General features: G+C 61.1%; 52 protein-coding genes and 3 tRNA genes (2 of these 55 only partly in view). 33 read left to right on the forward strand and 22 right to left on the reverse strand.

Annotated features, from left to right (window positions below; translation table 11 throughout):
- The 6 genes from AO356_RS01525 to AO356_RS01550 form a co-directional block, all read left to right on the forward strand.
- Positions 1–118: the end of an arginine N-succinyltransferase gene (locus tag AO356_RS01525; RefSeq protein ID WP_060738287.1), read on the forward strand. 899 nt of this gene lie to the left of the window's left edge; only the last 118 of its 1,017 coding nucleotides appear in the window; the start codon falls outside the window, past its left edge; it ends in the stop codon at positions 116–118.
- Between the two features lie 52 nt (positions 119–170).
- Entirely contained in the window at positions 171–1,205 is a 1,035-nt protein-coding gene (gene astA / locus AO356_RS01530) for an arginine N-succinyltransferase (RefSeq protein WP_060738288.1), read from the forward strand.
- 204 nt (positions 1,206–1,409) lie between these two features.
- A complete protein-coding gene (locus AO356_RS01535) occupies positions 1,410–2,183 on the forward strand; it encodes a hypothetical protein (RefSeq protein WP_060738289.1) in 774 nt (257 codons plus the stop codon).
- Entirely contained in the window at positions 2,180–2,821 is a 642-nt protein-coding gene (locus AO356_RS01540; RefSeq protein ID WP_060738290.1) for a hypothetical protein, read from the forward strand. The genes AO356_RS01535 and AO356_RS01540 overlap by 4 nt, the downstream gene beginning before the upstream one ends.
- A 38-nt stretch (positions 2,822–2,859) precedes the next feature.
- Positions 2,860–3,042, forward strand: a complete 183-nt coding sequence (locus AO356_RS01545; protein ID WP_060738291.1) for a hypothetical protein — start codon at positions 2,860–2,862, stop codon at positions 3,040–3,042.
- Positions 3,043–3,224: 182 nt separating this feature from the next.
- The gene (locus AO356_RS01550) at positions 3,225–4,094 is read left to right on the forward strand and encodes an isocitrate lyase/PEP mutase family protein (RefSeq protein WP_060738292.1); all 870 of its coding nucleotides are present in this window, start codon (positions 3,225–3,227) and stop codon (positions 4,092–4,094) included.
- A gap of 233 nt (positions 4,095–4,327) precedes the next feature.
- On the opposite strand, the gene AO356_RS01555 is transcribed toward AO356_RS01550, so the two are convergent.
- On the reverse strand, positions 4,328–5,557 hold the full coding sequence (locus tag AO356_RS01555; protein WP_053120907.1) for an acyl-CoA dehydrogenase: 1,230 nt from the start codon (positions 5,555–5,557) through the stop codon (positions 4,328–4,330).
- A gap of 189 nt (positions 5,558–5,746) precedes the next feature.
- Between AO356_RS01555 and AO356_RS01560 the strand changes: the two genes are divergently transcribed.
- The 3 genes from AO356_RS01560 (at position 5,747) to AO356_RS01570 (ending at position 8,315) form a co-directional block, all read left to right on the forward strand.
- Positions 5,747–6,676, forward strand: coding sequence for a LysR family transcriptional regulator (locus AO356_RS01560; protein ID WP_060738293.1), 930 nt, complete (start codon positions 5,747–5,749; stop codon positions 6,674–6,676).
- Between the two features lie 186 nt (positions 6,677–6,862).
- The gene (locus AO356_RS01565) at positions 6,863–7,264 is read left to right on the forward strand and encodes a MerR family transcriptional regulator (protein ID WP_057447765.1); all 402 of its coding nucleotides are present in this window, start codon (positions 6,863–6,865) and stop codon (positions 7,262–7,264) included.
- 151 nt (positions 7,265–7,415) lie between these two features.
- On the forward strand, positions 7,416–8,315 hold the full coding sequence (locus AO356_RS01570) for a hydroxymethylglutaryl-CoA lyase (protein ID WP_060738294.1): 900 nt from the start codon (positions 7,416–7,418) through the stop codon (positions 8,313–8,315).
- Positions 8,316–8,969: 654 nt separating this feature from the next.
- Here AO356_RS01570 and AO356_RS01575 read toward each other — a convergent pair.
- A complete protein-coding gene (locus tag AO356_RS01575) occupies positions 8,970–10,667 on the reverse strand; it encodes an AMP-binding protein (protein ID WP_060738295.1) in 1,698 nt (565 codons plus the stop codon).
- A gap of 196 nt (positions 10,668–10,863) precedes the next feature.
- Here AO356_RS01575 and AO356_RS01580 point away from each other — a divergent pair, with 196 nt between their 5' ends.
- The 4 genes from AO356_RS01580 to AO356_RS01595 are packed head-to-tail and all read left to right on the forward strand — an operon-like array spanning position 10,864 to position 16,427.
- A complete protein-coding gene (locus tag AO356_RS01580) occupies positions 10,864–12,027 on the forward strand; it encodes an isovaleryl-CoA dehydrogenase (protein ID WP_060738296.1) in 1,164 nt (387 codons plus the stop codon).
- Between the two features lie 11 nt (positions 12,028–12,038).
- Positions 12,039–13,646, forward strand: a complete 1,608-nt coding sequence (locus AO356_RS01585; protein ID WP_060738297.1) for a carboxyl transferase domain-containing protein — start codon at positions 12,039–12,041, stop codon at positions 13,644–13,646.
- Positions 13,647–13,659: 13 nt separating this feature from the next.
- A complete protein-coding gene (locus tag AO356_RS01590; protein WP_060738298.1) occupies positions 13,660–14,481 on the forward strand; it encodes a gamma-carboxygeranoyl-CoA hydratase in 822 nt (273 codons plus the stop codon).
- Positions 14,478–16,427: an acetyl/propionyl/methylcrotonyl-CoA carboxylase subunit alpha gene (locus AO356_RS01595; protein ID WP_060738299.1), complete on the forward strand. Its 1,950-nt coding sequence runs from the start codon at positions 14,478–14,480 to the stop codon at positions 16,425–16,427. Before AO356_RS01590 ends, AO356_RS01595 begins: the two co-directional genes overlap by 4 nt.
- A gap of 29 nt (positions 16,428–16,456) precedes the next feature.
- On the opposite strand, the gene AO356_RS01600 is transcribed toward AO356_RS01595, so the two are convergent.
- Positions 16,457–17,104 carry a LexA family protein gene (locus tag AO356_RS01600; RefSeq protein WP_060738300.1) on the reverse strand — a complete coding sequence of 216 codons (648 nt, stop codon included), beginning with the start codon at positions 17,102–17,104 and terminating at the stop codon, positions 16,457–16,459.
- A gap of 130 nt (positions 17,105–17,234) precedes the next feature.
- On the opposite strand from AO356_RS01600, the gene AO356_RS01605 reads away from it, so the two are divergent.
- Both AO356_RS01605 and AO356_RS01610 read left to right on the forward strand, forming a co-directional pair.
- Positions 17,235–17,576 (forward strand): DUF6124 family protein, encoded by a 342-nt coding sequence (locus AO356_RS01605; protein ID WP_060738301.1) that lies wholly within the window; start codon positions 17,235–17,237, stop codon positions 17,574–17,576.
- A gap of 495 nt (positions 17,577–18,071) precedes the next feature.
- Positions 18,072–19,223 (forward strand): M14 family metallopeptidase, encoded by a 1,152-nt coding sequence (locus AO356_RS01610; RefSeq protein ID WP_060738302.1) that lies wholly within the window; start codon positions 18,072–18,074, stop codon positions 19,221–19,223.
- A 197-nt stretch (positions 19,224–19,420) separates the two neighbouring features.
- Here the strand turns inward: AO356_RS01610 and AO356_RS01615 are convergent, their stop codons facing one another.
- Both AO356_RS01615 and AO356_RS01620 read right to left on the reverse strand, forming a co-directional pair.
- Entirely contained in the window at positions 19,421–19,957 is a 537-nt protein-coding gene (locus AO356_RS01615) for a cytochrome b (RefSeq protein WP_060738303.1), read from the reverse strand.
- Positions 19,954–21,036, reverse strand: a complete 1,083-nt coding sequence (locus AO356_RS01620) for a catalase family peroxidase (protein ID WP_060738304.1) — start codon at positions 21,034–21,036, stop codon at positions 19,954–19,956. The genes AO356_RS01615 and AO356_RS01620 overlap by 4 nt, the downstream gene beginning before the upstream one ends.
- 168 nt (positions 21,037–21,204) lie before the next feature.
- Here AO356_RS01620 and AO356_RS01625 point away from each other — a divergent pair, with 168 nt between their 5' ends.
- Both AO356_RS01625 and AO356_RS01630 read left to right on the forward strand, forming a co-directional pair.
- On the forward strand, positions 21,205–21,711 hold the full coding sequence (locus AO356_RS01625) for a sigma-70 family RNA polymerase sigma factor (protein WP_060738305.1): 507 nt from the start codon (positions 21,205–21,207) through the stop codon (positions 21,709–21,711).
- The gene (locus AO356_RS01630; protein ID WP_060738306.1) at positions 21,708–22,460 is read left to right on the forward strand and encodes an anti-sigma factor family protein; all 753 of its coding nucleotides are present in this window, start codon (positions 21,708–21,710) and stop codon (positions 22,458–22,460) included. The genes AO356_RS01625 and AO356_RS01630 overlap by 4 nt, the downstream gene beginning before the upstream one ends.
- Before the next feature lie 134 nt (positions 22,461–22,594).
- Here the strand turns inward: AO356_RS01630 and AO356_RS01635 are convergent, their stop codons facing one another.
- The gene (locus tag AO356_RS01635; RefSeq protein WP_060738307.1) at positions 22,595–23,431 is read right to left on the reverse strand and encodes an IclR family transcriptional regulator; all 837 of its coding nucleotides are present in this window, start codon (positions 23,429–23,431) and stop codon (positions 22,595–22,597) included.
- 247 nt (positions 23,432–23,678) lie between these two features.
- On the opposite strand from AO356_RS01635, the gene AO356_RS01640 reads away from it, so the two are divergent.
- The 8 genes from AO356_RS01640 (at position 23,679) to AO356_RS01675 (ending at position 31,942) form a co-directional block, all read left to right on the forward strand.
- Complete coding sequence (locus tag AO356_RS01640; protein WP_060738308.1) at positions 23,679–24,704, forward strand: ABC transporter ATP-binding protein; 1,026 nt, start codon at positions 23,679–23,681, stop codon at positions 24,702–24,704.
- Entirely contained in the window at positions 24,701–25,570 is an 870-nt protein-coding gene (locus AO356_RS01645; protein WP_060738309.1) for an ABC transporter permease, read from the forward strand. Before AO356_RS01640 ends, AO356_RS01645 begins: the two co-directional genes overlap by 4 nt.
- Before the next feature lie 6 nt (positions 25,571–25,576).
- Complete coding sequence (locus AO356_RS01650) at positions 25,577–26,371, forward strand: ABC transporter permease (RefSeq protein WP_060738310.1); 795 nt, start codon at positions 25,577–25,579, stop codon at positions 26,369–26,371.
- Positions 26,372–26,378: 7 nt separating this feature from the next.
- Complete coding sequence (locus tag AO356_RS01655; RefSeq protein WP_003199964.1) at positions 26,379–26,669, forward strand: (2Fe-2S)-binding protein; 291 nt, start codon at positions 26,379–26,381, stop codon at positions 26,667–26,669.
- A gap of 166 nt (positions 26,670–26,835) precedes the next feature.
- On the forward strand, positions 26,836–28,191 hold the full coding sequence (locus AO356_RS01660) for an NAD(P)/FAD-dependent oxidoreductase (protein ID WP_060738311.1): 1,356 nt from the start codon (positions 26,836–26,838) through the stop codon (positions 28,189–28,191).
- Complete coding sequence (locus tag AO356_RS01665; protein WP_060738312.1) at positions 28,188–29,303, forward strand: NAD(P)/FAD-dependent oxidoreductase; 1,116 nt, start codon at positions 28,188–28,190, stop codon at positions 29,301–29,303. The genes AO356_RS01660 and AO356_RS01665 overlap by 4 nt, the downstream gene beginning before the upstream one ends.
- 18 nt (positions 29,304–29,321) lie before the next feature.
- Positions 29,322–30,383 carry an ABC transporter substrate-binding protein gene (locus AO356_RS01670; protein WP_060738313.1) on the forward strand — a complete coding sequence of 354 codons (1,062 nt, stop codon included), beginning with the start codon at positions 29,322–29,324 and terminating at the stop codon, positions 30,381–30,383.
- Positions 30,384–30,616: 233 nt separating this feature from the next.
- Positions 30,617–31,942, forward strand: a complete 1,326-nt coding sequence (locus AO356_RS01675; RefSeq protein ID WP_060738314.1) for a leucine-rich repeat-containing protein kinase family protein — start codon at positions 30,617–30,619, stop codon at positions 31,940–31,942.
- Between the two features lie 188 nt (positions 31,943–32,130).
- Here AO356_RS01675 and AO356_RS01680 read toward each other — a convergent pair whose 3' ends face one another.
- Positions 32,131–32,835, reverse strand: a complete 705-nt coding sequence (locus AO356_RS01680) for a YebC/PmpR family DNA-binding transcriptional regulator (RefSeq protein WP_003183149.1) — start codon at positions 32,833–32,835, stop codon at positions 32,131–32,133.
- A gap of 219 nt (positions 32,836–33,054) precedes the next feature.
- On the opposite strand from AO356_RS01680, the gene AO356_RS01685 reads away from it, so the two are divergent.
- Complete coding sequence (locus tag AO356_RS01685) at positions 33,055–34,461, forward strand: type VI secretion system Vgr family protein (protein WP_060738315.1); 1,407 nt, start codon at positions 33,055–33,057, stop codon at positions 34,459–34,461.
- A 123-nt stretch (positions 34,462–34,584) separates the two neighbouring features.
- Complete coding sequence (locus AO356_RS01690; protein WP_060738316.1) at positions 34,585–35,133, forward strand: cytochrome b; 549 nt, start codon at positions 34,585–34,587, stop codon at positions 35,131–35,133.
- A 7-nt stretch (positions 35,134–35,140) separates the two neighbouring features.
- On the opposite strand, the gene AO356_RS01695 is transcribed toward AO356_RS01690, so the two are convergent.
- Together AO356_RS01695 and AO356_RS01700 are read right to left on the reverse strand one after the other, a co-directional pair.
- Entirely contained in the window at positions 35,141–36,049 is a 909-nt protein-coding gene (locus AO356_RS01695; protein ID WP_060738317.1) for a 1-aminocyclopropane-1-carboxylate deaminase/D-cysteine desulfhydrase, read from the reverse strand.
- A gap of 186 nt (positions 36,050–36,235) precedes the next feature.
- Positions 36,236–38,275, reverse strand: coding sequence for an FAD-dependent oxidoreductase (locus AO356_RS01700; protein ID WP_060738318.1), 2,040 nt, complete (start codon positions 38,273–38,275; stop codon positions 36,236–36,238).
- A 239-nt stretch (positions 38,276–38,514) separates the two neighbouring features.
- On the opposite strand from AO356_RS01700, the gene AO356_RS01705 reads away from it, so the two are divergent.
- The 3 genes from AO356_RS01705 to AO356_RS01715 all read left to right on the forward strand — a co-directional run bounded on the left by AO356_RS01705 (position 38,515) and on the right by AO356_RS01715 (position 42,076).
- Positions 38,515–39,732, forward strand: coding sequence for a DUF3422 domain-containing protein (locus AO356_RS01705; protein WP_060738319.1), 1,218 nt, complete (start codon positions 38,515–38,517; stop codon positions 39,730–39,732).
- 173 nt (positions 39,733–39,905) lie between these two features.
- The gene (locus AO356_RS01710) at positions 39,906–41,036 is read left to right on the forward strand and encodes a carbon-nitrogen hydrolase family protein (protein ID WP_060738320.1); all 1,131 of its coding nucleotides are present in this window, start codon (positions 39,906–39,908) and stop codon (positions 41,034–41,036) included.
- 2 nt (positions 41,037–41,038) lie between these two features.
- Entirely contained in the window at positions 41,039–42,076 is a 1,038-nt protein-coding gene (locus tag AO356_RS01715) for an AraC family transcriptional regulator (protein WP_060738321.1), read from the forward strand.
- Between the two features lie 279 nt (positions 42,077–42,355).
- Here the strand turns inward: AO356_RS01715 and AO356_RS01720 are convergent, their stop codons facing one another.
- The 10 genes from AO356_RS01720 to AO356_RS01770 all read right to left on the reverse strand — a co-directional run bounded on the left by AO356_RS01720 (position 42,356) and on the right by AO356_RS01770 (position 52,865).
- Entirely contained in the window at positions 42,356–43,249 is an 894-nt protein-coding gene (locus AO356_RS01720) for a DUF2242 domain-containing protein (protein ID WP_060738322.1), read from the reverse strand.
- A gap of 344 nt (positions 43,250–43,593) precedes the next feature.
- Positions 43,594–45,465 (reverse strand): SurA N-terminal domain-containing protein, encoded by a 1,872-nt coding sequence (locus AO356_RS01725; protein ID WP_060738323.1) that lies wholly within the window; start codon positions 45,463–45,465, stop codon positions 43,594–43,596.
- Between the two features lie 224 nt (positions 45,466–45,689).
- Positions 45,690–45,962 (reverse strand): HU family DNA-binding protein, encoded by a 273-nt coding sequence (locus AO356_RS01735; protein WP_002552737.1) that lies wholly within the window; start codon positions 45,960–45,962, stop codon positions 45,690–45,692.
- Positions 45,963–46,111: 149 nt separating this feature from the next.
- Positions 46,112–48,508 carry an endopeptidase La gene (lon, locus tag AO356_RS01740; protein WP_014339302.1) on the reverse strand — a complete coding sequence of 799 codons (2,397 nt, stop codon included), beginning with the start codon at positions 48,506–48,508 and terminating at the stop codon, positions 46,112–46,114.
- A gap of 161 nt (positions 48,509–48,669) precedes the next feature.
- On the reverse strand, positions 48,670–49,953 hold the full coding sequence (clpX, locus tag AO356_RS01745; protein WP_024778305.1) for an ATP-dependent Clp protease ATP-binding subunit ClpX: 1,284 nt from the start codon (positions 49,951–49,953) through the stop codon (positions 48,670–48,672).
- A gap of 107 nt (positions 49,954–50,060) precedes the next feature.
- Positions 50,061–50,702 (reverse strand): ATP-dependent Clp endopeptidase proteolytic subunit ClpP, encoded by a 642-nt coding sequence (gene clpP / locus AO356_RS01750; RefSeq protein ID WP_003183177.1) that lies wholly within the window; start codon positions 50,700–50,702, stop codon positions 50,061–50,063.
- Between the two features lie 93 nt (positions 50,703–50,795).
- Positions 50,796–52,106, reverse strand: a complete 1,311-nt coding sequence (gene tig / locus AO356_RS01755; RefSeq protein WP_060738324.1) for a trigger factor — start codon at positions 52,104–52,106, stop codon at positions 50,796–50,798.
- Between the two features lie 422 nt (positions 52,107–52,528).
- Positions 52,529–52,613, reverse strand: a tRNA-Leu gene (locus AO356_RS01760).
- A 58-nt stretch (positions 52,614–52,671) separates the two neighbouring features.
- Positions 52,672–52,747, reverse strand: a tRNA-His gene (locus AO356_RS01765).
- A gap of 41 nt (positions 52,748–52,788) precedes the next feature.
- Positions 52,789–52,865 (reverse strand) — tRNA-Arg (locus tag AO356_RS01770).
- 281 nt (positions 52,866–53,146) lie between these two features.
- Here AO356_RS01770 and folD point away from each other — a divergent pair.
- Together folD and pbpG are read left to right on the forward strand one after the other, a co-directional pair.
- Positions 53,147–54,001, forward strand: a complete 855-nt coding sequence (gene folD / locus AO356_RS01775) for a bifunctional methylenetetrahydrofolate dehydrogenase/methenyltetrahydrofolate cyclohydrolase FolD (RefSeq protein WP_053120836.1) — start codon at positions 53,147–53,149, stop codon at positions 53,999–54,001.
- 331 nt (positions 54,002–54,332) lie between these two features.
- The gene (gene pbpG, locus AO356_RS01780; RefSeq protein ID WP_060738325.1) at positions 54,333–55,271 is read left to right on the forward strand and encodes a D-alanyl-D-alanine endopeptidase; all 939 of its coding nucleotides are present in this window, start codon (positions 54,333–54,335) and stop codon (positions 55,269–55,271) included.
- A 114-nt stretch (positions 55,272–55,385) separates the two neighbouring features.
- Here pbpG and AO356_RS01785 read toward each other — a convergent pair whose 3' ends face one another.
- Entirely contained in the window at positions 55,386–55,580 is a 195-nt protein-coding gene (locus AO356_RS01785; protein WP_060738326.1) for a DUF6021 family protein, read from the reverse strand.
- A gap of 101 nt (positions 55,581–55,681) precedes the next feature.
- Positions 55,682–56,359 carry a hypothetical protein gene (locus tag AO356_RS01790; protein WP_060738327.1) on the reverse strand — a complete coding sequence of 226 codons (678 nt, stop codon included), beginning with the start codon at positions 56,357–56,359 and terminating at the stop codon, positions 55,682–55,684.
- Between the two features lie 224 nt (positions 56,360–56,583).
- Between AO356_RS01790 and AO356_RS32780 the strand changes: the two genes are divergently transcribed.
- Positions 56,584–56,748, forward strand: coding sequence for a hypothetical protein (locus AO356_RS32780; RefSeq protein ID WP_170842391.1), 165 nt, complete (start codon positions 56,584–56,586; stop codon positions 56,746–56,748).
- An 80-nt stretch (positions 56,749–56,828) separates the two neighbouring features.
- Here the strand turns inward: AO356_RS32780 and AO356_RS01795 are convergent, their stop codons facing one another.
- A protein-coding gene (locus AO356_RS01795; RefSeq protein ID WP_060738328.1) for a TerC family protein crosses the window boundary here: on the reverse strand, positions 56,829–56,877 show its 3' portion. The gene runs 701 nt beyond the window's last position; 49 of the gene's 750 nt are visible here — the last part of the coding sequence; its start codon lies off the right edge, out of view — the gene reads right to left on this strand; its stop codon occupies positions 56,829–56,831.

Raw genomic sequence — 56,877 nt, forward strand, 5'->3', positions numbered from 1 at the left:
CCGGGCCATCGTCGCCGAGCTGGACGTCGGCGCCGACGGCCCTGTGGCCCTGTCGCCCGCCATGCTGACGGCCCTGGACATCCAGGATGGCGCGCGGATCCGGGTGATTGCCCTATGAACCTCACGCGATCCCATGGCCTGCACCGACGTTTGGATGAAGGAGCTGCATCATGATTGTCCGTCCGGTGGCCCTCACCGATCTGCCTGCCTTGCTGGACCTGGCCCGTTGCGCGGGCCCGGGGTTTACCAGCCTGCCGGCCAACGAAGAGCGTCTGGCCCACCGCGTTCGCTGGGCCCAGCGGACCTTCGCCGGCCAAGTCGAACGTGCCGACGCCGACTACCTGTTCGTGCTCGAAGACGATGACCGGCAGGTGGTGGGCATCAGCGCCCTGACCGGGGCGGTGGGGCTGCGTGAGCCCTGGTACAACTATCGGGTCGGGGTCACGGTCAGTTCGGCGCCGGAGTTGGGAATCCAGCGGCAGATCCCGACGCTGTTTCTCAACAACGAGATGTCCGGGCAATCGGAAATCTGCTCGTTATTCCTGCACCCCGAGCAACGCCACGGGCACAACGGACGCCTGCTGTCCCTGGCGCGTCTGCTGTTCGTGGCCGAGTTTTCCCAGCTGTTCGGCGAAAAACTCATTGCCGAGCTGCGGGGCCATGCCGACGAACAAGGCTGTTCGCCGTTCTGGGACAGCCTGGGACGGCATTTTTTCCAGAAGGATTTCAGCTACGCCGACCAGTTGTCCGGGATGGGCAACAAGTCGTTCATCGCCGAGCTGATGCCACGCCAGCCGCTGTACACCTGCCTGCTCACCGAACAGGCCCAGGCGGTGATCGGCAAGGCTCACCCGAACACCGAACCGGCCCTGAAAATCCTCAGCGCCGAAGGTTTCAGCCATAGGGGCTACATCGACATTTTCGACGGCGGCCCGGTGATCGAAGCGCCGGTGTCGAAAATCCGCAGCGTACGCGACAGCCAGACACTGACCCTGGCCATTGGTACTCCGGACGAACAAGCACCGGTCTGGCTGATTCACAACCGGCGCCTGGAAAACTGCCGCGTCACCAGCGCCCGCGCACGCCTGCATGGCAACAGCCTGCTCGTCGATCGCCTCACCGCCAAACGCCTGCAAGTGCAACCGGGTGATACGGTGCGCGCCGTGGCATTGTCCAGACAGGGGCAACAGGCGGTGGCGGCGTAGCCCTTTCTCGCGTCTCGTACACCGATATCCGATCACCGCCGCCCCGGCGGCCGGTCTCATCGCCCTACCAAAAGCGCAGCGTTACCGAGTCTTTAACAACTCAAGTATTGTTCATCGGCAATACTTCCCGACAATTCCATAATTGCCTCCACCCCCTCCCAAAACCATACTTGTGCCCATCGCCCTACTGTAACGAACCCGCTCATGATCAAGACTCTGATTTCCACGCACCGGCTGCCTGAAGAGATCGCAGAACAAATAAAAACATTGGACATGACCGCGCAAATCAATCAATTAATTGCCGAGCTGAACAACCAGCCAACATTTACCGATGCCCGTTCTCGACGTGCAGCCATCATGAACATTACCAACTTGCACACGGCCACCATCACGTTGCATTGCACGAACATTGGCAATATCAGCATCAAGCCACTGACATCCGTCGATGTCTCTTCGCAACTGTATTCAATACCCGGCCGAAGTATTCTGTTCGCCGTTGATCGCCCCTTCGACGTACAGCGATATACCCTCGAGGGGCATCGGCTTGAAAAGGCCGACACCGTACGCATAGATAAAAACAACCCACTGGTGATCGATGGCAGCCGGACACTCTTTGACTACTGCCGCCCAGCGCAAACGAACACCGGGCTGGTAGGCAGGATCAATCTGCCGGACAGGAGTGCAGACATCGGAGTATTCGATCGTGCCTCGTTACGCAAGGTCGCCTGGCTACCCCATGACGACAGCGCCGCCCGCTACCTGGTGAGCCTGGAGCTGCTCGAAACGGTTCAAGACCCCGAACGCAGCCGCGTCGCCGGGGAGCTGATCTACCACTATCACCCGGCCGTGGCGTGGAAAGCCTTCCAGGTGCTCTATCGGGCCAATCCCCAGGACGCCTTGAGCTACATTGCGCTGCTGAAAAAACACCAGGATTCGCGCCTGGACAATTTGCTCCAACCGTTCGAGCAGGCGGCATGAAGCTGGAAGCCTTTGTCGAGCGATTGAAAACCCATGACCTGCAGCGAGATAGATCCCGGATTATCGAAGACCTGCGACAGTTGGCCAACAATCGCACTTTGTTGAGCGATCATCTGTACGCCACGATCCAACGAGACGGCTTTGATACACGCAGCAGCCTCTACAACGCCTATGGGTTTGTTCTGCACCGCAATGACTCGTTTACCCTTCGCTTGAATTTCTGGGCACCGGCAGGAACCCCTGATGAAAAAGAAACGTTCATCTATAACCTGAACCACAGCCACGACTTCGAGATTTATGCCGTTGGCTACAGCGGTGACGGCTATACCACTATCACCCGCGAGATACTCGACGACCTACCGCTGCAAAAGAATAAGAGACCGCGCCTGGGTAAAGCGCGACGACTAAAACTTGCACCCGGCGAAGTGCTGTACATGCCCGCACTCAAAGAAATCCATAGACAGATCCCGCCAATGTCAATGTCGGCCTCATTGAGCCTGCTCGTCCATCCGCAACATTGGCTCAAACTCGATGAAGCCTGGTGTTTCGATAAGGACTACCGACCGCTTCACCCGGGTGTAGCGACGCAAGAAATCGCACTATTCACAGACACGTTGTCATTGCTCAACACCGGATAGTCATTTCGTTGTCCGGTATTTAAAAGAAGGAGAAAAACATGAATAACCTGATGCAAGACTGGGAGGAAACGCCCTTGTTGCGAGCCAGCACTCAGGTGATCGACACCGCTACGCAGTTGATCAACGAAATCCAATGCACAATCCCCGGGTTCCCCACTCGCTTCAACGTTGCAAACATCCACGAGATCAAGCAACTGTGGAGCGTGCCAACCTCAGACTGAGCGACACACCAAGGACGCTTTCGCTGGCCGCAGACTTACCGGGTCTGCGGCCTCTTCCCATGCAGCGAACGCATCGCCCATACACATTCGTCATCATCTTTACGCTTGCCACGTGATAGCCTTTGGATCTTTCGGCGTTGACACTTTTGTTCAAGCCTTTCCATTCCATTGGTGGAACTCATATGTCCAGGCTTTCCCATCAAGATTTGCGTCGTAACTTTCGTCAACTGCTGGCTTCCAAGACCTGCTACCACACCGCCTCGGTGTTTGACCCGATGTCGGCGCGCATCGCCGCCGACCTGGGTTTTGAAGTAGGTATCCTGGGAGGCTCGGTCGCGTCGTTGCAAGTATTGGGCGCGCCGGACTTCGCCCTGATCACCCTCAGCGAGTTTGCCGAACAGGCCACCCGTATCGGTCGCGTGGCCCAGTTGCCGGTCATTGCCGACGCCGATCATGGCTACGGCAATGCCCTGAACGTGATGCGCACCATCATTGAACTGGAACGGGCCGGCGTCGCGGCGCTGACCATCGAAGACACCCTGCTGCCGGCCCAGTTCGGGCGTAAATCCACCGACCTGATCGGTGTCGCCGAGGGCGTCGGCAAGATTCGGGCAGCGCTGGAAGCACGCGTCGATCCGGAAATGGCGATCATCGCCCGGACCAACGCCGGGATCTTGCCAGTCCAGGAAATCATCAGCCGGACCCAGCAATATGAGCGTGCCGGGGCCGACGGGATTTGCATGGTGGGCGTGCAAGACTTCGATCATCTGGAAAAAATCAGTGAAAACCTGACGGTGCCGTTGATGCTTGTCACCTACGGCAATCCACTGCTGCGCGACGACAAGCGCCTGGCCGACTTGGGCGTCCGCGTGACCATCGACGGCCACGGCGCCTACTTCGCCGCGATCAAGGCCACCTACGACAGCCTTCGCGAACAACGGCAGATCTTCACCCAGGCCTCGGACCTCAGCGCCACCGAACTGACCCACACCTACACCCAGCCCGAGGACTACATCCGCTGGGCCGAGGAGTACATGAGCGTCAAGGAGTAAGAAGGCTCACTGTCCTGGAGGCCGCCATCGCGAGCAAGCTCGCTCCCACAATGGGTTGGCGGTGCGACGCCTATCTCGGGCACACCCCACACTCCCTGTGGGAGCGAGCCTGCTCGCGATAGCGGCGGTTCAGCTTGCATGAGTGTTGGATGTGCCAACGCCATCGCGAACAGGCTCGCCCCCACAGGGGATTTGTGGTGAGCGCGATGGCGTTGCCAGGGTGAAACAGGCCTTCAGCGCCCGCTACGCAACATTTCCTTGGGCACGTACTTGCCGATCTCGAACTTGCCAATGGCGGCGCGGTGGACTTCATCCGGGCCGTCGGCCAGGCGTAGGGTGCGTTGCATGGCGTACATGTAGGCCAGCGGGAAGTCGTTGGAAACCCCGGCACCACCGTGGATCTGGATCGCCCGGTCGATGACCTTCAAGGCCACGTTCGGCGCGACGACCTTGATCTGGGCGATTTCACTTTTCGCCACCTTATTGCCCACCGTGTCCATCATGTACGCCGCCTTCAACGTCAGCAGGCGCGCCATGTCGATCTCCATCCGCGAGTCGGCGATCTTATCGATGTTACCGCCCAGACGCGCCAACGGCTGGCCGAAAGCAGTGCGGCTGACGGCACGTTTGCACATCAATTCCAAGGCGCGTTCGGCCATGCCGATGGAACGCATGCAGTGGTGAATCCGGCCTGGGCCCAGTCGACCCTGGGCTATTTCAAAACCGCGGCCTTCGCCCAGTAGGACGTTTTCGTACGGCACCCGCACGTTATCGAACAGCACTTCGGCATGCCCGTGAGGCGCATCGTCGTAGCCAAACACCGGCAGCGGCCGGACGATCTTGACCCCGGGGGTGTCCACCGGGACCAGGATCATCGAGTGCTGGGCATGGCGCGGCGCATCGGGGTTGCTCAGGCCCATGAAGATCAGGATCTTGCAGCGCGGGTCGCAGGCGCCCGAGGTCCACCATTTCTTGCCGTTGATCACCCACTGGTCGCCGTCACGCTCAGCGCGGGCAGCCATGTTGGTGGCGTCCGAAGAGGCCACGTCCGGTTCGGTCATGGCGAAGGCCGAACGAATCTCGCCGCGCAGCAGCGGCTCGAGCCAGCGTTGCTTCTGTTCTTCGTTGGCGTAGCGCACCAGCACTTCCATGTTGCCGGTGTCCGGGGCCGAGCAGTTGAACGGCTCCGGCCCCAGCAGCGAGCGCCCCATGATCTCTGCCAGCGGCGCATATTCCAGATTGGTCAGGCCGGCGCCCAACTCGGACTCCGGCAGAAACAGGTTCCACAGGCCTTCTGCCTTGGCCTTGGCCTTGAGTTCTTCCATGATGGCCGTGGGTTGCCAGCGGTCGCCCTCGGCCACTTGTCGTTCGAACACTGCTTCGGCCGGGTAGACGTAGGCATCCATGAACGCCGTGACGCGTTCACGCAGTTCCTGAACCTTGGGGGAATAGGCAAAATCCATGAGCAGCACCTTCTTGGCAGAGGTTGTTTTAGGTCATGAAATCGATGCTAGTTCAGCTACGAAAATTTACCTAACCTATTCTCGGCGTGTATTAACATTCATCACCGATATATGTTTCACTGATTCGCATCGCCACCCGGCACCTCACAACAAGCCTAAGAACAAGCCCAAAAATAAGAGTGCAGCGCCATGAATCTGAGCAAGGTCGACCTCAACCTTTTCATTGTCTTCGATGCGATCTACACCGAAGCCAACCTGACCCGCGCCGGGCAGATCGTCGGCATCACTCAGCCAGCGGTGTCCAATGCCCTGGCGCGTCTTCGCGAGACCTTCAACGACCCGCTCTTCGTGCGCACCGCCCAAGGGATGGTGCCGACGCCCATGGCCCAGAACATCATCGGCCCGGTGCGCAATGCCTTGTCGCTGCTGCGGGTGTCGGTGCAGGAAAGCCGGATCTTCAACCCGCTGCAGGCGGTCAAGACCTACCGCATCAGCATGACCGACCTCACCGAAGGCGTGATCCTGCCGCTGCTGTTCCAGCGCCTGCGCCGCCTGGCGCCAACCGTGGCGATCGAGAGCTTCCTGTCCAAGCGCCGTGAAACCACCAAGGAACTGGCCGCCGGCCGCCTCGACTTCGCCGTGGACGCGCCGCTCAATACCGACCCACAGGTGCGCCACGTCAAGTTGATGGAAGATCGCTACGTGTGCGCCATGCGCAAGGGCCATCCGCTGGCGGGCAAGGAAAAGATCACCCTCGATGATTACCTGGCCCAGACCCACGTGCACATTTCCAGCCGCCGCAACGGGCTGGGTTACGTCGACCTGGCCCTCGGCAAGATGGGCATCCAGCGCAAGATCGCCCTGCGTTCCCAGCATTACCTGATGGCCTCCCAGGTGCTGCAGCAGACCGACATGGTCATGACCGTTCCCGAGCGCTTTGCACGGCGTCACGATTTGCACGCCTTCCTGCTCCCGGTCAACGACGTGCCCCCGGTGGAGACCCATCTCTACTGGCACGAAAGCACCGACCAGGACCCGGCCAACCGCTGGATGCGCGAGCAGATGATCGAGCTGTGCCAACAGGTGACGGCCCATGAGAAGAAGCTCGATAAGGTTTAAAAGATCGAAACGGTGGGAGCGAGCTTGCTCGCGATAGCGGTAGACCGGCCAATATCCATGGCGACTGATACGACGCCATCGCGAGCAAGCTCGCTCCCACAGGGTTTTGTGCAGAACCTCACTGCTTGACGCGAACGTCAACCTGCCTTTAGCTTAGCGCCAGCCCCTTTCGTTTCGAGCGCTTCCATGAGCAGCCAGACCTACAGCATCTCCGACCTCGCCCGCGAATTGGATATCACCACACGGGCCATCCGTTTCTATGAAGAACAAGGCCTGTTGAGCCCGGAGCGACGGGGCCAGGAGCGCATTTATTCGCCGCGGGACAAGGTCAGCCTGAAGCTGATCCTGCGCGGCAAGCGCATTGGCTTTTCCCTGGCCGAGTGCCGCGAGCTGATCGAACTCTACGACCCCTCCAGCGGCAATCAGAAACAGCTGCACAGCATGCTGGCGAAAATCGCCGAGCGCCGGGAACAGCTCGAACAGCAATTGCTGGACATCGAACAGATGAAACTGGAACTCGACACCGCCGAAGAACGCTGCATCCAGGCGTTGGAGCAGACAATCAAGGGCGAGGAAATCGTCCAGTAACACTCTCCCTGTGGGAGCGAGCTTGCTCACGATAGCGTCGGATCAGTTGGAGTTGATGTGGCTGACACACCGCTATCGCGAGCAAGCTCGCTCCCACAATGGGTTCATCATTGCGCTCGACATATTGGCAACTCACCACAGGTCAATCCCCATGTCCCTCCCCTCCTTTGTACGCTTGATCGAAGTCGGCCCCCGCGACGGGCTGCAGAACGAAGCACAGCCCATCAGCGTCGCCGACAAGGTGCGCCTGGTGGATGCCCTGAGCGCCGCCGGCCTGGGCTATATCGAAGTCGGCAGTTTTGTCTCGCCCAAGTGGGTGCCGCAAATGGCCGGGTCCGCCGAGGTGTTCGCGCAGATCCAGCGCAAGCCCGGCGTGACCTATGGCGCCCTGGCGCCGAACCTGCGGGGGTTTGAAGATGCGCTGGCGGCGGGCGTGAAAGAGGTGGCGGTGTTCGCCGCCGCGTCCGAAGCGTTTTCCCAGCGCAACATCAACTGCTCCATCAAGGACAGCCTGGAGCGCTTCGCGCCGATCATGGCGGCCGCAAAACAGCACGGTGTCAGTGTGCGCGGCTACGTGTCCTGCGTGCTGGGTTGCCCCTATGAAGGGGCGGTCAAGCCTGAGCAGGTGGCGTGGGTCGCCCGGGAACTGTATGCGATGGGCTGCTATGAGGTCTCCCTGGGCGACACCATTGGCACCGGTACCGCTGGCGCCACACGCAGGCTGTTCGAGGTGGTAGGCGCCGAGGTGCCCCGGGACAAACTCGCTGGACACTTCCACGATACCTACGGCCAGGCCATGGCCAATGTCTACGCCAGCCTGCTGGAAGGCATCGCGGTGTTCGACAGCTCCATCGCCGGCCTTGGCGGTTGCCCGTACGCCAAGGGCGCCAGCGGTAACGTCGCCACCGAAGACGTGCTGTACCTGCTCGACGGGCTGGGTATCGAAACCGGTGTCGACCTGGACGCACTGATCGCCGCGGGCCGACAGATTTGTGATGTGCTCGGCCGCCCGAGTGGTTCGCGCGTGGCCAAGGCCCGCAACGCACACTGAGGTGTTACCGCCGGCTTTGTAACAGGGGCGAAACGAGTAACACGGAAACAATTTGTCAGGTTTGGTCGGTCAGAATTTTCAGGCGAAAATCACAAGTATTTGATTTATATAGATTTTTAAAAGTTGGCACGCCACCTGCTATATCTCTTGCATAACAAGAATAAAAAAACGCAGCAAACCCAATAAAAACAAGACGAAACGACTCTGACATAACAAAAACAACACGGCAGAGACGCAGCTAACAGATTTTTTTGGAGAAGATGTGCTTTTCAGGGTGCTTCCAGGAGCAACCCGCAACCGGGCAGAGAACAATAAAACTACCTTCAGGTAGCTCCCGAATCGGTTGGATCGCCAGGCGAAAAAGCAGATCAGCGCTCAAAAAAATACGTTTGCTCTTGATCCCGGATGGGGATCGCCAAAAACAGCGGTAAAGGGCCACGGCTACCAAAAACAACAACAGGCCGCCCCTCAATAATAAAAAAAGAGCACGCGACGACAAAATTAAAGGGGAGCTTCGGCTCCCCTTTGTGCTTTCCCGGATGTCACATTTCCCCCTGTGGGAGCGAGCTTGCTCGCGATGACGGCGACACAGCCAACCTATCTGTCAACTATCCCACCGCCATCGCGAGCAAGCTCGCTCCCACAGTATTGGGGCTAGTTTTGCTTATCGCGCAGCTCTTCGATGCTGATCTCGCGCATGCGGAATTTCTGGATCTTGCCGGTGACGGTCATGGGGAATTCTTCGACGAATTTGAAATGACGCGGCGTCTTGAAGTGGGCGATGCGCTCCTTGCACCAGGCTTGCAGCTCTTGCTCGCTGGCGCTGTGGCCAGGATGGAACTTGATCCACGCCACGATTTCTTCGCCATAGCGTGAACACGGGATGCCGATCACTTGCACGTCCGCCACCGCCGGGTGGGTGAAGAAGAACTCCTCCAGCTCACGGGGGTAAATGTTCTCCCCTCCACGGATGATCATGTCCTTGTTACGCCCGACGATGCAGACGTAGCCCTGCTCATCCATAGTCGCCAAGTCGCCGGTGTGCATCCAGCCCTCCGGGTCGATGGCATCGGATGTGCCCTTGGGGTTGTTCCAGTAGCCGAGCATTACGCTGTAGCCGCGGGTACACAATTCGCCGACAGCGCCCCGCGAGACGAGATTGCCCGCCTCATCAATAATCTTGCTTTCCAGTTGCGGCTGGGTGCGGCCGACGGTGGTTACACGCAGTTCCAGTTCGTCTGAAGGACCGGTCTGCAACGACACCGGGCTGGTTTCCGTCATGCCGTAGGCAATCTGCACTTCGGCCATGTGCATTTCGTTGATGACCCGTCGCATCACTTCGATGGGGCATGTGGCCCCGGCCATGATGCCCGTGCGCAGGCTAGACAGGTCGAAGTCGCCTCGCTGCGGCTGGTCCAGCAGGGCAATGAACATCGTGGGCACGCCATACAACGCAGTGGCTTTTTCTTCGGCCACGGCCTTGAGCGTCAGCAGCGGGTCGAAGGCATCGTTGGGGTAGATCATGGTGCTGCCATGGGTCATGCAGCCCAGGTTGCCCATGACCATGCCGAAGCAATGGTAGAGCGGCACCGGGATCACCAGCCGATCGCCGGCCGTCAGGCCCAGGCTTTCACCAACCATGTACCCATTGTTGAGAATGTTGTGATGGCTGAGGGTTGCGCCTTTGGGAAAGCCCGTGGTGCCGGAGGTGTACTGGATATTCACCGGCTGATCGAACCGCAGGCTGGATTGACGCTCGGCCAGTTGTCCAGGCGTCACCGCCGCGCCCAGGGCGGCCAGTTGCGACCAGGGCAGGAAGCCTGCCGGTGGTTGGGAATCGAGGCTGATCACACCGCGCAACTCCGGCAGGCGCTCACTCTGCATCTGGCCGATCGGTTGCTCTGCCAGCTCTGGCGCCAGCGTTTGCAGCATGGCGTGATAATCCGAGGTCTTGAACGCACCGGCGCACACCAGCCATTGGCATCCGGATTGTTTGAGCACGTATTCGAGTTCGGAAACGCGATAGGCCGGATTGATGTTGACCAGAATCACACCGAGCTTCGCACTGGCGAACTGGCTGATACACCACTGGGCGCAATTGGGCGCCCACACGCCGAGGCGATCGCCGGTTTTCAAGCCTAGCGCCAACAACGCTCGGGCGTGCAGATCGACGGCCTCGGCCAGTTGTTGCCAGGTGTAGCGCAGCGATTGATGGCGAACCACCAACGCCTCGCCCTCCGGATAACGGGCCACCGTCTGGTCGAAAACCTCGCCGATGGTTTGGGCCAGCAAGGCCTTGGCCGCAGAACCACGGGTGTAGCTGAGCTGCGAATGCGAACCGGGTTGATCCATGACGCCCCCTCTTGTCTTTATTAGTGGGTGTAGCGGTAACCTGATGCAACAACATGCCTTGGTGGACACTTACTCTGGCCCAAGTTGACGTTAACGTAAAGGGCGATTGACAGCTTCTCACCGCAGGCTTACGTTAACGTAAAGGTGAGAGCCACTCCCCGCTCTCCGCACCCGATAAAAAAGCCAAAGGTGTCCCATGAGCTACCCATCCCTGAACTTTGCCCTCGGCGAAACCATCGACATGTTGCGCGACCAGGTGCAGGCCTTCGTCAAGGCCGAGCTGGCCCCCCGGGCAGCGCAGATCGATATCGACAACCTGTTTCCCGCCGACATGTGGCGCAAGTTCGGTGACATGGGCCTGCTGGGCATCACCGTACCGGAAGAATACGGCGGCGCTGGCCTGGGCTACCTGGCCCACGTGGTGGCGATGGAAGAAATCAGCCGCGGCTCGGCCTCGGTCGCCCTCTCCTACGGTGCCCACTCCAACCTCTGCGTGAACCAGATCAACCGCAACGGCAATCACGAACAGAAAACCAAGTACCTGCCCAAGCTGATCAGCGGCGAACACATCGGCGCCCTGGCGATGAGCGAACCGAACGCCGGCTCCGACGTGGTTTCGATGAAACTGCGAGCCGACAAGCGTGGCGACCATTACGTGCTCAACGGCAGCAAGACCTGGATCACCAACGGCCCCGATGCCAACACCTACGTGATCTATGCCAAGACCGACCTGGAAAAGGGACCTCACGGCATCACCGCCTTCATCGTCGAGCGCGACTGGAAAGGCTTCAGCCGCAGCAACAAATTCGACAAGCTCGGCATGCGCGGTTCCAACACATGCGAGCTGTTTTTCGATGACGTCGAGGTGCCGGAAGAAAACATCCTCGGCGCGCTCAACGGTGGCGTAAAAGTCCTGATGAGCGGCCTCGACTACGAACGCGTGGTGCTGTCCGGCGGCCCGACCGGGATCATGCAGGCCTGCATGGACCTGATCGTGCCCTACATCCACGACCGCAAACAGTTCGGCCAGAGCATCGGCGAATTCCAGCTGATCCAGGGCAAGGTCGCGGACATGTACACCCAACTCAACGCTAGCCGCGCCTACCTGTATGCGGTGGCCCAGGCTTGCGAGCGCGGTGAAACCACCCGCAAGGACGCCGCCGGGGTGATCCTCTACAGCGCCGAACGCGCCACGCAAATGGCCCTCGACGCCATCCAGATCCTGGGGGGCAATGGCTACATCAATGAATTCCCCGCCGGTCGTCTGCTGCGTGACGCCAAGCTGTACGAAATCGGTGCCGGCACCAGTGAGATTCGTCGGATGTTGATTGGCCGCGAACTGTTCAACGAAACCCGCTAACGGAGCTGACCATGGCCACGCTGCACACTCAGCTCAACCCGCGTTCGCCGGAGTTCATCGCCAACCGCGAGGCGATGCTCGGACACGTCGAGGCCCTGCGCACCCTGCTCGCGCAAATCCGCCAGGGCGGCGGCCTCAAGGCCCAGGAGCGGCACACCTCGCGGGGCAAGTTGCTACCCCGTGAACGCATCAACCGGCTGCTGGATCCGGGCTCGCCGTTTTTGGAAATCAGCCCATTGGCGGCCCACGACGTCTATGGCGAAGACGTGCCGGCGGCCGGCGTGATTGCCGGCATCGGCCGCGTGGAAGGCGTCGAATGCATGATTGTCGCCAACGACGCGACGGTCAAAGGTGGCTCCTACTATCCACTGACGGTGAAAAAACACCTGCGCGCCCAGACCATTGCCCAGCAGAATCGCCTGCCGTGCATTTACCTGGTGGATTCCGGCGGCGCCAACCTGCCGCGCCAGGATGAAGTGTTCCCGGACCGCGAGCACTTCGGCCGGATATTCTTCAACCAGGCCAACATGAGTGCCCAGGGCATCCCGCAGATCGCCGTGGTCATGGGTTCCTGCACCGCCGGCGGTGCCTATGTGCCGGCCATGGCGGACGAGGCGATCATGGTCCGCCAGCAGGCGACGATTTTCCTCGCCGGCCCACCCTTGGTGAAAGCCGCCACCGGCGAGGTGGTCAGTGCCGAAGACCTGGGCGGTGCCGATGTGCACTGCAAGATCTCCGGCGTGGCGGATCACTATGCCGACAGCGACGAACATGCCTTGGCCCTGGCCCGACGCAGCGTGGCCAACCTCAACTGGCGCAAACTCGGTGAGCTGCAGCAACGCCAACCCATCGCCCCGCTGTATTCGAGTGACGAGCTGTACGGTGTGGTGTCGGCCGATGCCAAGCAGCCGTTCGATGTGCGGGAGGTGATCGCGCGACTGGTGGACGGTTCGGTGTTCAATGAGTTCAAGGCGCTGTTCGGCACGACCCTGGTGTGTGGTTTCGCTCATTTGCATGGCTACCCGGTCGCGATCCTGGCCAACAATGGCATCCTCTTCGCCGAGGCGGCGCAGAAAGGCGCGCACTTCATCGAACTGGCGTGTCAGCGCGGGATCCCGCTGCTGTTCCTGCAGAACATCACCGGTTTCATGGTCGGGCAGAAATACGAAGCCGGCGGCATCGCCAAACATGGCGCCAAACTGGTGACCGCGGTGGCCTGCGCCAAAGTGCCGAAATTCACCGTGATCATCGGCGGCAGTTTCGGCGCGGGTAACTACGGCATGTGCGGCCGCGCCTATGACCCGCGATTCCTGTGGATGTGGCCAAACGCGCGGATTGGCGTGATGGGTGCCGAGCAGGCGGCCGGCGTGCTGGTGCAGGTCAAGCGTGAACAGGCCGAACGCAGCGGCCACCCCTTCAGCGCCGAGCAGGAAGCCGAGATCAAGCAGCCGATCCTCGATCAGTACGAAGAACAGGGGCACCCCTACTATTCCAGCGCGCGACTGTGGGACGACGGCGTCATCGACCCGGCCCAGACCCGCGATGTATTGGGCCTGGCCTTGTCCGCGTCACTGAACGCGCCTATCGAACCGAGCCGCTTCGGCGTGTTCCGGATGTAAACGAGGAATGCCCATGGATAATTTCAACACCCTCGAACTGCACAGCGACCCACGGGGCGTTGCCACCCTGTGGCTCAGCCGCGAGTCGAAAAACAACGCGTTCAACGCCGAAATGATCCGCGAACTGATCCTCGCCCTGGACCACGTCAGCAGCGATCCTAACCTGCGCTTCCTGCTGATCCGCGGTCGCGGCAAGCATTTCAGCGCCGGCGCCGACCTGGCCTGGATGCAGCAATCGGCCGAACTCGACTACCACACCAACCTCGATGATGCCCGGGAACTGGCAGAACTGATGTACAACCTCGCCAAACTGAAAATTCCTACGCTGGCCGTCGTCCAGGGTGCGGCGTTTGGCGGCGCGCTGGGGCTTATCAGTGCTTGCGACATGGCCATTGGCGCCGATGAAGCACAGTTCTGCCTGTCGGAAGTGCGCATTGGCCTGGCGCCGGCGGTGATCAGCCCGTTCGTGGTGCAAGCCATCGGCGAACGGGCGGCGCGTCGTTATGCCCTGACGGCTGAACGCTTCGACGGGCAACGTGCGAAAGAGATCGGTTTGCTGTCGGAAAGTTACCCAGTCGAGACCCTGGACCAGCAGGTCGAACAGTGGATCGACAACCTGTTACTCAACAGTCCGGCCGCCATGCGCGCCAGCAAGGAACTGCTGCGTGAAGTCGGCAACGGCGCCCTTACCCCGGCGCTGCGGCGCTACACCGAAAACGCCATCGCCCGCATCCGCGTCAGCCCGGAGGGCCAGGAAGGCCTGCGCGCCTTCCTGCAAAAACGTGCGCCGAACTGGCAAGCCGAGTCGAATAACAACAAGGAGCCGCGTCGATGAGCGCCCCTGCCCTCACCACGTTGCTGGTGGCCAACCGTGGCGAAATCGCCTGCCGCGTAATGCGCACCGCCAGGGCCATGGGCCTGACTACCGTTGCCGTACACAGCGCCACCGACCGTGATGCCCGCCACAGCCGTGAAGCCGACATTCGCGTCGACCTGGGCGGCAGCAAAGCCGCCGACAGTTACCTGCAAATCGACAAACTGATCGCCGCAGCGAAAGCCAGCGGCGCCCAGGCCATCCACCCCGGTTATGGCTTTCTGTCCGAGAACGCCGGGTTCGCCCGGGCGATTGAAAATGCCGGGCTGATCTTCCTCGGCCCACCGGCTTCGGCCATCGACGCCATGGGCAGCAAATCGGCGGCCAAGACGCTGATGGAAACCGCCGGTGTGCCCCTGGTGCCCGGTTATCACGGCGAAGCCCAGGATCTGGAGACCTTTCGCGACGCCGCCGAGCGCATCGGCTACCCGGTATTGCTCAAGGCCACTGCCGGCGGTGGCGGCAAAGGCATGAAAGTCGTCGAGGACGTCAGCCAACTGGCCGAAGCCCTGGCCTCGGCCCAGCGCGAAGCACAGTCCTCGTTCGGCGATTCACGGATGCTGGTGGAAAAATACCTGCTCAAGCCGCGCCATGTGGAGATCCAGGTCTTTGCCGATCAACACGGCAATTGCCTGTACCTCAACGAGCGCGATTGTTCGATCCAACGCCGCCACCAGAAAGTCGTGGAAGAAGCCCCCGCCCCCGGCCTGACCCCGCAACTGCGCCGGGCGATGGGGGAAGCCGCCGTGCGCGCGGCCCAGGCGATCGGTTATGTCGGGGCCGGTACGGTGGAGTTCCTGCTGGATGCCCGGGGCGAATTTTTCTTCATGGAAATGAACACTCGGTTGCAGGTCGAGCACCCGGTCACCGAGGCGATCACCGGGCTGGACCTGGTGGCCTGGCAGATTCGCGTCGCCCAAGGCGAGCCATTGCCCATCACTCAAGCGCAAGTGCCGCTGCTCGGTCACGCCATCGAAGTGCGGTTGTATGCCGAGGACCCGGGCAACGATTTCCTGCCGGCCACCGGGCGCCTGGCGTTGTATCGCGAGTCGGCCGAGGGGCCGGGTCGGCGGGTCGACAGCGGGGTTGAAGAAGGCGATGAAATCTCGCCGTTCTACGACCCGATGCTCGGCAAGCTGATTGCCTGGGGTGAAGACCGTGAGCAGGCGCGCTTGCGGCTGTTGAGCATGCTCGATGAGTTTGTCATTGGCGGGCTGAAAACCAATATCGGGTTTCTGCGCCGAATCGTCGCCCATCCCGCCTTCGCGGCGGCAGAGCTGGACACCGGATTTATCCCACGTTACCAGGCGCAATTACTGCCAGAGCCCAGCGAATTGGATGACGCGTTCTGGTTCGCCGCCGCCCAGGGAGTCGCCTTGAGCCTGGCACCGCACGTACGTGGCGATGACGCCGGTTCACCGTGGGCCAGCACCACCGGGATGCGCCTGGGGTTGCCGAGGGAAACCACCCTGCACCTGAGCTGTGAAGGCCAGGATCGTGCGCTGACGCTGGACGTCACAGCCCATTGCGCGGAACTCGAGGGTGAGCGACTGACGATCGAGCACCACGGTGTGCGCCGCAGCCATCGGGCCATTCGCCAGGTCGACAGCCTGTACCTGCAATGGGAAGGTGACTTGCATCGGATCGACCTGTACGACCCGCTGGCCGCTGCCGAAGCCAGCCACAGCCATCAAGGCGGCCTGGTCGCGCCCATGAACGGCAGCATCGTGCGGGTCTTGGTGGGTGTCGGCCAGACGGTGGAAGCCGGGGCTCAACTGGTGGTACTGGAGGCCATGAAAATGGAGCACAGCATTCGTGCGCCCAAGGCCGGTGTGATCAAGGCGCTGTATTGCCAGGAAGGCGAAATGGTCAGCGAGGGCAGTGCCCTGGTGGCGTTCGAAGAATAGGCATCGGCCCGCTCCCAGGGCCGATCCAGTCAGAACCTGATGGTGGCCTGCACCACTACACCGATGATGCGGCATTGCTCGGTGTACAGGTTTTTCGGGTAAGTCGGATTGAGCGGAACCAGGTAACGCTGCCCGCTCTCTTCGATCAGTTTGCGAAAGGTCGCGTCACTGCTACCGGGCAGGCAGGCGACCACCAGTTTGCCGGGCACCGCCTCGATGGCCGGATCCACCAGGATCGACATGCCCTCGGGAATGCTCAACCCACTGGGTGCGGTCATCGCATCGCCCACCACCACCAGCCAGAATGCATCGCCCAGGGCGTGGTAGTCCGTCAGTTCGTAGCGCGCCTGGCTGTAGGCGCCGGGATCGCCTTCGCGAACCTCGCCAACCTCGTGCCACTCACTGATCGGGTAACGGAAGTACGGATTGTACTTCTGCGCCAGGGCCATGCCTTCTTCGGTGGAGGTGTCCGGCTCGCGGATCACCATGGCCACTTCCAGAAACTCCAGCCCCAGCTCCCGCAGGACCCGGTTCATGTCGTCGACACTGGGCTGCCGGCGCTTGGTCAGCCAATGGCCGACGCCGCCCTGGGACATTCCCAACCGCTCTGCGAGCACCACTTGCGTGATGCGCAGCTCCTTCATCTTGGCCTTGACCAACTCTATCCATTTATCCATGTGCGGCACGATACGTGGGTGGCTCCGACCCGCAAAACACAAATTGTAGTATTTAAATTGTCGTCACAATTACGGTAAGTACTATTCTGGATTCAGGAGTTCAGCCCCTCACACGGAGATTTTCATCGCCATGGACACACCCAATACAGACCAGCCCAGCAGCCCTTTCGACGGCACGTTCCCTTCATTGCAGGATTGCCCGGCAGCCAAACGCGCCCTCGATTACTACTTGAAACCAGGTGTTTCGCCAGCCCAGGCAGAACATCGTTTTTTCGAGGTCAGCCACAGCGTCAGCGCGGAGGAAGCCCTGGTCCATGCGTGCGACCTGCTGCGCTGTGCAGCGGCAACCGCCCATGAGTCGGCCAACCAGTTAGACGGTTCGAGCCGTGACCTGGCATTTTCGGTGGTGCACATGATCGATCTGGTCAAGGTGATGCTTGACCGATCCCTGGATGGCTACCCTACTCGCTAGCGGTAACCTTGGGAATGTCGTCGCGAACGCGGACGACGAGAAAAAATTTTCCAATCGATGCGATAAAACCATTTGACTTGCAAATGATAATGATTATTATTGCATCAGCTGATCGCGAGATCAGTCGATAGACCAGAAGACCTTAGGTCGGACTTCTGGAATATCTCCTCATCAGGCTAATCACGGTTTTTGACCCGGCTTTTTGCCGGGTCTTTTTTTGCCGATTTTTCGGCTTATGTCTTCAGGCTAATGAAGTCTTTTTGGGGTGCTGCCAATTCGATGGCGGCGATGATAGCAAATGAATATCCGTTTACAAACGTCCCCCCGCCACTCGGACGAAAACTATCGACATCCAGCACTTGAGAATCAATTGCAGACTCTCTAAGCTGGCTCGGCGTCCAGGGAGGACGCCCCCTCGTTTAGGTGACGTAAATCGTCCCGGTTTGCCCTTTCTTGCGTGTAAAGTAACGGCCATGAAAATCCTTTCCAGGAATCGTGACCGTGGCTAAATCTTCCTTTGATATCAGTGCCAATTTCGACAGCGGCAACATCGAAGTCGTCGACATCAGCAACCCGTTGCAGTCGTTGCTCAAGATCAGGCCCGACACCCGCAGCGCCCATTTCCAGTGGTTCCACTTCAAGGCCAGCGGCTTGCACGTCGGCCAGGAATATTCCTTCCGCCTGCTCAATGCCAGTCAATCGTCTTACAACAAGGCCTGGACGGGCTACCAGACCGTTGCCTCCTACGATCACGTCAATTGGTTCCGCATTCCGACCCAGTTTGAAGGCGACGCCCTGCGCTTTCATCTGGAAGCCGAACAACCCCATGCCTGGTTCGCCTACTTCGAACCCTACAGCCGTGGCCGTCATGACTGGCTGATCGAGCAAGCGCAACACAAGGCCGGCACCGAGCTATTGGCCGTTGGTAAAAGCGTGGAAGGCCGTGACATTCAATTGCTGCGCAAGGGCAACGGTGCCGAGGGCCGGCGCAAAATCTGGATCATCGCCCAGCAGCACCCCGGTGAGCACATGGCCGAGTGGTTCATGGAGGGCGTGATCGAACGCCTCCAGCAGCATGACGATGGGCAACTGAACCGGTTGCTCGCCAAGGCCGACCTGTACCTGGTGCCGAACATGAACCCGGACGGGGCGTTCCACGGTCATCTGCGGACCAACGCCATGGGCCAGGACCTCAACCGCGCCTGGCAGAACGCCAGTCCGGAAATCAGCCCCGAAGTCTTTTTCGTCCAGCAGCAAATGGAAAAGTACGGCGTCGATCTGTTCCTCGACGCTCACGGCGATGAGGAAATTCCCCATGTCTTCACCGCCGGTTGCGAAGGCAACCCGGGCTACACGCCGCGCATCGCCGAACTCGAAGAGCGCTTTCGCAGCCACCTCAAGCATCAGACCAAAGACTTCCAGACCGCTCACGGCTACACCCGCGACGAACCGGGCCAGGCCAACATGACCCTGGCCTGTAACGCGGTCGGACAGAAATATGACTGCCTGTCCCTGACCCTGGAAATGCCATTCAAGGACCATGACGATCACCCGAACCCGATCACCGGCTGGTCTGGCAAACGCTCGATGCAACTGGGCAAGGATGTGTTGAGCACCATTGAGGCCATGGTTGACCAATTGCGCTGATCCAACGACCTGATCAACCCTATCCAAAGTGGATACGCTGGGTGGGAGCGAGCTTTGCTCCCACCATCATCCAAGTCCCCTGAATCCCTGTGGGAGCTCGCTCGCGATAGCGGCGGGTCAGCTTGCAGAGATATTGGCTGTGCTGCCGTCATCGCGAGCAAGCTCGCTCCCACAGTATTTTGAGTCGTTCACCCACTTCAGCCCTTGCCGCGCAACATACTGTCCAGCACCTCATCCCGGCGCACCCACGCGTGAAACAGCGCCGCCGCCAGATGCACCAGCACGGTCAGGAACAACAAGTAAGCCAGGTACCCGTGGGCCTTGCGCAGCAGTGCGAACGTCTGGGCGTGGGCGGGCAGGATCGAAGGCAGTTGCAACCAGTTACCGAGCATCACCGGATCCCCCGCCGCCGAAATCATGCCCCAGCCCAACAGGGGCAGAACCAGCATCAAGGCGTACAACAGCACATGGGAGACGTTTGCCGCCAGCACTTGCCAGCCCGGCAGATCGGCCGGCAGCGGTGGTTGGCGGGTAGTGAAACGCACCACCAGGCGCACGATCACCAACAACAAAATCGCGATGCCCAATGGTTTGTGCAACTGCAGCAGCCATTCATGGCGCGCGGACACCGAAGCGACCATGCCGGCGCCGATAAACAGCATGGCGATGATCATCAATGCCATCAGCCAGTGCAGCAGCCGAGCCAGCGGTGCGAAGTGACGAGGGGCGCTCATGGGCGGGACTCCTGGGTGGCGGGCAATTGGCTCACTTCACTGGTACGGCGTAGATAGGAACTGGCATAAGCAGCGGAACGCGCGACCAACAGCGGATCGTCAGACCCTTCGATCCCTTGGGGCAGGATCAGCGGGTCATAGTTGATGTCGCGGCATTCACCGTTGTCCTGCGCCTGGGTGCGCTCCAGCACCAGCGTGCCGGCGTTGAGCACCTTACGGTCAGCGGGCCAGGCCTTGCTGGCGTCGTTCACCGGGTCCCCCGGGTTGGCCAAGGTGATGTTCAGTTGCCAGCGCAACGGCCCGGCGGCGAGACGCGTCGCCAAGTCGTGTTCAAGGAAGTCGGCACCTTGAGGTGGCGTCGCATCGGCAACGTCCTGGCTCAGTGGTACCACGCCCCAGCGCACGGCCTGGCGCTGCCCGGCGGGGTTGACCAGATAGAAGGCGTTGATGCCGTTATAGGTTTCGGTGGCGTAGCTGGCCGACGGCTTGGCGGTCTTGATCCATTGCAGGAACGGCACGGCTTCGGGATGCGCGGCAAAGAACGCCGGTACGGCCGCGGGATTCGGTTTCCCTGTGGCAGGGTCCGGCGACTGGGCTTGCTGGAGCTGGTAGAAGGCTTCGGGGGTGCCCACCGGAAACACCGGCATGCTGTTCATGCCGGTGCGCCATTGCTGGCCGTTGGCCTGGGTAAAACGCAGCGCCAGGCTGCGAATCGGCACACTGCCGTCCGGTGCATAAGGGTTGCCGCTGGGCAAGGCGAAACGTCCAACCACGGGCGTTTGCGGCAGCGAGAACACCTGGGCGCTGGAATAGGCGCTGGCCTCGCCCGAGCTTTGGAAATAACCCGCGACGCAGACCCCTTTCGAGTGGTTGCGTCGAAAACCCGGATGAACGCCGTTGTTTTTTTCCAAGACATTGACCAGCGCTTCCGGTGTCAGGCGCTGTGGGTCAAGGCTGCCATTGACGTAGGCAAACAGCCCGGCCATCGCGGCAACAATCACGGCAATGCCGCTCAGGCGCAGTGTCAGGGCGGCGGCACTCAAGGGCGGCCGGCTCGACGAGGGTGAAGGATCAACCATGAGAAAGCTCCAGGGCTCGAGGCCATTTGTTGGAAATGGACCCGTCAGACGAAGACCTGGCAGGTTTATTCCCACGCCTCGTATTTATTTTTCCTGCACTGGAATAATCTCGTTCGCGGGTCGTCTTTCCAGTCCCGGCGCAGTGACTGCCTACAGAAGCTACTTTCCATGAATGCACTCGACGAACAGTTGCGCGAACTCATCCCCCGGCTACGGCGCTTTGCCGTGTCGCTGACGCGCAACCCGAGCAACGCCGACGACTTGGTGCAGATGTGCCTGGAACGGGCGTTGTCCAAATGGAACGACAAGCGCCCGGACGGCGATCTGCGAGCCTGGCTGTTTTCGATCCTGTATCGGCAGTTTCTCGATGGCCATCGCCGCTCCCGCCGCTACGCGCGCATGCTGGAGTTTTTCACCGGCCGCGACGATGCCCACCCTTCGGCCGAACGCAGCGTGATCGCACAGTCGTCCTTGCAGGCCTTCGATCAGCTCACGACGGAACAGCGTGCGCTGTTGTTATGGGTGTCGGTGGAAGGCTTGAGTTACCAGCAAGTCGCCGACATCCTCGGCGTACCGACCGGCACGGTGATGTCCCGCCTGTCCCGCGCCCGCCAGGCCCTGCGCCAACTCAGCGATGGCGAAATCACCCGCCCCACCCTGCGGATACTCAAATGATCAGCATGCCCCCCAGCGAAAGCGACCTGCACGCCTACGTCGATCGTCAACTGAGCGAGGCCGACCAGCGCCTGGTCGAGACCTACCTGGCCAACCAGCCCGAAGTCGCCGCCCGCGTCCGGGCCTGGCAACAGGACGCGCAGCACCTGCGCACGGCCCTGAGCGGAGCCTTGCAACAACCGTCCAACCCGGACCTCGACCCGGCCATGATTCGCCAGCGCCTGAAACATCGCTCCCATCGCCACCTGGCCAGCGCCGCGGTGTTGTTGCTGGCCGTCAGCGTGGGTGGCTTCGGTGGCTGGCAGGCGCGGCAAATGACCCTGCTCAGCGCCGTTGCGCCCATGGCCGATGCCCTCCAGGCGTACCGGTTGATTGCCCAGCAGGGCATCCTTCCAGCCGATTACCAGAGCGGCGACGAGCAGCACATGCAAGATTGGCTCGACCGCTACTTCACCCAGGCCGACCGACTGCCCGACCTGTCCGGCGCCGGCTTCAAACCGGTCAGCGGGCGCTTGCTCAGCACCGAGCAAGGCGCGGCGGCGATGGTGGTCTATCAGGACCCGAGCGGTCAGAAAATCAGCTTCTACGTGCGCCCACCCGGCCCGAAAAACTTCCTGCTGCCCCGAGGCAGTCGCCGCGATGGCGAGTTGCAAGCCGAGTACTGGTCCGGGCCGGGCTACAACTATGCGGTGGTCATACCGAGTGACACGCCGACGATGCAAAGACTTAAGCAGACATTGGACTTCTGATCCGCGCAGATCCCTGTGGGAGCGAGCTTGCTCGCGATAGCGGTCTGTCAGTCAACATCATTGCTAACTGAACGGCCGCCATCGCGAGCAAGCTCGCTCCCACAAAGGGATCCGCGGTGATCTTGAGGCAGTGTTCACCCCTGCCCAAACACCTGCGAAGGCCTGCGCAGCAGCGGGTCGAACGGGTTGATCCGCGGCCCGATCAGGGCCGCCTCGCGCTTGAGCATGTCCACCACCGTCGGCAGGCGATCGGGCCCCAACCGGTCGCTCACGGTTGCCACGCTCAAGGCGGCCACGGCCCGGCCATCACGGTCCAGGATCGGCACAGCCACCCCGGCCATGCCTTGCAATACGCCGGTGTTGCGCCCGGCATAGCCCAGCGCGCGCACGTTCTGCACTTCCGAACGCAAGAAGACTTCGTCGTACAGATGGAAATCCTTGAGCCGTGGCAGGTTGTATTGAATCACCGTGTCGCGCTCCTCTTCCGGCAGGAACGCCAGGATCGCCAGGCTGCCCTGCCCCACGCCCAACGCCACGCGGCCACCAATGTCACCGGTGAACGTGCGGATCGGAAACGGCCCCTCGCTGCGGTCCAGGCAGATGGCATCGAAACCACTGCGGGCGAGCAGAAACAGCGAGTCCCCCAAGGACGCCGACAACCGCAGTATGGCCGGACGCACCAGGTCGCGCAGGTTACTGGTATTGCCGGCACGGGCCGCCAGGGCGAAGAACTCCAGGCTCAAGCGATAGCGTTTGCTGCGGGCATCCTGCTCGACCATGCCCTCGTCCATCAGGCTGCGCAGCAAGCGATGCGTGGTGGGCTGGGACAGGCCGATGCGCTGGGCCAATTGCGTCACTCGCTCGCCGCCTTCGACGGTGTCACCCAAGCTGCGCAGCACGGCAAACAACCTGGAGACCGCTCCGACACCGACTTCGCCCTTGTCACTATTCCGATCAGTGGAATCAACCATGTAATTTCTCATTATTAAATTTACTCACTGAATGAAACTGAAAATAGTCTTCATCTCAGTGAAATAGTCCATTGAGCCAATCCTATTCTTCGTCCTACTCTTCGTCCAGACAGGGGCGATTCGAACAACAGCGGCAGCCGACTCAAGGTCGAGCGCCAACGCACCCCAGCAGCACCCTTTCGTATCTGCCCATACAAAAAAGCGCGCCCTTGCGGCGACGCATAACAATCCCAGGTGGAGCGCAGCGATGGCTTTTGTGCAACTTGAAGGACTTGGCAAACGCTACGGCGACATCGACGCCGTGGTCGCCACCAACCTGTCGGTGGAAAAAGGCGAGTTTGTCTCGCTACTGGGGCCTTCCGGCTGCGGCAAGACCACAACCCTGCAAATGATTGCCGGCTTCGTCGAAGTCAGCAGCGGGCGCATCCTGCTGGACGGGCGCGACATTACCCACGCCAAGCCCGCCAGCCGTGGCCTGGGGGTAGTGTTCCAGAGCTACGCGCTGTTCCCCCACATGACCGTCAAGGACAACGTCGCCTTCGGCCTGCGCATGCGCAAAGTGGCCAACGCCGAACTGCAACAACGGGTGGACCGTGTGTTGAAACTGGTCCGCCTGGACCGCCACGCCGACCGCTACCCACGAGAACTCTCGGGCGGTCAGCGCCAACGCGTGGCACTGGCCCGGGCTTTGGTGATCGAACCGCCGGTGCTGTTGCTCGACGAGCCGCTGTCCAACCTCGACGCCAACTTGCGCGAAGAGATGCAATACGAGATTCGCCGCATCCAGCGCGAAGTCGGAATCACCACGCTGATGGTGACCCACGACCAGTCCGAAGCGCTGTCGATCAGTGACCGGGTCGTGGTGATGCAGGCCGGGCGCATCACCCAGATCGACGCGCCGTACACCCTTTACGAGCACCCGCGCACCGAGTTCATTTCCAGCTTCGTCGGCAAAGCCAACCTGCTGCCCGGCGTGCGGGACAGTGCGGGCGTCGTTCAAGCCTGCAGCCAGGCCGATGGCGAGCTGACCCTGAGCCTGCGCCCGGAAAAAATCGACTTGTGCGAGGCTGGTTCGGGGCGACTGCAAGGCACCCTCGTCAGCCGTTTTTTCCTGGGCAGCCAATGGCTGTACGGCGTGTCCACCGGCCTGGGTGAGCTCTGCGTGGTGCGCCGCAACGACGGCTCGGCGCCCTTGGTCGAAGGCACGGCGGTGGGCCTGGACTGGGATCCGGCACTGCTGCGGGTGCTGAGCGTGGACGAGGTACCGGCATGAAGCTGATCGATGCGATGCGCCGCGGTCGGCAAGGCTACCTGATGTCCGCGCCGGCCCTGGCCTTGTACCTGGGCTTGCTGGTGATTCCCTTGGGCTTGACCTTGGTCCTGTCGTTCAATGTCTTCGACTACAGTTCGGGCATCGACGGCGACGCCTATACCTTCGAGCACTACACCAGCCTGCTGGGTGATCCGTACTTCTACGAGATCTTTTTGCGCACATTCTGGATCAGCGCCCTGACCACTGTTTTGTGCGTGCTGATCGGCGTGCCCGAGGCGTACATCCTCAGCCGCATGGGCGCGCCATGGCGCTCGATTTTCCTGATTCTGATTCTCACGCCGCTGCTGATTTCGGTGGTGGTGCGGGCCTTCGGCTGGAGCCTCTTGCTCGGTGCCGACGGCCTGATCAACCAGGCCCTGCAAGCCCTCGGCAGTGCGCCAATGAAGCTGCTCTATACACCGTTCGCCGTGGTCATCGCCCTGGTCCACGTGATGTTGCCGTTCATGATCATTCCAGTCTGGACCTCGTTGCAGAAACTCGACCCGGCCGCCGAACAGGCCGCGCTGTCCCTGGGGGCGAGCCAGTTCACGGTGATCCGCAAAATAGTGTTGCCGCAAATCATGCCCGGCGTGCTGTCCGGCACCCTCATTGTGTTCGGCCTCGCCGCCAGCTCCTTCGCGATTCCCGGCCTGCTCGGCGGACGGCGCTTGAAGATGGTCGCCACGTTGATCTACGACCAGTACCTGTCGGAGCTGAACTGGCCGATGGGCGCGGCCATCGCCGTCGCGCTGCTGCTGCTCAACCTGCTGATCATGCTGTCGTGGAACCGGATGATCGAAGGCCGCTACAAGAAGTCATTGGGATAATTCGTCATGTCCAGAAACGGTCCTTTCGCGCTGCTGTTCCACGCCTTGGTGGTGGTCTTCATGCTCGCGCCGCTGGTGGTGGTCTGCCTCGTCGCCTTCACCCCGGAAAACACCCTGAGCCTGCCGACCACCGAGTTTTCCCTGCGCTGGTTTCGCGCGGTGTTCGAACGCGCGGATTTTGTCGACGCGTTCTACAACAGCTTGGTCCTGGCGTTCTGCGCGGCCTCCCTGGCGACGCTGATTGCGGTGCCGGCGGCCCTGGCGATCACCCGGCTCGCGTTCCCGGGGCGGGATTTCTTCAACGGCCTGTTCTTGTCGCCAATCATCATTCCGCACCTGGTGCTGGGGGTCGCCTTGCTGCGCCTGTTCGCGCTGATGGGCGTGAATGGCAGCTTCGCCTGGTTGATCTTCGCCCATGTGCTGGTGATCACGCCGTATGTGCTGCGCCTGGTGCTGGCCTCGGCCATCGGCCTGGACCGCAGCGCCGAACAGGCCGCGCAATCGTTGGGGGCCGGGCGCTTCACGCTGTTCCGGCAAATCACCTTGCCAATGATCCTGCCAGGGGTGGCCGGGGGCTGGCTGCTGGCGTTCATCAACAGTTTCGATGAAGTCACCCTGTCGATCTTCGTCACCTCGCCGGCCACGCAAACCTTGCCGGTGCGCATGTACGTGTACGCCACCGAATCCATCGACCCGATGATGGCGGCAGTGTCGGCGCTGGTCATCGGGCTCACCGCACTGACCATGATTCTGCTCGACCGGGTCTATGGCCTGGATCGGGTCCTGGTAGGCAAACAATGAGGGTGTCATGGCACTGCTGAAACGACTGGCCGAAGGCGACCGCCCGGCCCTGGACTTCACCCTCGACGGCCAGCCCGCCACCGGGCTGCTGGGGGACACGCTGCTGACCGCCGTGCTGACCTGCAGCGAACACCTGCGCGGCAGTGACTTCAGCGCCGAGCCCCGGGCCGGCTTCTGCCTGATGGGCGCCTGCCAGGACTGCTGGGTGCGCCTGGGCGACGGCCGCCGCGTACGCGCCTGCTCGACCCTGCTCGAAGCCGGGCAGCACATTAGCCGCGAACCGGGGCGCCAGGTATGAACATTGTCGACAGGCATGGCCTCATCGCGAGCAAGCTCGCTCCCACAGGGGATTTGCGGCGTGCACAAAACCAATATCCACAACAGATCCCATGTGGGAGCGAGCTTGCTCGCGATGACCGTTTCGACAACCCCACACATCCCCCGGCCCTGCCCGTGAGGTGGCGATGAAACCGATAGCCATCATCGGCGCCGGCCCGGCCGGTATCCGCGCCGCGCAGACCCTGGTCGCCCACGGCCTGTACCCGGTCCTGCTGGACGAAGCCGCTCGCGGTGGCGGGCAGATCTATCGGCGCCAACCGGCCAATTTCAAGCGCTCGCCTAGCGAGCTCTATGGCTTCGAAGCGCACAAGGCCAACGCCGTCCACCAGACGCTTGACGCGTTGCGCAAACAGCTCGATTACCGTCCCGACACCCTGGTGTGGAACGCCGAGGCCGGCCTGCTCGATACCCTGCATGAAGGCCGCGCCGACCGCCTCGAGTACGCCAGCGTGATCGTCGCAACCGGCGCCACCGACCGGATCCTGCCCGTGCCGGGATGGACCCTGCCCGGGGTATACAGCCTGGGCGCGGCGCAGATTGCCCTGAAGTTCCAGGGCTGCGCCATCGGCGAACGGGTGGTGTTCGCTGGCAGCGGTCCCTTGTTGTATCTGGTGGCCTATCAATACGCCCGGGCCGGCGCCAATGTGGTCGCCGTCCTCGACAGCTCGCCCTTTGGCGCCCAAGTCCGCGCCCTGCCCGGCCTGCTGGCACAACCGGCCACCCTCGCCAAGGGCCTCTACTACCGCGCCTGGCTGGCCGCCCGCGGCATCGCCGTGCATCAAGGCGCGAGCCTGACACATCTGGATGGAGAACGTCGGGTGCAGTCGCTGCAATGGCGCAATGCAAGCGGTAAACACACCCTCGACTGTGACGCGGTGGCCTTCGCCCACGGCTTGCGCAGCGAAACCCAACTGGCCGACCTGCTGGGCTGTGCGTTTACCTGGAACGCCCTCAACCGCGCCTGGCTGCCTCAACGAGACCACGCCGGGCGCAGCAGCGTGCCGGGGATTTACCTGGCCGGTGACGGCGCCGGGATCATGGGCGCCGACGCGGCGCAATTGGCCGGTGAACGGGCGGCCCTGGCCTTGCTCGAAGACCTCGGCTACTCGACCGACCCGCAGCGTTGCACGCAACTGGAAGAAACCCTTGAACGCATCGGCCGATTCCGGGAAGGCCTGGAGCGCGCCTTTGCCTTTCCTGAACACTGGGCCGCCGACGCAGCCGATCACCTGATGATCTGCCGCTGCGAAGAAGTCAGCGCGGGCGATATCCGCCGGGTAGTGGGCGAAGGCCATTGGGAGATCAACCGGGTCAAGGCCCATTGCCGGGTCGGCATGGGCCGCTGCCAGGGGCGGATGTGCGGCGCCGCTGCCGCGGAAATCATTGCCTGCGAAAGTGGCCGCGCCGTCGCCAGCATCGGCCGCTTGCGGGCCCAGGCGCCGATCAAGCCCGTGCCGTTCGGCCTGGAGGTCGAGCCATGATCGAAGTGGATGCAGTGATCATTGGTGGCGGTATCGTCGGCGCCTCGGCCGCGTTGTTCCTGAGCCAGGCCGGACGCCGGGTGGCGTTGCTGGAGCGCGACTTCTGCGGCTCGCACTCCAGCGGCGTGAACTACGGCGGTGTGCGCCGCCAGGGCCGCCCCCTGTCGCAACTGCCCCTGTCGCAACGGGCCCATGAAATCTGGCGCCAGTTGCCCCAGTTGATCGGCATCGACGGCGAGTACCAGCGCAGCGGTCATCTGAAGCTGGCCCGCAGTGCTGAAGACCTGCAAGCGCTGCACGACTACGCCGTCGCCAGCCAAGGCTTCGGCCTGGAGTTGCAACTGCTCGATCGCACCACCCTGCGCCGGCGTTTTCCGTGGGTCGGCACCGTCGCGGTCGGGGCGTCGCTGTGCCCGGATGACGGCCATGCCAATCCACGCCTGGTATCCCCAGCCTTTGCCCAGGCCGCTCGCCGGCAGGGGGCGCAAGTCCATGAACAATGCACCGTCAGCACCGTGCTGCACGACGGCCAACGCTTTGTCGTACACACCGCAGCGGGCCTGACGTTCCACGCGCCCTGGCTGCTGAACTGCGCCGGAGCCTGGGCCAGCCAGTTCGCCGCGCAATTCGGCGAAGCGGTACCGATGCACGCCGGGCACCCGGCGATGCTGGTCACCGAACCCTTGCCCCTGATCATGGACGCCAGCACCGGCGTCGAGGGTGGCGGTATCTACGCCCGCCAGGTCTCGCGCGGCAACTGCGTACTGGGAGGCGGCCAAGGCTTTGCCCTGGATGCCGCTCGCGCCCGGCCCGGCCAGAACGCCGTGCTGGAAATCCTGCGCCAGGCCGTCGAGCTCTACCCGTTTTTGGAAGGCGCCCAGGCGATTCGGACCTGGAGCGGCACCGAAGGTTACCTGCCCGATCGCCAACCGGTGATCGGCCACAGCAGCACCCAGCCCGGCCTATTGCACGCGTTCGGCTTTGCCGGCGCGGGCTTCCAGATCGGCCCGGCGGTGGGCCAGGCGCTCACCGAGATCATCTGCAGCGGGGCTTCGACCACGCCGCTGGATGCGTTTTCCATCACCCGGTTTCACTCCATCTCCGTTGCTTGATAGAGGAAGGTCGCGCCAATGAATAACGTCAAACGCAGTGCACTGTTCGGTTTCTGCTCGCTGGGCTCCGCTTGCCTGGGCGCCCTGTTCCCGGTCACCCAGGCGTTGGCCGAGCCGACGCTTTACCTGGGCATGAACGGCGGCACCATGGAGCGGCTCTACGCCGACAAGGTCTTGCCGGCGTTCGAGAAAGCCAACAATATCAAAGTGGTCATCGTGCCCGGCACCTCCGCCGACATCCTGGCGAAAGTCCAGGCCAGCAAAGGCAACCCGCAGATGCACGTGATGTTTCTCGATGACGGCATCATGTACCGCGCCATCGCCATGGGGCTCTGCGACAAGCTCGAGGACAGCCCGACCCTGGCGCAGATCCCGGCCAAGGGGCGTATCAAGGATCAGGCCGTGGCCGTCAGCCTCGGGGTGACGGGGCTGGCCTACAACACGCGGCTGTTCAAGGAAAAAGGCTGGAATACGCCCACTTCATGGATGGACCTGGCCGATCCGCGCTTCAAGGACAAAGTGGTGTTCCAGTCGATGGCCTCGTCCACCTTCGGCCTGCACGGCTTTTTGATGTTCAACCGGATCCAGGGCGGCAGCGAAACCGACGTCGAGCCAGGTTTCAAGGCGTGGCCGAACACGGTGGGGCGCAACGTGCTGGAGTACATCCCGAGCTCGGCGAAGATATCCGAAATGCTACAGACCGACGAAGCCGCGCTGTTCCCACTGACACCGACCCAGGTGACCGCGCTGAAACTCAAGGGCATGCCCGTCGAATATGCCCAGCCGAAGGAAGGCGCCGTGGTCCTCAACGTCGCCGAATGCACCATCGCGCAAAACACCCAGCCGGAACTGGCGCAAAAGCTCGCCGCTTTCCTGCTGACCCCGCAAGCCCAGGCCATTGCCCTGGAAGAAGGCGACCAGATTCCTTCCAACCCCAACACCCCGACCACCGACAAGACCCGTGGCCAGGTGGAGGCGATGAAGCAATACCTGGAAACAGCGATTGCCGTGGATTGGGACCAGGTCAACGAACAACGCCCGGCCTGGAACGCCCGTTGGAACCGCAGCATCGAGCGCTAGCCCGATTGACTGTGGCCAGCGGAGCAGCACTGTTATGGAAAAACTGCTGTGGGAGCAAGGCTTGCCCGCGATGCAGGCGCCTCGTTTTCTCAGAGACCCCGTCGTCTTCATCGCGGGCAAGCCTTGCTCCCACAGATAAATCCCCTCGCCACAGGGTGTTGTACTGAGCTGATTATTGGTTAACTGTCCGGCTACGGGCGCCAGCCCCCTCTTGATCAACAGCGAACCCTGCCATGCACACCCTCGCCCAACTACGCGCCGGCCAGCTCTCGGGCACTACCCGGCTGGACCTGGCCTGCGGCTTGACGGAGTTTCCCCGGGAAATCTTCGAGCTGGCCGACTCCCTCGAGATCCTCAACCTCAGCGGCAATCAGTTGGACACACTGCCCGACGACCTGCATCGGCTGACTCGCCTGCGCGTGCTGTTCTGTTCCGACAACCGCTTCACTGAACTGCCCGAATGCCTGGGCCGTTGCAACGCGTTGACCATGGTCGGTTTCAAGGCCAACCGCATCACCCGCGTCACGGGCGCCGCGCTGCCACCACAGCTGCGCTGGCTGATCCTGACCGACAACGACGTCAGCCACTTGCCGGACGAGCTGGGCCAACGCCCACACCTGCAAAAACTGATGCTGGCCGGCAACCGTTTGCAGCAGTTACCGGCGAGCCTGGGCCAGTGTCATCGCCTGGAACTGCTGCGCATCGCCGCCAACCAACTGACCGAACTGCCGCAATGGTTGCTGGAGCTGCCGAGCCTCAGTTGGCTGGCCTACGCCGGCAACCCACTGGAAACCCAGGCCGATGCCGCAGCCTTGAACACCACGACGCTCATCGACTGGTCGCAACTGACGCTGCAACGACAATTGGGCGAAGGCGCCTCCGGGGTGATTCACCAAGCGCTCTGGCAGACGCCCGGCCAGGTGGCTCGAAACGTCGCGGTGAAGCTGTACAAAGGCCAGATGACCAGCGACGGCTCACCCCTGCATGAAATGCATGCCTGCGTCACGGCCGGTCGACACCCGAACCTGATTGACGTGTTGGGTCAGGTCGCCGGGCACCCCGAGCAACAGGCCGGGCTGATCATGGCACTGATCGAACCCAGCTATCGCAACCTCGCCGGGCTGCCGAGCCTGGCGTCATGCACCCGCGACGTGTATGCCGATGAACTGCGCCTGAGCGCCCCGGTGGCCTTGCGCATCGCCCACGGCATCGCCTCGGTGGCGGCGCACCTGCACCATCAGGGCATCACCCATGGGGATCTGTACGGGCACAATATCCTCTGCAATGACCAGGGCGATTGCCGGCTGGGGGACTTTGGCGCGGCGTCGTTCCACGCCACGGCCGACACCGTGCAAACCCGCGCACTGCAACGCATCGAGGTGCGGGCCTTCGCAATCTTGCTGGGGGAATTGCTGGCGCGGATCGAACCGGCGCCCAGTGCCGTGGAGTTGGCAACGTTGCAGGAGCTGCAGGCACGCTGCTGTCAGCCAGACGTGCTGGCACGGCCGGGTTTTGATGAGATTGAAAGGTTGCTCAGCGAGTTCAAACACATCGACTAAACCAGCACCCCAAACTAACAAACACACGACTTATTGTGACGAGGGGATTTATCTGTGGGAGCAAGGCTTGCCCGCGATGAAGACGGCGCGGTCTCTGAAAAAACGAGATCTGCGCATCGCGGGCAAGCCTTGCTCCCACAGAGTGAACCGCACCCAAGGATAAATCCCCTCGCCACAGGGGGTAGTGCTTAACCCGCCAACCCGACAAACATGTCCTGCACGTCATCATGGTTGTCGAGGCCTTCGAGGAAGGCTTCGACTTCAGCCATCTGCTCGTCGGTCAAGCCGCTGACCGGGTTCTTCGGCTGGTAGCCCAGCTTGGCCGACAACACGGTGAAGCCCTGCTCCGGCAACGCCTTCTGCACGGCATCGAGGTCGGCGGGATCGGTGAGGAACAACGTCGCGCCGTCTTCGCCCGGCTCGAAATCCTGGGCACCGGCCTCGATGGCGGCCATTTCCGGATCGGCGTCCGGGCTGTCCGGCGCGGCTTCGATCATGCCGACATGGTTGAAGTCCCACGCCACCGAACCCGAGGCGCCCAGTTGGCCCTTGCGGAACGCGACGCGAATTTCAGCGACGGTACGGTTGATGTTATCGGTCACGCATTCAACAATCAGCGGCACCTGGTGCGGCGCGAACCCTTCGTAGGTGACGCGGTGGTATTGCACGGTTTCACCGAGCTGGCCGGAACCTTTCTTGATCGCACGTTCCAGGGTCTCGCGGGGCATCGAGGCCTTCTTCGCCTGCTCGACCACCAGACGCAAGTGCGCGTTGGTCGCGGTATCAGCACCGTTGCGCGCGGCAATGGTGATTTCCTTCACCAGTTTGCCGAAGATCTTGCCCTTGGCGTTGGCAGCCGCTTCTTTGTGTTTAACCTTCCACTGTGCGCCCATTACTCACTCTCTTGTCTGACGCGCCGAGACATCTGCCGGCCGGCGCTGTGGCGCAAGTTTATACGGCCTAAACCGGCTGATCGACCAAAAAATTCACCGTGCCGGATCGACATTTTCACAGTGTGTTGTAGGGCTTTTCTGAAATAGCGGCTCGCAAGCACCGTTCCCCCCCGTGGTTTCGTACCCTCTGGGCCTCTGTCCCTGCCAGTAGGAGGCGCGATGCGCAACGACACGGAAAGTCCCTTCAGCCTGACGCTCACGCAAAACGACTTGCAGCTGCAAGTCTTGCGCTTCAATGGCCGCGAAGCCCTCAACCAGCCGTACCGCTTTGACCTCGAACTGATCGGCCTGGCCCCACCGATAAACCCCGACCTGCTGTTGGGGCATCCGGCGTTCCTGCGCCTGGACGGCGAGTCGGGCATCCATGGGATTGTCCACAGCGTCAGCCTGAGTGCCTCGGCACCGCGGCGCATCGGCTACCGCTTGACGTTGGTGCCCTACCTGCTGCGATTGGAACAAGGCCCGCGGCGCCGGGTTTTCCATCGGCTCAGCGTGGTGCAACTGCTGCAACGCCTGCTGGAAGACAACGCTCTGCCCGCCGACAGTTACCGTTTCGAGCTGCCCCATGGGCAGTATCCGTGTCGCCCATTCTGCATCCAGTACGACGAAAGCGACCTGGCCCTCCTGCAACGCCTGTGTGAGGAAGAAGGCATTCATTACCACTTCGAACACACTCCCCAGGGCCACGTCCTGGTGTTTGCCGAAGACCCGAAGAGTTTCCCCGCGCGCCCCATCGAGCTGCCCCTGCGCCCGAACGACAACTCGATACCGGCCATCAAGCGCTTGTATTTGCGCCACCACGCGATGGTACCTGGCGTGCCTGTCGGGTTCCGTGACCGGGCCGAGACCGAAACCGAGGCCCCGGCGGCGAATCAACCCCTCGAGCAGATCGACCATGAGGCCATGCACCGCGACCCGGCCTTGACTCACCGTTACCAGGCCGGACGCCGCCATCTGGAACGGTTGCGCTGTCGACAACGGGAAATCCATGGCCACAGTGATCAATCGGCCCTGCACGGCGGCGACATCGTGCAGATCTGCGAACACCCGGTTTCCACCTTCAACGATCAATGGCTGATCACCGAGGTCCAGCATCGCGGGCGGCAGTTTTCGATCCTTGAACCGGACCTGCCCACCACACCGTCGGCCCGTGACTACCGCAACCGCTTCACCGCCATCCCCTGGTCCACCGTGTTCAGGCCGGCCCTCAAGCATCCCAAACCGTGCATTCCCGGGTATCACCTGGCCCATGTACTCGGCCGCACCGGCCAGCCGGCCCCATTCGATGAGCGCGGCCACGTGAGTGTCAGCCTCTGGGCGCCGGACCAGGAAGGCATCACGCTGCCCGTGTCACGACTGACGCTGGGCGACAGCCCTCCCCTGATGGCCGGCAGCGAAGTGCTGGTGAGCTTTCTCGATGGCGACCCCGACCGACCGGTGCTGTGCCCAGGGGCTGTCGATACCGGCGCAGGACACGCCGCCGCCCCACCGAAACCGTCCCGTGGCAATCACGAGGCCGGGCTGCTGTTGGACTGGCTGCTGAACCCGCCAGACTTCACACCCTGATCCTGCCTTTTGGCTTCTTGCCGGCAAACCTGATCTGGCTCATGCAAACCCAGCGAAACGGGCTTACAGTAAAGACACGCCGCGCTAGACGGCGCTCTGCACTGATTGTTGGAGATACCCGCAATGCCCTGGAAAAACTCGGAAAGCCGCTACAGTACCGTCACGGTAACCTTGCATTGGCTGATGCTGGTCCTGCTGGCCGTGGTTTATGCCTGCATTGAGCTGCGGGGAATTTTTCCCAAGGGCAGCGGCGGCCGGACATTGATCAAGGAAGCGCATTTCATGCTCGGCCTGACGGTGTTCGTGTTGGTCTGGCTGCGCCTGTTCGCCCGCAGCATGGGCAAGGCACCGGCGATTTTCCCGGCATCGCCTGCCTGGCAAACCATCCTCGCCCGCCTGATGCACTGGGCACTGTACCTGTTCATGATCGCCATGCCGCTGCTGGGCTGGCTGATCACCAGCGCCGAAGGGCACCAGGTGATGTTCTACGGTTTCGATCTGCCGTTGCTCATCGATCAAGACAAGGAGTTCGCCAAGCAACTGGAAGGCTGGCACGTGCTGGGCGGCACCATCGGCTATTGGTTGATTGGCCTGCATGCCTTGGCGGGGCTGTATCACCACTACGTGGTACGGGACAACACGCTGCTGCGGATGATGCCCAAACGCGGCTGATCGACCGTCAATCGAACCCTCGGCGGCCTTGCAAACCGCCGGTGTGGACAAAGACCAGGCGCGTGCCGGGGGCAAAGCCTCCCGCCTCGACCCGCGCCTTGAGCACCATCAAGGCCTTGCCGGTGTACAACGGCTCCAGTTCGATGGCCGTCGTGGTTTCGATGAAGGCCGTGAGCTCGGCATCGACCCGGGCGAACCCGCCACGGCTGCCGTCGAACAACTCATGACGCGGGCTGGAAAGCCCCGCTTCCCCCACGATGCGCTCGACCTGCCGGGCCACGCCATGGTCCGGCGGCACGGCCAGCACGCCGTAGACCGGGCGCGCGCCCGCTTCGGCCAGCACCAGTCCGGCCAGCGATGTTCCAGTACCGCAAGCCAACCACCAACCGTGATAATCCGCCCATCCCAGCGCCGCCAGTTGCTCACGGACACTGGCTACCCACGTCATGCAACCTTGCGCCCCAGGCAATCCCGAACCGCCCTCGGGCACCGGATGCAAATGTGGATAGCGGAGCTGCCACGGTCCCCAGAAATCCGCTGCGTGCCGCTCTCGGTATCCGCCATAACCCAACCAGTGCAGGTCCATGCCAAACGCTTTCAGGTCACGCACCGTCGGCGTGTCCTGGGGATGACCGCGCAACAGCCCGGCCGTGGGAAAGCCGAAGCGCTTGCGCGCCGCCGCCAGCGCATGCAAATGGTTGGAATAGGCACCGCCCAGGCTCATGATCCCTTCGGCACCGGCCTCATGGGCGGCACGCAGATGATGGACCAGCTTGAACCACTTGTTGCCGCTGATCAGCGGATCGATCCGGTCCAGGCGCAACACCGCCACTTCGACACCGGCACGGGCAAGCCAGTCCAGGTGAAGGGGTTCGAGGCGGGGTTGGGGATGCCAGTCGAGGGCGGGAAGCAGCATGGCGGCAGGCCGGGTGGGAACAGGCCGCTATCTTAACAGCTTGGTGGCGGGTGACTTCAGGTTCACCCCTCCCCACTGTGGGAGCGAGCTTGCTCGCGATAGCGGCGGATCAGCCAACATCATGCAACTGACTCACCGCAATCGCGAGCAAGCTCGCTCCCACAAGGGTTTTCCTGGGGTTGAGCCTTACAACTGCGCCGCCAACCGCGAACCCTGGTTGATCGCCCGCTTGGCATCCAGTTCCGCCGCCACGTCGGCACCGCCGATGAGGTGAACGGTCTGCCCCGCCGCTTCCAGGCCTTCCTGCAGCTCACGCAGCGGATCCTGGCCGGCGCAGATCACGATGTTATCCACGGCCAGCACTTGCGGCTCGCCGGTTTCGCCGATGCGAATGTGCAGCCCGTCATCGTCGATCTTCAGGTATTCGACGCTGTTGAGCATCTGCACCTGCTTGTTCTTCAGGCCCGTGCGATGAATCCAGCCGGTGGTCTTGCCCAGGCCGTCACCGACCTTCGAGGTCTTGCGTTGCAGCAGGAACACCTGGCGCGCCGGTGCATGGGGTTCAGCCTTGATCCCAGCCACGCCGCCGCGGGCCTCGAGGTGGGTGTCAATGCCCCACTCCTTCCAGAACGCCTCGCGGTCCTGGCTGGTGGCGACGCCCTGGTGAACCAGGAACTCCGACACGTCGAAGCCAATACCGCCGGCACCGATCACCGCGACGCTGCGGCCCACCGGCTTGCGCTCAAGGATCACGTCCAGGTAGCTCAAGACCTTGGCATGCTCCACCCCGGGAATCGCCGGCACGCGTGGGGCGATGCCGGTGGCGAGGATGATCTCGTCGTAACCGCCAGCCACCAATTGCGCCACATCCACCCGGGTGTCGAGGCACAACTCGACATGGCTGGTCTGCAATTTGCGTTTGAAGTAGCGCAGGGTTTCGAAGAACTCTTCCTTGCCCGGCACACGCTTGGCAATGTTGAACTGACCACCGATTTCACTGGCCGAATCGAACAGCGTCACCAGGTGCCCACGTTCGGCCGCCACCGTGGCCGCGGACAACCCGGCCGGGCCGGCACCGACCACGGCGATTTTCTTCACCTGGGTCACCGGCAGGTAGTTCAGCTCGGTTTCATGGCAGGCCCGTGGGTTGACCAGGCAACTGGTGAGCTTGCCGCCAAAGGTGTGATCCAGGCACGCCTGGTTGCAGCCGATGCAGGTATTGATTTCATCGCTGCGGCCGGCAGCGGCCTTGTTGACGAACTCTGGATCGGCCAGGAACGGTCGCGCCATGGAGACCATGTCGGCATCGCCTTCGGCCAAGATCTGCTCGGCCACTTCCGGGGTGTTGATGCGGTTGGTGGTAATCAGTGGGATGCTCACCGAACCGCGCAGCTTGGCCGTGACTTTGCTGAACGCCGCCCGCGGAACCTTGGTGGCGATGGTAGGAATGCGTGCTTCGTGCCAACCGATACCGGTGTTGATGATCGTCGCGCCGGCCTGCTCGATGGCCTTGGCCAATAGGACGATTTCGTCCCAGGTGCTGCCGCCTTCCACCAGATCGAGCATCGACAGGCGAAAGATAATGATGAAATTCGGGCCTACCGCTTCGCGCACCCGGCGGACGATCTCCACCGGCAGGCGCATGCGGTTTTCATAGCTGCCGCCCCAACGGTCGGTGCGGTGGTTGGTGTGGGCCGCCAGGAACTGGTTAATGAAATAACCTTCCGACCCCATGATCTCGACGCCGTCGTATTCGGCCTTCTGGGCCAGGACCGAGCAGGTGACGAAATCGCTGATCTGCTTCTCGATTCCCTCCTCGTCCAGTTCCTTGGGCTTGAACGGGTTGATCGGCGCCTGGATCGCGCTCGGTGCCACTTGCTTGGGGCTGTAGGCATAGCGCCCGGCGTGAAGAATCTGCATGCAGATCTTGCCACCGGCCTCGTGCACGGCCCGGGTCACGATCCGGTGCTTGAGCGCCTCTTCTTCGGTGGTCAGCTTCGCCGCGCCGGAATAGACACCCCCCTCGTCGTTCGGCCCGATCCCGCCGGTGACCATCAGGCCCACGCCGCCCCGGGCGCGCTCGGCAAAATACGCCGCCATGCGTTCGAAGCCGCCGGGTTTCTCTTCCAGACCGGTGTGCATCGAACCCATCAGGGTACGGTTGCGCAACGTGGTGAAACCCAGGTCCAGCGGGGCCAGCAGATGCGGGTAATGGGAGGCGGTCATCGGTAACTCCACAACGGGCGATCACGGAAAAAAGCGCAGCTCTGCGGCATGCGTCTGTCATGGCCCACAGCGTAAGAGTCCGGATGCGGGTGCTCAATGACCGTAACTGACAAGTTAATGATCCAAATGTGCAGCGCACCGATCAGCCGTGCGTGACTCTCGGTGGAATGCACCAGTCCTATCAACGCTGGTCCAGGTGCTCCCCCCTAAAATAACCCTAATAACACGGTCGCCCTCGCATGCATCCCCAACGAAAAATGCTGCACAACGAGTTGCACGCCCGCCCGTCGCTGTACTTCGACGAACCGGCCCACGTCTTCCACCTGGCGTTTCTGGGCGACAATGCCCAGTGCGACGCGCTGCTCGAGCGACTGTGCCCCGATACCGTCACCACGCAGGCCGCACAAGGCATCACCCGCCTGGAAGGACATCCGCTGAAGTGGGAACGCCACGCCGAGTTCTTCACCCTGACCCTGGTCGTGCCGGCCAGCAGCAATGAGTTGCAATGGACGACGCTGCCCGAAAGCCTTGCCCGGGGGATCGAAGGTCACGCCCAGCACCTCATCAATGCCGTTCAGGTGGTGGTGCGCGCAGAAGCCGGTCTCGACCTGCCCAGCTACGGTTTCAAGGACCCTTGCGGTTCATGCGTGGGCGGTGGCGATGCCGTGGTCTGGAGCGATTTTCGCCTGACCGAGGACGGCACCAATCGCCTGCTGTTCATCAACCGACGGCTCAACGCGTATCGCCAGGGGCGCATGATCCGGCGCCTGCTGGAAATCGAGACCTATCGCATGATGGCGTCCTTGTCGCTCAACATCGCCAAGGCACTGGACCCGCAACTGAACGAATTCGATCGGACCCTGGTGAGCCTGTCCGAACGCAACGCCAATGCCAGCGGCGTGCATGCCAAGGCCCTGCTGGAGGACATCGCCCTGCTGTCTCGCCAGGTGGTCAGCAGCACGGTCAGGAATCGCCACCGCTTCAGCGCAACCCGCGCCTACGCACAATTGGTGTTCGAACGCCTGGGGGAGTTGCGTGAAAGTCACCTGGGGGATTGCCAGCGACTGGGCGTGTTCATCGAACGGCGCTTCAAACCCACGGTGCGTTATTGCGCAGCCACCGAACAGCGCCTCGAACAACTGGCGATGAGCGTCGCCAACCTGGGTGATCTGCTGCAAGCCCGCGTGCAAGTGGAGATGGAAGACCAGAACGCCGAGATCCTGCGCAGCCTCAATGCCCGTGCCGATGCACAGATCAAGATCCAGCGCGCGGTGGAAGGCCTGTCGATCATTGCCATCACCTACTACCTGATCAACCTGTTCAAGTTGGTCTACAGCGGGTTGCATACCTTGGGCGCGAACCTCTCGGCCCGTGAAGCGCTGCTGGGCATGACGCCACCGGTGCTGTTGATCATGCTGCTGATTCTGATCCGGATCAGAAAGGCCAAAAGTCACTAGCGCGCCTTGCCGGCGCAGAGGGTGTCCAAAGATTCCTTGGACACCCTCTGCGGGGGCTTGCCGGGCGTACAAATCAGCGCCCGCCCTTCGCTAATCCCTTGTTTTACCGTACCCTGCCCCGTAGCTCCTGATGAAAAATCACGAACCTGCACACGGCCGCTGACTGTTCCCCCATGCGCAAATTTTTGTACCTGCTGTTTTCACTGGCCTTGATTGCCGCCCTGGTCACCTACGCACTGTGGACGACCGATCGTCCTGCGGGTCATTACCTGTCAGACCTGCGTATCAACCTGGCGGTCGACCAGGGCACGCCCGCCGACCGCGGCAACCTGCTGGGCATCCAGCCTGAACTGTTCCCCACCGACTACCAGAGCCCCGAGCGCCTGCACCGCAAACTGGCGGCCTACCTGCAGGCGGCTCGCGACCAGGGTTTTCTCAATGCCAAGACCGTGGTGGTCCTGCCCGAGCACATCGGCACCTGGTTGATGATCGGTGGCGAAAAAGACGAGTTGTACCAGGCCACCACCCTGAAGGAAGCCATGCACTGGATGGCGGTCAGCAATCCACTGGCGTTTATCCAGGCGCTGGTCAGTGCCCAAGGCGATAACCGCCTGGAGGATGCCAACCTGCGCATGAAAGCCCAGGGCATGGCCCGCGACTATCAAGCGCTGTTCGGCGGACTGGCCAAGGAGTTCGGCGTCACCCTGGTGGCCGGCTCCATCGTGCTGCCCGAGCCCAGCGTCAGCGACGGCGAGCTGAAGATTGGCCGCGGCGCCCTGTACAACAGCAGCCTTGTGTTCAGCAGCGATGGCCGGCCGATCGGCCAGCCGCAACGCCAACGACATCCGGTCTTCGAACAGCAGGATGTGCTGGGCGCCGACCATCCGGTCCCACCCCTCGTCATAGACACCCCCGCCGGGCGCCTGGGCGTGCTGATCGGCAGCGACAGCTGGTACCCGCTCCACTACCGGCAGCTCAACGAACAGGGCGCGCAACTGATCGCGGTGCCCGCCTTCATCATCGGTCGCGGCGCCTGGGACAAGCCCTGGAGCGGTTATAAGGGCCTGTCCACACCGAGCGAAGTGAGCCTCAAGCCCGGTGAAGTGAGCGAGGGGCAAGCCTGGCATCGCCTGACATTGACCGGTCAATTGCCCATCAGCCAAGCCCTGGGCGGTGTCAGCGTGTTCCTGCGTGGCCAGTTCTGGGACAGCGGCAGCGCCGGCCAGAGTTTCATCAGCCACAACGGCCAGCACTTCCCCGATGGCGAAGCCCGTGGCGCGCGCCTGCTTAACCTGTGGTTGTGAGCATGAAACCGCAGCCGATGCGCCTGGGGGACCTGTCAGTAGGTTTCGTCCACAGCCTGGCTGACGCAATTGCCAGCCATGGGCAGGACCCCAAGCCTTTGCTGGAGCAGTACGGCCTCGATGCCGCGCGCCTGGCCGAGCCCGGCGCACGCCTGTCGATCCCACGCTACATGCGCCTGGGCCACGCCGCGATTCAACAGACCCAGGACCCGGCCCTGGGCCTGCGCATGGGTCAGCTCGGGCGCTTGAGCCAGGCCGGGCTGGCGGGCGTTACCGCTGCCCAGGCACCGACCGTGCGCGAGGCGGCCCGCTGCATGATCCGCTTCGAGCCGCTGTATGGCTCCAACTATCGCGGCCAATCGAGTTTTCATGAGGATGCCCGCGGCGCTTGGCTACGGTTCTATTCCATCAGCCCGTATAACGCCTACAACCGCTTCGTGGTGGATTCGATCATCGCCGGCTGGCTGGCCCAACTGTCCAGCGTCAGCGGCATCGCGCTGCGGCCCGAACGCATCGAAATCGAATTCGAGGAACCGGCGTACCTGGAGGCTTACCGCACGCTCGGTGACTGCCCGATCCAGTTTGGCGCCGAACAGAATCAACTGCGACTGGGCCTGGACAGCCTCGCCCAGCGCAACCCACAGCATTGCCCCAGCACCTGGCACCATATGGTTCAATTGTGTGAGCGGGAACTGGAACAACTGACCCGCACCCGCAGCCTGCGTGAGCGCATCATTCAATTGCTGGGACCGTTGCTCAGCGGGGGCCGGGAACCCGACCTGGAAGAAGTGGCGGCCCGCCTGAAACTGCCGACCTGGACCCTGCGGCGCAAGCTGGCCGAGGAAGGCACGCAATTTCGCGCCATCCTCAACGACACCCGCCGCGACTTGGCCATGACCTACATACGCGATACCGAACTGGCGTTCGGCGAAATCGCCTACTTGTTGGGGTTTGCCTCAGCCGAGGCCTTTCAACGAGCCTTCAAACGCTGGAACGACCAGACGCCCGGGGAATTTCGTCGTAGTCACAGAGGGCGTTGAGCTTCAAGCGCTAGCCTGTTCTCCTACAACTCCGTTGCATCTTCGGCGGGTTCCAGCGGGTCCAGTTCATAGGCCTGGTATTCCAGCAGCTCTTCCTGATAATCGTCCATTACGTGTCCTTCCCCTGTTATTGAATCCAATGCCTGATGGCGCTGGCATCAGCATAAAGCTGCTTTATGAACAAAACATGAAGCAAAGGCTTCATGAATTAAACGTAGCACAGGGTCGGGAAATTACCGCGTGAAGTGTGACAGGGCGTAACGCCCTGCCACGGGAAGCTCAGGAAGCCGGAAGCGGCTGGATCGGCTCGCTCGGGGCCGGTAACGAGCTGGACGGTGGTGGTGGCGGTGTCACGGTTTCCGTCGTCGGCGCAGACTCGAACGACTCAGGCGCAATCGGCGCTGGCTCGCTCGGCGGTGCGACGGGTTCCGACACCGCAGGGGCGGTTTCGACGGGGGCCGGCGCAGCCTCCTCTACCGGCGTGGCTGCTGCGGGTGCAGGCGCAACCGGTTCCGACGCAGGTGCTGCAGCTGGAGCCGGAGCCGGAGCCGGCATCAAGGCGGCCGGCTCAGCCTTGGTTTCCGGGACACCCAGCTCAGTTTTTGGCTTATCGGCATTCTCGGCCTTCTCGGCAGCTTTCTTCGCTTCGGGGGGCAGGAACAGCTCCACCAAGGCAAAGAAACGCTCATAGAACTTGGCCGCCGACACGGTTTCGCTGGCGACCTTGACCATCGAATCGTCCGAAGAGCCGATCGGCATCGACACCGACCCCAGCACGCCCACCCCCAGGCTGGCGGAGTTGTTGGTTTTCTTCAGGGCATAACGGTCCTGCAGGGCGTTGGCGAACATGGTCGCACGGTGTCCGGCACCACCGTCCTCGGCACAGACCAGATTGAAACTGATCTCCATGTGGGTCTCGCCGGTCTGCTGGAAACTCTTGTGGCCACTGACCAGCTTCGGATCGCTGCTGGTGATGATGTAGCCCTGGCTGAGCAACGCCCGGCGCCCGGCCTCGCAGGTCGCCGCGTCACTCACGGGATAAGTGCGCGAGAACGTGCCGGAATCATCGAAGTTCTCGTGCTCGTAGATGGCGGCTTTCTTCGACGAGCAACCGGCTGCGGCGGCCAGCACCAATGCAAGCCCGACGGTGCGCATGTGAAATGATTTGAACATTGAACATCCTGAGAGAAACGGTCCGGGGCGTATTGTGCAACAGAACGCGACCTGGCAGCGTGGCTAATCTTGTTTCAAGGGGGTTACAAGTTTACTGGGGGTTGTTTGCAGGAAAAAGACGCTAATCCGGTGGATCGACGAACACCCGCTTTTGGGCAACAAGCTGATACAAAAACCCTGGCATTTTGGCCCGATGCGGTTCACTTGAGCCGTTACCGAAGAAATAGATGCCCCCCTCACCCTCCCCAAAAAAACCAAAAAAAAACGGCGCTTCCCATTTCTGAAGAAGCGCCGTTTTTTCAAGTGAGCAGCATCACAGCCAGGTTTGAAAAAGCATCAAGCGATTAGAAACGCTTGATATCCGCCTGACTCTCCAACTGCTTGCGATAGGCCGCGAAGTCCTGCTGACCCACACGGGACGCAAGGTAGCGACGATATTCCGCTTTCTCTTCGTCAGTCGGTGCCGCCGCTTCGTTCACGCCGTTCAGACGCACGACCACCAGGCTGCCGTCAGGCAAGGTCACGCTGCTGAACGTCGGCTTGTCCTTGGACTCAGGCTTGGGCATGCGGAACAGTGCTTGCAACACCGCTGGGTCGATGCCTTCCTGGTTGCGGGTGGCCGCCTCGGTGGGTTTCCAGCCTTGGCCGTCAACCGCTTTGTCCAATGCCGTCTTACCGTCGCGCAGACTGGCAATCAGCTCGTCGGCGCGGGTCTTGGCCGCTGCGCTGGCGTGTTCCTTGGTCAGTTGCGCACGAATCGGCCCGGCCACTTTTTCCAGGGGCAGTTGCTCAGGCTTGCGGTGTTCCTTGGCACGCAGCACCACGACGGTTTCCGGGTCCAGTTCGATGGCGGTGCTGTTGGCACCTTCATCCAGCACTTCCGGGCTGAACGCCGCAGTGACCACGGCACGGTTGGCCGCAATCCCTTCACCGCCTTCACGACCGAACGGGGCCGATGTGTGGACGGTCAGCTTCAGGTCCTGAGCCGGCTGCGCCAGGTCGGACGCTTCGAACGAGGCATCCTCCAGTTGCTTGGTCGCCTCCACGAAACGCTGCTCCACCTGCTGAGTCTTCAACTCACGAGTCAGCTTGTCCTTGAGACTGGCGAAGGTCGGCACTTCGGGCGCCTCGACACCCAGCAGCTTGATCAGGTGCAGACCGAAATCGGTGCGGACCGGTGCCGAGACCTGGTCCTTGCTCAAGGCGTACAAGGCCTTTTCGAATTCCGGATCGTAGACGCCTGGGCCGGCATAGCCGAGATCGCCGCCATTGTTCGCCGAACCCGGATCCTGGGAAAACTCCTTCGCCAGGGCTTCAAACGACTCGCCTTTGGCCAGGCGAGCCTGGATCTCTTCGATCTTCGCCTTGGCCTGGGCTTCGGTCACCTTGTCATTCACTTCGATCAGGATGTGCGCAGCGCGACGCTGCTCGGACAGGTTGGCGATTTCTTTCTGATAGGCCGCTTGCAGGTCTTCGTCCTTGACGCTGACCTGATCGAAGAAAGAGGCTTTCTTCAGCTCGAGGTAATCGATGACCACCTGGTCAGGCGTCATGAATTCCTTGGCGTGTTGGTCGTAGTAAGCCTTGACCTCATCATCGGTCAGCTTCACCGACGCAGGATCGGCCTTGATGCTCAAGGTGGCGAAATCACGGGTCTGCTTTTCCAGGCGGGCGAATGCCAACACTTGGGCATCGGTGACAAAACCGCTGCCCGCCAGGCCGGCGCGCAACTGACCGATCAGCATTTCCTGAGCCAGCATCTGGCGGAATTGCATACGGCTGTAACCCAACTGGCGAATCACCTGATCGAAACGCTCGGCACTGAATTTGCCATCGACCTGGAACTCAGGCGTTTGCAGGATGACTTGATCGAGCGCAGCTTCGGAGAAAGCGAATTTCGCATCGTGTGCGCCTTGCAGCAACAACTTGCGGTCGATCAGGCCCTTGAGCGCCGAATCGCGCAGCATTTTTTCGTCCAGCAGGGAGGCGTCGAAATCCTTGCCCAGCTGTTGCATGAGCTGACGGCGTTGCATGTCGACCGCCTGGCTCAGCTCGTTCTGGCTGATATTTTCGCCGTTGACCTTGGCCGCGTCGTTACTGTTGGTAGTAGCTTGGAAAATGGCATCGAAACCGGTCAACGCCATCAATGCGACGATGACCCCGATGATGGTCTTGGCAATCCAGCCTTGTGAATTGTCCCTGATATTCTGCAGCATGCGTCCCCCAGAAACGGTTGAACTTCAAATTTAGGCAACCGTGGAGCGTGGGTAGAATCCGGATAGAAGAAAGGCGCATCCGAGGATGCGCCTTCTCGTAACTGGCGGAGCGGACCGGGCTCGAACCTGCAAGCCCTGGCGTGCCAGGCCGGTTGTAACCGGCCATATTACCGCTCCGCTGCCAAGCCAGGCATGACCCCGACCCGGATAAACTCAACGAAACCTTAGTTAACGGCTTCTTTCAGTGCTTTACCAGCTTTGAAGCCTGGCTTTTTGGCAGCAGCGATTTCCAGCGTCTTACCGGTCTGCGGGTTGCGACCGATACGAGCAGGACGATCGGTCACGGAGAAGGTGCCGAAACCAACCAGAACAACGGAGTCGCCAGCCTTGAGAGCGCCAGTGACGGATTCGATTACAGCGTCCAGCGCACGGCCAGCAGCAGCTTTCGGGATATCAGCGGATGCAGCGATAGCATCAATCAGTTCCGACTTGTTCACTCTAAGTCCCCTTATATCTATTTGAGATGATTCTAAGTTTTTTTGGTGAAAGCAAAAACGAGTGCTGAATGGCCTGCAGACACTTAAGAGCCGCTTTATAACAAGGGCTCTAAAAAACTGTCAAGGAAGGCCCTCCAGGCCAATGCGTATTAATGCGTGCTAATTCTTTCCTTAGAGTCAGACTCTCGCTTTTCTTCCTTCGCGACAATCTCAGGAGCCACATCCGGCAAGGGCTCCGGCGCGTATTGCAGCGCAATTTGCAGGACCTCGTCAATCCATTTAACCGGTTTGATCTGAAGATCTTGCTTGATGTTGTCAGGAATTTCCTTCAGATCGCGGACATTCTCTTCGGGAATGATCACGATCTTGATCCCGCCACGGTGTGCCGCCAGCAGTTTTTCCTTCAGGCCGCCAATCGCCAGGACCTGGCCGCGCAGCGTGATTTCACCCGTCATGGCGACATCGGCGCGCACCGGGATGCCGGTCAATGCCGAGACCAGGGCCGTGCACATGCCTACACCGGCGCTTGGACCGTCCTTGGGCGTAGCCCCTTCAGGCATGTGGATGTGTGTGTCGCGCTTCTCATGGAAGTCCAGGGGAATGCCCAGGCTTCGGGCACGACTGCGCACCACCGTCAGCGCCGCGGTGATCGACTCGACCATCACGTCGCCCAGGGAACCGGTCTTGATCAGTTGCCCCTTGCCCGGTACCACGGCCGCTTCGATGGTCAGCAACTCACCACCGACCTGAGTCCACGCCAGGCCAGTCACCTGGCCGATCTGGTCCTGCTGCTCGGCCAGGCCGTAGCGGAACTTGCGCACACCCAGGAAGTGCTCCAGCAGGTCCGCAGTGACCTTGACCGCGAAGCGTTTTTCCAGCGCATGTTCCTTGACTGCCTTGCGGCAGACCTTGGCAATCTGCCGCTCCAGGCCACGCACGCCGGCTTCGCGGGTGTAGTAGCGGATGATGTCGCGAATCGCTTCCTCGTCGAATTCCAGCTCGCCTTTTTTCAGCCCGTTGGCCTGGATCTGCTTGGGCGAAAGGTACTTCACGGCGATGTTGATCTTCTCGTCCTCGGTGTAGCCCGGTAGACGAATCACCTCCATCCGGTCCAGCAATGCCGGCGGAATGTTCATGGAGTTGGAGGTGCAGAGGAACATCACGTCCGACAGGTCGTAGTCGACCTCAAGGTAGTGATCGTTGAAATTGTGATTCTGCTCGGGATCGAGCACTTCGAGCAACGCAGAAGCGGGATCGCCGCGCATGTCGCTGCCCATCTTGTCGATTTCGTCCAAAAGGAACAGCGGATTGCGCACGCCGACCTTTGTCATTTTTTGAATCAATCTTCCTGGCATCGAACCGATGTAGGTCCGGCGATGACCACGAATTTCCGCCTCGTCACGCACGCCACCCAAGGCCATGCGTACGAATTTGCGGTTGGTCGCGTGGGCAATCGACTCCGCGAGGGAGGTTTTACCAACCCCGGGAGGACCGACCAGGCACAGGACCGGGCCGCGAATCTTTTTCACGCGTTTCTGTACGGCGAGATACTCGAGGATGCGCTCCTTGACCTCTTCCAGGCCGTAATGGTCGGCGTCGAGGATGTCTTCAGCCCGCGCCAGGTCCAGACGTACCTTGCTCTGGGCTTTCCACGGCACCTGGACCAGCCAGTCGATGTAGGAGCGCACCACGGTGGCTTCGGCAGACATCGGCGACATTTGCTTGAGCTTGTTCAACTCAGCCTGAGCCTTGGCCAAGGCATCCTTGGGCAAGCCAGCGGCATCGATGCGCTTTTTCAGCTCTTCGATTTCGTTGTGACCTTCGTCGCCATCGCCCAGCTCTTTCTGAATGGCCTTCATCTGCTCATTCAGGTAGTACTCGCGCTGGCTGCGCTCCATCTGCTTCTTGACGCGACCGCGAATGCGTTTCTCGACCTGCAACAGATCGATCTCGCCGTCGAGCAATGCCAACACGTGCTCGACACGGGCAGACAGGTCGATAATCTCGAGGATTTCCTGCTTCTGCTCGATCTTGAGGGCCATGTGGGCCGCCATCGTATCGACCAGCCGCCCAGGCTCGTCAATGCTATTGAGCGACGACAGGACCTCTGCAGGCACCTTCTTGCCCAGTTGCACGTATTGTTCGAACTGCGACAGCAGGCTGCGGACAAACACCTCTGATTCACGCTCGGGCGCATCGACTTCTTCGATCAGCGACACTTCGGCCCGGCAATGGCCGTCCACTTCGCTGAAACGTTCGACAGTCCCGCGCTGCTCGCCTTCGACCAGGACCTTGACGGTGCCGTCGGGCAACTTGAGCAATTGCAGAACCGTTGCAATCGTACCTACGCGATACAGTGCGTCTTCGCCGGGATCATCGTCGGCTGGATTTCTCTGAGCCAGCAGAAGAATCTGCTTGTCACCCGTCATCGCAGCCTCGAGGGCTTCGATGGACTTCTCGCGCCCCACGAACAGCGGGATAACCATGTGCGGATACACCACGACATCGCGCAATGGCAGGAGAGGCAATTCGATGGTTGTCTTCATGATTTCGCCTCTACGGCGGCCCTAGGGCCGGAAACAGATGGAAGTAAGCTTGAAACCAAGATGGGGGCAGCCTTGAAAAAAAACAAGCGCTAAGACACGTCTAAAACACGCTAAAAGCAAAGGGGCCCGAAGGCCCCTTCTTTATTCCGGCAGCGGGACGCTTATGCGTCCGGTGCGGCCTTGGCAGCCGGCTCACTGTTTTCATAGATATACAGTGGCTTGGACTTGCCTTCTATAACGCTTTCGTCGATCACGACTTTACTCACCTCGGACTGCGAGGGGATTTCATACATCGTGTCGAGCAATACGCCTTCGAGAATCGAGCGCAACCCACGGGCACCGGTCTTACGCTCCAGGGCACGTTTGGCGACCGATTTCAGCGCGTCGGAACGGAATTCCAGGTCTACACCTTCCATTTCGAACAGCTTGGCATACTGCTTGGTCAGGGCGTTTTTCGGCTCGGTCAGAATCTGCATCAACGCCGCTTCATCCAACTCATCCAGCGTCGCCAGGACTGGCAGACGACCGACGAATTCCGGGATCAGACCGAACTTGACCAGATCGTCAGGCTCGACTTCACGCAGGGACTCACCGACCTTCTTGCCCTCTTCCTTGCTGCGTACTTCGGCATTGAAACCGATGCCACCACGGGTGGAACGGTTTTGAATAACCTTTTCCAGGCCGGAGAACGCACCACCGCAGATGAACAGGATGTTACGGGTGTCGACCTGCAGGAATTCCTGCTGCGGATGCTTGCGACCACCTTGGGGTGGAACGGAAGCGACCGTACCTTCGATCAACTTGAGCAAGGCCTGCTGCACGCCTTCACCGGAAACATCCCGGGTGATGGACGGGTTGTCGGACTTGCGGGAAATCTTGTCGATTTCATCGATGTAGACAATACCCATCTGGGCTTTTTCCACATCGTAGTCGCACTTCTGCAACAACTTCTGAATGATGTTCTCGACATCTTCACCTACATAACCCGCCTCGGTGAGAGTGGTTGCGTCGGCGATGGTGAACGGAACGTTCAGCAAACGAGCCAGGGTTTCGGCAAGCAGGGTCTTACCCGAGCCTGTCGGGCCGATCAGCAGGATGTTGCTCTTGCCGAGTTCGACCTCGTCATTCTTTTTGTCACGCTGGTTCAGGCGCTTGTAGTGGTTGTACACCGCTACGGCCAGTACCTTTTTCGCACGTTCCTGACCAATCACATACTGATCAAGGATGCCGCTGATTTCTTTAGGCGAAGGCAATTTATGCGCGCTGCTCTCGGCCTGGGCTTCCTGCACCTCCTCGCGGATGATGTCATTGCACAGGTCGACGCACTCGTCGCAAATGAAGACCGAGGGGCCGGCAATCAATTTGCGCACTTCATGCTGGCTTTTGCCACAGAAGGAGCAATAAAGCAGTTTGCCGTTGTCCTCGCCGTTGCGGGTGTCAGTCATTCGATCGATCCAAATCCGATAGGCTTGCAACACAAGATGAAGGCAATTGCGGGCTTTTTCAAGCCCGCAGGCGGCCGGTCATCCCAACCACCTGCATTTTGAGCGGCTTAGGCAGGCATTTGACGCTTGTTGATCACAGAGTCGATCAGGCCGTATTCGGCTGCACGCTCGGCGCTCATGAAGTTGTCACGTTCGGTGTCGCGCTCAATGGTTTCGAGGCTCTGGCCAGTGTGATGAGCCAGCAACGAGTTCAGGCGCGAACGAATGTGGAGGATTTCCTTGGCATGGATGTCGATATCCGACGCCTGGCCCTGGAAACCACCCAATGGCTGGTGAATCATCATCCGCGAGTTAGGCAGGCAGTGACGCTTGCCCGCGGCGCCACCGGCCAACAGGAAGGCACCCATGCTGCAGGCCTGACCGATGCAGATGGTGGAGACGTCAGGCTTGATGAACTGCATGGTGTCGTAGATCGACATGCCCGCAGTCACCGAACCGCCAGGTGAGTTGATGTACAGATGGATATCCTTGTCCGGGTTTTCCGCTTCAAGGAACAACAGCTGCGCCGCGACCAGGTTGGCCATGTAGTCTTCAACGGGGCCGATCAGGAAGATGACGCGTTCCTTGAGCAGACGCGAGTAGATGTCATAGGCACGTTCGCCGCGGGCGGACTGCTCGATAACCATCGGGACCAGGCCGCCTGCGGCCTGGATGTCAGAGCTCTGCTGATAAAAAGAATTGCGGGACATGTCTCGCAGTCACTCCCAAATAGTTATGTCTTGAATACGCATAAGCCAGCACGAAGGCTGGCTTATGGGTGTTTATTTCTTACCGCAGAACCATCAATCGGCTTGTGGAGCTTCCACCGGCTTGACCGCTTCTTCGTAAGAGACCGCTTTATCGGTCACGCTAGCTTTCTGCAGAACAGTATCCACAACTTGTTCTTCCAGCACAACCGAACGGACTTCGTTCAGTTGCTGGTCGTTCTTGTAGTACCAGGACACGACCTGCTCAGGCTCTTGATAGGCCGAGGCCATTTCCTGGATCAGCTCACGAACGCGGGCTTCGTCAGGCTTGAGCTCGAACTGCTTGACCACTTCGGCAACGATCAGGCCCAGCACGACGCGGCGCTTGGCCTGCTCTTCGAACAGCTCGGCCGGCAGTTGGTCCGGCTTGATGTTGCCGCCGAACTGCTGAACAGCCTGCACGCGCAGACGGTTCACTTCGTTGTCCAGCAGGGCCTTTGGCACTTCGATCGGGTTGGAGGCCAGCAGACCGTCCATGACCTGGTTCTTGACCTTGGACTTGATGGCCTGGCGCAGCTCGCGCTCCATGTTCTTGCGAACTTCGGTGCGGAAACCTTCCAGACCGGTTTCCTTGATACCGAACTGGGCGAAGAACTCTTCGTTCAGCTCAGGCAGTTTCGGCTCGGAAACGCTGTTGACGGTCACGGTGAACTCGGCGGCTTTGCCAGCCAGGTCCAGGTTCTGGTAATCCTCGGGGAAGGTCACGTTCAGAACGCGCTCTTCACCGGCCTTGGCGCCAACCAGGCCGTCTTCGAAGCCAGGAATCATGCGACCGGAGCCCAGTACCAGCTGGGTGGCCTTGGCGGAACCGCCAGCGAACACTTCACCGTCGACCTTGCCGACGAAATCGATGTTCAACTGGTCTTCGTTCTGGGCAGCACGCTCGGTCACTTCGAAACGGGTGTTCTGCTTGCGCAGGATGTCCAGCATCTTGTCCAGGTCGGCATCCGACACGTCAGCGCTCAGGCGCTCGACAGCGATGGACTCGAAACCGGCAACCGTGAACTCCGGGAACACTTCGAACGTGGCGACGAATTCCAGGTCCTTGCCTTTTTCCAGCACTTTAGGCTCGACGGACGGTGCGCCGGCCGGGTTCAGCTTCTGCTCGACGACCGCTTCGTAGAACGAAGACTGGATCACGTCGCCCACGGCTTCCTGACGCGCATCAGCTTCGTAACGCTGACGGATCACGCTCATTGGCACTTTGCCTGGGCGGAAACCTGGGATTTTGGCCTTTTGGGCAGTCTGCTGCAGACGCTTGTTGACCTGAGTCTCGATGCGCTCAGCCGGCACGGTGATGCTCATGCGGCGCTCAAGAGCAGAAGTATTTTCAACAGAAACTTGCATGGATATTCCTCGTTGCACAGACGTTGGCCGGGCGTTTCCGACCCCAGAATCAAGGGCATGCATTCTAGTAGGTCAAACTCAAGAAGTCACCCTACTGAAAACGCGCTGGAAACAGGCGCCGGATTTAGGGCGGGGCAAACGGTCATGCCCCACCCGGATTGCAAATACAGTCGATTCAGTCCAAGGCTCTGCGCCAACGCTTCTATATATAGAAGCCGCTTCTCCGGTCGCGCAGCGCCCCGCCCCACAAGGAGACCAACGGGCATACCGCGCATCATCACGAAACACATTCGTGACAAACCGACCGCTGCGCACAACCGCAAAAACAGTACCGACGCCAAACACAGAACCACTGAAAACAAAAACGGCGCAGCCCCTTTCAGGTACTGCGCCGTTTTCTGCTATTTAAATAGCCACTTGTATGGTGCGGACGGAGAGACTCGAACTCTCACACCTTGCGGCGCTGGAACCTAAATCCAGTGTGTCTACCAATTCCACCACATCCGCGTATCAAGCTTTTAAAGCAAAGGCGCCAGATTGTTAGATCTGGCGCCTTTCTAGAATATGGGGTGGACGATGGGGATCGAACCCACGACAACGGGAGTCACAATCCCGTGCTCTACCAACTGAGCTACGCCCACCATATTGCCTTGTTGCCTTACTTGTGCCAAAGCTGCCTAATTGGCGCACCCGGCAGGACTCGAACCTGCGACCATCCGCTTAGAAGGCGGATGCTCTATCCAGCTGAGCTACGGGCGCCTTTTTAATCTGTATTCTTGGACGATTACAAACTAAGTGCTTTCAGTTTTGCCGAGTTGAAACAACCAACTCCGCTCCACCTTCTTAACCAGTGCTAGGCTGTGCCCGACAAGTGCGACGAATGTTATAGACGGCCTGATAGGTCGTCAACTCTTTTTTAAAAAAAATTCATTTAATTAAAGGGGTTAGGGGAATTTGCAGACCAAGCGCCTTTGCCCTCACGCCCCGGCATGCGAGAATGCGTTCTCTTTTTTTCCCCTCTCGATGGTTAACCACGCGCAATGACTGCACAACTTATCGACGGCAAATCGATCGCCGCCAGCCTGCGCCAGCAGATCGCCCAACGAGTCACCGAGCGCCGCCAGCAAGGCCTGCGTACGCCCGGCCTTGCGGTGATCCTGGTCGGCAGCGATCCTGCCTCTCAGGTTTATGTCTCGCACAAGCGTAAAGACTGTGAAGAGGTCGGCTTCCTTTCCCAGGCCTACGACCTGCCTTCCGAAACCACCCAGCAAGCGTTGGCCGATCTGATCGATCGCCTGAACGACGACCCGAACATCGACGGTGTTCTGCTCCAGTTGCCGCTGCCTGAACACCTCGACGCCTCCAAACTGCTGGAGCGTATCCGCCCGGACAAAGATGTCGACGGTTTCCATCCTTATAATGTCGGCCGCCTGGCCCAACGCATCCCACTGCTTCGTCCCTGCACCCCCAAAGGCATCATGACCTTGCTGGAAAGCACTGGCGTGGACCTGTATGGCCTCGATGCCGTGGTGGTGGGGGCGTCCAACATCGTCGGCCGCCCGATGGCCATGGAGTTGCTGCTGGCCGGCTGCACCGTGACCGTGACCCATCGCTTCACCAAGGACCTGGCCGGCCATGTCGGCCGTGCCGACCTGGTGGTAGTGGCCGCCGGCAAACCCGGGCTGGTCAGGGGCGAGTGGATCAAGGAAGGCGCCATCGTCATCGACGTGGGCATCAATCGCCAGGACGACGGCAAGCTGGTGGGCGACGTGGTCTACGAGACCGCCCTGCCCCGCGCTGGCTGGATCACCCCGGTACCCGGCGGCGTAGGCCCGATGACCCGGGCCTGCCTGCTGGAAAACACGTTGTACGCGGCCGAGACGCTGCATAGCTGATCGACGCGCCAACAAAGACCCTGTGGGAGCGAGCTTGCTCGCGATAGCGGTGGACCGGCCAACATCCAAGTTGACTGACACACTGCCATCGCGAGCAAGCTCGCTCCCACAGGTGTTTCCGGGGCCTGGACTTAGCCGCCAGGTATCGATCGCGCAAACTACAAGATTTTCAGATTCGATTCGCCAGAATCGCCCTTCATTAAACTTTATTTATTCACAAGCCTTGGCGATACAGGCATATAGCGCTGCTATCGCCCATACTCCTAAAATGCGACGTTTTCTTTAAAAGTCGTTGCTCAACGGCACCTTCAACTCCATCGAGTCTACTCGCGTGAAAATCCGTCTTTCGATCATCAGCCTGTTCATCGCTTTCACAGGCCCCTTCATCACGCACAATGCCGTTGCACAGGAAACCATCGCGGCCCCTCGGGATTCAGCCAAGCTGCAAGTGGCCTCGGGCAGCGCGATGCTGTTGGACCTGCAGACGGATAAAGTCGTTTATTCGAGCAACCCGGACGTGGTGGTGCCTATCGCTTCGGTGACCAAGTTGATGACCGGCCTGATTGTGCTGGATGCCAAACAGAACCTGGATGAATACATTTCCATCACCATCGCCAACACCCCAGAGATGAAGGGCGTGTTTTCCCGGGTCAAGCTCAACAGCGAACTGTCGCGCCGGGACGTACTGCTGATCGCCCTGATGTCTTCGGAAAACCGCGCCGCCGCCAGCCTCGCCCACCACTATCCGGGCGGCTATGCGGCATTCATTGCCGCCATGAACGCCAAGGCCAAGGCATTGGGCATGACCAGCACTCATTACGTCGAACCCACGGGCCTGTCGATCAACAACGTCTCCACCGCCCGGGACCTGACCAAGCTGTTGATCGCCGCCCGCAAGTACCCACTGCTGAGCGAACTGAGTACGACCAAGGAAAAGACCGTTACCTTCCGCAAGCCTGTGTACAGCCTGGGATTTCGCAACACCGACCACTTGGTCCACAAGGCCAACTGGGATATCCAGTTGACCAAGACCGGCTTCACCAACCAGGCCGGCCACTGCCTGGTGCTGGTGACGAAAATGGGCAATCGCCCGATGGCGCTGGTGATCCTCGACGCCTTTGGCAAGTACACGCACTTCGCTGATGCCAGCCGGATTCGTAGCTGGGTGGAAACCGGAAAAAGCGCCGCCGTGCCCGCGGTGGCCCTGCAATACAAGGCCGCCAAGAATCTCAAGAGCCGCCAGAGTGGCGTGGTGGAAGCCTCCAAATAATTCAACGGCACAAAACTGTGGGAGCAAAGCTTGCTCGCGATAGGGATAGGCCAGTCGACAATGCCGTTGACTGGCCTGCCACCATCGCGAGCAAGCTTTGCTCCCACAGGTTATTTATGGCTTCAAGTCACCCAGCGGATCATAGGGTTTGGGCTTGCGCTCATCCTTCTTGTCCAGGGGCGCCTTGGCCGGCCCTACCGGGTCGACCTGGGGATCCTCAAGGTCCGGCGAATCCGGATCGAACCCCAGGTCATCACCGCTGGAATGCTCTGATGAATGTGGCCCCGTAGGTGTTTTCGACTGTGCCATGCGTGCCTCCTCCAATCACGGTCGGAAAAATCCCCAACCCTGACGATAAGAGCCTCAAGCCCGCGGGGTCGTGCCCGACAAGTGACGAACGGGACGCTCGATCAATGCGCAGCGCCCAGGGCCTTGGTGGCCCGCGCCGCGGCTTGCTCCTGCCCTGCCCCACCCAGATCAGCCGCCGCTTTCAGCCAGCGCTGCGCGTCGACATTGGCGGGAAGCTGCGTGGGTCGCTGGACCAGCACCGCCCAGCCGCCGGCGCTCTGGAAGGCCGACTCGAAGGCACTGAAGCTCATCAACTGCCGCCGGTTCATGCCTGCACGCAGCAACACCGTCTGCTTCTGACGGTTGTAGCCGGCGAGAATCCCATACCGAGGCGCGGCCCAGAACGCCGAACCGTCGATATAGCGCACCAGCACCGGATAGCCCGCCGCGACCTGCTCCAACAGCGCAGGCAGCTTGGCGTCCAGGGGATACACCAGCAGCCCGTACTCTCGTGCCAGGGTGGGCATATTCTGCTGCAAATCGGCTTCGCCACCGGGCAGGTGCAATGGTTTTTCCAACAACCCCGGGGTGATCACAGTGCCTTGCAACGTCAATAAGGCGGCCAGGGACTGCGGAGCCCCCTGGTACATTTCGCCACGGTAGAACGGCACGCTATTGAGCTCCACCCGCTCGGGCAGGCGCTGGATCTGCGGCGATACGCTGCCCGCGCAACCCGCCAGGGCGACGAGGCAGGACACCGCCAGTACCAGTGATCGAAACGATGAAATGACCGGCGACATGACGACTCTCTTGTTCAGGCACCCGGCATCCGGGCCGGGCTTGGGTCGACGATCATAAGGTGCGCACAGCCCTGGGTATAGTGATAAGCATCGTTTTACGGCGGCAATAGAACGAACCGATCCGAACCCCAACGCCATGGATCGATCAGTTGCAACACTTGAGCGACTAGACTGTCCATTGTACTGGGTGCGATATCCCGAACCGGGGATAGAAGGAGGCACGAATGAGCCTGACCACGACAATCCTGATGCTGATATTCGGCTGGCTGAGCGTAGCCACGGCCATGCTGTGGGGAGTGCTTCGAATCGCTCGGCGCCATCATCATGCGCCACCTGCGCCATCGGAAAAAGCCGCCAAACCTGCCCGGCGCCACGCCGCCGCACACTGACCCTTCACGTTCAAACCCATAACGCTCAAATAAAAAAAGCCACCCGGGCCTGGACCCGGGTGGCTTCTGTCTGCCTGGAATCAGGCGTTGTCGGCCAGCGCCTTTTCCTTGGCCCGACGGGACAACATG

This window comes from Pseudomonas fluorescens, assembly GCF_001307275.1.
Lineage (GTDB): Bacteria > Pseudomonadota > Gammaproteobacteria > Pseudomonadales > Pseudomonadaceae > Aquipseudomonas > Aquipseudomonas fluorescens_AA.

Bases quoted from the DNA above. Each gene is read 5' to 3' on its own strand.
- astA (WP_060738288.1), top strand. From the start codon at position 171: ATGATTGTCCGTCCGGTGGCCCTCACCGATCTGCCTGCCTTGCTGGAC.
- AO356_RS01535 (WP_060738289.1), top strand. From the start codon at position 1,410: ATGATCAAGACTCTGATTTCCACGCACCGGCTGCCTGAAGAGATCGCA.
- AO356_RS01540 (WP_060738290.1), top strand. From the start codon at position 2,180: ATGAAGCTGGAAGCCTTTGTCGAGCGATTGAAAACCCATGACCTGCAG.
- AO356_RS01545 (WP_060738291.1), top strand. From the start codon at position 2,860: ATGAATAACCTGATGCAAGACTGGGAGGAAACGCCCTTGTTGCGAGCC.
- AO356_RS01550 (WP_060738292.1), top strand. From the start codon at position 3,225: ATGTCCAGGCTTTCCCATCAAGATTTGCGTCGTAACTTTCGTCAACTG.
- AO356_RS01555 (WP_053120907.1), bottom strand. From the start codon at position 5,557: ATGGATTTTGCCTATTCCCCCAAGGTTCAGGAACTGCGTGAACGCGTC.
- AO356_RS01560 (WP_060738293.1), top strand. From the start codon at position 5,747: ATGAATCTGAGCAAGGTCGACCTCAACCTTTTCATTGTCTTCGATGCG.
- AO356_RS01565 (WP_057447765.1), top strand. From the start codon at position 6,863: ATGAGCAGCCAGACCTACAGCATCTCCGACCTCGCCCGCGAATTGGAT.
- AO356_RS01570 (WP_060738294.1), top strand. From the start codon at position 7,416: ATGTCCCTCCCCTCCTTTGTACGCTTGATCGAAGTCGGCCCCCGCGAC.
- AO356_RS01575 (WP_060738295.1), bottom strand. From the start codon at position 10,667: ATGGATCAACCCGGTTCGCATTCGCAGCTCAGCTACACCCGTGGTTCT.
- AO356_RS01580 (WP_060738296.1), top strand. From the start codon at position 10,864: ATGAGCTACCCATCCCTGAACTTTGCCCTCGGCGAAACCATCGACATG.
- AO356_RS01585 (WP_060738297.1), top strand. From the start codon at position 12,039: ATGGCCACGCTGCACACTCAGCTCAACCCGCGTTCGCCGGAGTTCATC.
- AO356_RS01590 (WP_060738298.1), top strand. From the start codon at position 13,660: ATGGATAATTTCAACACCCTCGAACTGCACAGCGACCCACGGGGCGTT.
- AO356_RS01595 (WP_060738299.1), top strand. From the start codon at position 14,478: ATGAGCGCCCCTGCCCTCACCACGTTGCTGGTGGCCAACCGTGGCGAA.
- AO356_RS01600 (WP_060738300.1), bottom strand. From the start codon at position 17,104: ATGGATAAATGGATAGAGTTGGTCAAGGCCAAGATGAAGGAGCTGCGC.
- AO356_RS01605 (WP_060738301.1), top strand. From the start codon at position 17,235: ATGGACACACCCAATACAGACCAGCCCAGCAGCCCTTTCGACGGCACG.
- AO356_RS01615 (WP_060738303.1), bottom strand. From the start codon at position 19,957: ATGAGCGCCCCTCGTCACTTCGCACCGCTGGCTCGGCTGCTGCACTGG.
- AO356_RS01620 (WP_060738304.1), bottom strand. From the start codon at position 21,036: ATGGTTGATCCTTCACCCTCGTCGAGCCGGCCGCCCTTGAGTGCCGCC.
- AO356_RS01625 (WP_060738305.1), top strand. From the start codon at position 21,205: ATGAATGCACTCGACGAACAGTTGCGCGAACTCATCCCCCGGCTACGG.
- AO356_RS01630 (WP_060738306.1), top strand. From the start codon at position 21,708: ATGATCAGCATGCCCCCCAGCGAAAGCGACCTGCACGCCTACGTCGAT.
- AO356_RS01635 (WP_060738307.1), bottom strand. From the start codon at position 23,431: ATGGTTGATTCCACTGATCGGAATAGTGACAAGGGCGAAGTCGGTGTC.
- AO356_RS01640 (WP_060738308.1), top strand. From the start codon at position 23,679: ATGGCTTTTGTGCAACTTGAAGGACTTGGCAAACGCTACGGCGACATC.
- AO356_RS01645 (WP_060738309.1), top strand. From the start codon at position 24,701: ATGAAGCTGATCGATGCGATGCGCCGCGGTCGGCAAGGCTACCTGATG.
- AO356_RS01650 (WP_060738310.1), top strand. From the start codon at position 25,577: ATGTCCAGAAACGGTCCTTTCGCGCTGCTGTTCCACGCCTTGGTGGTG.
- AO356_RS01655 (WP_003199964.1), top strand. From the start codon at position 26,379: ATGGCACTGCTGAAACGACTGGCCGAAGGCGACCGCCCGGCCCTGGAC.
- AO356_RS01660 (WP_060738311.1), top strand. From the start codon at position 26,836: ATGAAACCGATAGCCATCATCGGCGCCGGCCCGGCCGGTATCCGCGCC.
- AO356_RS01665 (WP_060738312.1), top strand. From the start codon at position 28,188: ATGATCGAAGTGGATGCAGTGATCATTGGTGGCGGTATCGTCGGCGCC.
- AO356_RS01670 (WP_060738313.1), top strand. From the start codon at position 29,322: ATGAATAACGTCAAACGCAGTGCACTGTTCGGTTTCTGCTCGCTGGGC.
- AO356_RS01675 (WP_060738314.1), top strand. From the start codon at position 30,617: ATGCACACCCTCGCCCAACTACGCGCCGGCCAGCTCTCGGGCACTACC.
- AO356_RS01680 (WP_003183149.1), bottom strand. From the start codon at position 32,835: ATGGGCGCACAGTGGAAGGTTAAACACAAAGAAGCGGCTGCCAACGCC.
- AO356_RS01685 (WP_060738315.1), top strand. From the start codon at position 33,055: ATGCGCAACGACACGGAAAGTCCCTTCAGCCTGACGCTCACGCAAAAC.
- AO356_RS01690 (WP_060738316.1), top strand. From the start codon at position 34,585: ATGCCCTGGAAAAACTCGGAAAGCCGCTACAGTACCGTCACGGTAACC.
- AO356_RS01695 (WP_060738317.1), bottom strand. From the start codon at position 36,049: ATGCTGCTTCCCGCCCTCGACTGGCATCCCCAACCCCGCCTCGAACCC.
- AO356_RS01700 (WP_060738318.1), bottom strand. From the start codon at position 38,275: ATGACCGCCTCCCATTACCCGCATCTGCTGGCCCCGCTGGACCTGGGT.
- AO356_RS01705 (WP_060738319.1), top strand. From the start codon at position 38,515: ATGCATCCCCAACGAAAAATGCTGCACAACGAGTTGCACGCCCGCCCG.
- AO356_RS01710 (WP_060738320.1), top strand. From the start codon at position 39,906: ATGCGCAAATTTTTGTACCTGCTGTTTTCACTGGCCTTGATTGCCGCC.
- AO356_RS01715 (WP_060738321.1), top strand. From the start codon at position 41,039: ATGAAACCGCAGCCGATGCGCCTGGGGGACCTGTCAGTAGGTTTCGTC.
- AO356_RS01720 (WP_060738322.1), bottom strand. From the start codon at position 43,249: ATGTTCAAATCATTTCACATGCGCACCGTCGGGCTTGCATTGGTGCTG.
- AO356_RS01725 (WP_060738323.1), bottom strand. From the start codon at position 45,465: ATGCTGCAGAATATCAGGGACAATTCACAAGGCTGGATTGCCAAGACC.
- lon (WP_014339302.1), bottom strand. From the start codon at position 48,508: ATGAAGACAACCATCGAATTGCCTCTCCTGCCATTGCGCGATGTCGTG.
- clpX (WP_024778305.1), bottom strand. From the start codon at position 49,953: ATGACTGACACCCGCAACGGCGAGGACAACGGCAAACTGCTTTATTGC.
- clpP (WP_003183177.1), bottom strand. From the start codon at position 50,702: ATGTCCCGCAATTCTTTTTATCAGCAGAGCTCTGACATCCAGGCCGCA.
- tig (WP_060738324.1), bottom strand. From the start codon at position 52,106: ATGCAAGTTTCTGTTGAAAATACTTCTGCTCTTGAGCGCCGCATGAGC.
- folD (WP_053120836.1), top strand. From the start codon at position 53,147: ATGACTGCACAACTTATCGACGGCAAATCGATCGCCGCCAGCCTGCGC.
- AO356_RS01785 (WP_060738326.1), bottom strand. From the start codon at position 55,580: ATGGCACAGTCGAAAACACCTACGGGGCCACATTCATCAGAGCATTCC.
- AO356_RS01790 (WP_060738327.1), bottom strand. From the start codon at position 56,359: ATGTCGCCGGTCATTTCATCGTTTCGATCACTGGTACTGGCGGTGTCC.
- AO356_RS32780 (WP_170842391.1), top strand. From the start codon at position 56,584: ATGAGCCTGACCACGACAATCCTGATGCTGATATTCGGCTGGCTGAGC.